Raw genomic sequence first — 57671 nt, forward strand, 5'->3', positions numbered from 1 at the left:
AGATTAACCGCTCGATTGCCCGGGAATTGTATGAGCGCCTCAATCGTACCGTAGTGGAATTGAAATGATTCTACTTCTGTCCGGTCCAGGAACGACAATTCGGCCTCAATCGTACCGTAGTGGAATTGAAATTTGATGTATTAGCTGAGTATTCAAACGCCAAACTATGCCTCAATCGTACCGTAGTGGAATTGAAATGAAAGATGCATGATTACCATGCCATTCAGGAAATTCGCCTCAATCGTACCGTAGTGGAATTGAAATACTCATCTTCCAGTGTGGGCTCTTGCAGTTGTTGGAGCCTCAATCGTACCGTAGTGGAATTGAAATTTGTGTCAATATGGCAATGTTCCAAGATTTTCATACGCCTCAATCGTACCGTAGTGGAATTGAAATGCAACAGGATGATCAATAAGGCTAAAACATTTCGTGCCTCAATCGTACCGCAGTGGAATTGAAATTCAGGATTCCATTTGTCACGGGTAAGCCAAGGGGCAGCCTCAATCGTCCCGCAGTGGAATTAAAATTCTAAACTCAATGAGCTCATCAGCCGCAGGACCTCGCCGCAACCGTACCAGGAGAATTGAAATTTTGCTGGTTATCCTTTTATTTTTACCTGAAGTATTCGACCAATTTTGCCTTAAAAAAATTTATTTGTAAAAATTTTGTACGTGGGTAAACGATCGTTTACCCACGTACAAAACACTCCTGCTTTCTCGTCCCTCTCCCCCTTCAAATCAACCGCATTACGGCATTCGCTAACCAGATTTTTACGCAATTCTGTTCAAATATAAACGATGGTTTACCTCCGAACAGAACAGGGCTCAAATGACTATGAAACAAGCAGTTGCGTACTATCGCGTTTCAACACAACGGCAAGGCAAAAGCGGTTTGGGGCTGGATGCCCAACAGGCGGCGGTAAAAAGCTACTGCAAAGCAAATGGGTATCATTTGAGCAACGAAATAATGGAAGTTAAATCAACCCGCAAGTGCCAGATTCGGCTTTTTGAGGCCCTACAGCTCTGTAAAAAGTCGAATGCGACGCTCATAGTAGCAAGGCTTGATAGGTTAGGTCGGGACGTTGAACAAATCGCACGGTTGATAAAATCCGAAGTTGAAATCATAGTGACCGATAATCCGCATGCCACTCGTTTCACAATTCATATTTTGGCAGCGGTAGCAGAAGAGCAGCGTCAGCGGATAAGCGAAACGACGAAAGATGCACTAGGCGCAGCGAAGCTCAGGGGTGTGCAACTGGGACAGAACGGAAAGGTGCTGGCGGTTATAAATAGAATGGCTGCGGAAAGGTTTGCCAGAAAGATATGCCCTACGTTGATCCGCTTACGGCGAAAGGGAATAGTTACTGTTCGTGCGATATCAAAAGAGCTCAACCGCATTGGTACTCCCACCTTTCGCGGCGAAGGTCACTGGCATCCAAGCACTGTGTATACATTATTGAACAGGTTAAAATTGATCACATAAATTCTCAATAATATGGCCCTGATAAACGAAAACGATATGCTTTTTGATGATGTCGCACTGCTGAGTACAATTCCGGGCGAGGGATCACCAAATATCTCTTCTGTGAATGCAAATTGTGATTGTGTCAGTTATACGTCTGCTGGTGATGAAGAAGAGATTGATACCGCGACTGGCTCCCGGCCTTTTGCTGCGGCAAATTGACCAACATCATGCATTTGCAGTTAATTGCAGTTCTCCGCATTCTTTGCGGGTACTTAATAATACTCAGAGTCAGATACTCAAAAGGGTAAACGGCAGAGATGATTTGGCGGATATTTCTGAGGAAATCTCGCTCGATCCGAATTCGTTGGAGTCATTTATGCTTGCGATGGCCAAATCTGAAATTATCAGATTTGATGATGATTTCAGCACACCGCAAAAACCGGAAAAAGCCACGTCCCTCAATTTTTGGATACATACTACCGATGCCTGTAATCTGGGATGCGGTTATTGCTATATCTCGACGCTCAACAAGGGAAGAGCAATGACAGAGGCTGTAAAAAACCAGCTTTTGCAAAAACTGGTTGATACGGCCGTCAAACGTAAAATCAAACATGTTAAATTCCGGCTGGCTGGTGGAGAACCATTGACCCAGTTTCAATCCTGGAAAGTCTTTATCCTAGAGGCTAGGCTTGTTTTAGATACTGTTGGTTGCAAACTTGACTTTGCTTTCATCACTAATCTGACAATACTTTCCCAGGAAATTGTCGATTTTTCCATTCAGTATGGCATTACGTATGGTATCTCATTGGATGGAATTGGGCCAGTGCATGATCTGTCACGAAAATTCCGATCTGGAACGGGGTCTTTCGATGTAGTCAATGATAACTTGCTTAGGTTGTTAGACGCCGGAATTCCTGTTTCAGTTACCACGGTAGTCAATAACGACAACCTGAAAGGGCTACCCGATCTGACGCAATATCTTATTAAGCTTAATGTTCCATTCCGTTACTCTATCGTAAAGGGCGAGAGTATCGATTCGGAAGGTTTGGAAAAAAATCTTTCGGAGTCCTTTCTTCTGATGGAGGAAGCTATCAAAACAGGGTGGCAATTTTCCAGGCGCTTTCAATTTTGTGATCTCAAACCCAACGAGCTAGGCTTTCAGACATGTGCTTCGGGATTCTCAGGCGGCGCGATTTATACCGACGGATCGCTGAAATACTGCCATGTCCATTTTGGGGATAACAGCCAATCTTCGCAGTCCATTTTTGACAATGATCTGGATCTGATCGACATGATCGATCAAGGGGTGCATCCAGAGGATGACCGGTCAGAAGACTGTCACAAATGCCGATATCGGTTTGTCTGTACCAGCGGTTGCCCGGTTTACCGTGTTGACCGAAAAGACCCGCAATGCAGCCTTTATCATCACTTTATACCTCTTTATTACGAGCTTCAGGCAAAAGAACGGTTGAAATTGTTGCGAGATTATAAGAAGATAGACTGAGCTTCTGTTGGCTTACTTAGTCCCAATCCTGTGGGGAAGGCGGCATCTTTTGTCTTTTGTGATCTCCCTTTGCGCTTTATTTGCGACCTTTTTTGAATTGTATCTTCAGCGCAGGCACAATGCCAAATCTCTTAAACCGATTCCCCAAATCGTCTTGGGAGACAGACAGGGGCATCTCTTTGTACACTTACAGAATAATGGCGTCGGCCCCTTGATCGTCGAGGGGCTGTCGTTTGTAAAGAACGGAGCTGAATATCCTGATATTGAAAAATGTCTGACGTTAGATCCGAAATCTTACAACCATGATACCGAGATTTCACCTGAAACTCCCAAGGTTATCCTCCCAGGTGCATATCTCGAAGTATTCGGGATGATCTTCGCAGAACAGGAAGGCGAGATTGAACTATCACGGGTGAGGGCCGAACTTGCCGGTTTACGGTTGAACGTTATTGCCAAGGATATTTATGATAAAAAAATTGTGGCTGCAAGAAATTTTCAATGGTTCGCCAGGCATAGCTTGCCTACGCCTAGAGAGTGAGCGCAGAAGCCTATTATTTGTCCAAAAGGAAAGTTCGTGCATTAAAAATATTATAAATTGTAAACTTCAAGTATACATAATTAGTTATTTTTAATGAGATTATCGTAATTTGCTTGACGGTCTTTAAAATTTGTAATATAAGTAAACTATGAGTTTACAAAATGTCATAAAAATAAAGAATTTACTTGAAAACTGGCTTCCAGGCCATGTTGCCACATCGGCATGGCTCAAAGAAATAGGTGTATCCCGGCAATTAGTGCAACGCTATCAGCAAAGTGGCTGGATAGAAGCTGTCGGCACAGGTGCTTATAAGAGACCAAAAGAATCAGTGGAGTGGTACGGAGCTGTGGCAAGTCTTCAAAAACAGCTTTATTTGGATGTGCATGTCGGTGGCCCAACCGCATTCTCGATCAGAGGCGGGGGGCACTATGTTCGTTTAGGAAAAGAACCTGTATTTTTATTTTCTGCTTTGAACGAACACTTGCCGAAGTGGTTTACCGATTTTAATTGGGGCAATCCCATACATCACGTCAAAACATCAACATTTCCGGAAGGAGTCGGCGTCGGCACTTACAACCACTATAGTATCGAATTAAAAGTGTCTGCTCCTGAGCGTGCAATCCTTGAATGCCTGTATATAAGTCCAAAAGCATTCGATCTGCTGGAATGTTATCAGATCTTGGAAGGACAGCAAACATTAAGACCCGAGCTTATGCAGCGGCTTTTGGTTGCATGTAGTTCAGTGCGTGTTAAAAGGTTGTTTTTGTTTATGGCCGAGAAAGCAGGGCTGCCCGTTATGAAATACCTGGATTTAGAAATGATAGACCTGGGCACCGGCGACCGAAGCATTGTAAAGCACGGTGTTTATAACGCCAAATACCGGATCAGTATTCCAAAAGAGCTGGTGAATTATGTTTGAAACGTACAGGAAAAAAGTTGAACTTCTTATCAAGGTCATACCTCTCATCAATGAAGCTGGGTGTTTCGCATTGCACGGGGGAACAGCCATAAACCTGTTCGTTCGCAACATGCCGCGACTCTCAGTGGATATTGATCTTACCTATGTGCCTGTCGAAGACAGAGAAACGTCCCTGCATAAAATCAGTGAAGCTCTCATATTGATCAAACGCCGGACTGAAGCCATGATCGCAGGTATAAGAATTCAACACAGGCAGGATGCAGGCAAACTTTTGATCATGCACCAAGGATTAGAGGTAAAGCTGGAGGTCAATCTGGTTGGCAGAGGAATAATCGGAGAGGTCGAAGAACTGCCGCTATGCGCCAAAGCACAATCTGATTTTGAAGCGTTTGTGTCCGTTCCCGTAGTTCCGTTGGCACAACTTTACGGCGGGAAGATCTGCGCGGCCTTGGACCGGCAGCATCCGCGTGATCTTTTTGATGTAAAATATCTTTTAGACAATGAGGGGTTCTCTGATGATATTCGAAGAGGTCTTATTTATTGCTTGCTGGGAAGTGACAGACCTATCCACGAAATAATCACGCCCAATTTCCAGGATCACCGCTCCGCCTTAGCTAACCAGTTTTCCGGAATGAGCGATGAAGAATTCACTTATGAAGAGTACGAGACTGTAAGAGCGCGCCTTGTCAGCGTCGTCCAAGAAAGTTTGACCGATAGAGATAAAGCTTTTCTCCTCAGTTTTAACCAGGCAGAACCGGATTGGACAATTTACGATTTTGAAAAATTTCCTTCCATCCAATGGAAATTGAAGAACCTGAATACGCTCAAAAAAAACAATCCGGCAAAGCATCAGCAACAGTTTGATTTGCTGCAAGGGAAACTGGGGGTACTGAAATAATCTGCCGACAATCTATTCGGCGACACTGGACAGGAATGAAGTGATCTTGGAAAATATAGCACTCTAAATCGCTATACCTGTTTTCTTTCGGCAAGTAGGCTCTTAAGCACTCTTTGGGTTGCAGCAGTATACTTATTTGAAAGGGAAATAACCTCTTCAATCTGATTATCCGAAAGTTCCTTTAAAATAGCAATAAGCCGTTTCAGAACATCCTTTTCACTCGTTTCAGGCATTTTGTTTATATATCGAACCGCATCTAAAATTTGTAGAAATGGAATATTATCCTCCGTAATTTCATTGTTCTGTTTAATGAATGCAATTGTGCAATGCCCGCGCTTTATTCTAGCTCTCCGGTTTTTACAACCTATTTGGAAAAGCCAACTGATCTGGGTTGTAAGACCCAACTTGTTAAAAATCTGGTATCCTGTTTGATATCCTATACGTTTGCCATCTCTAACAAGCAGGTCTTTCATGATCTCTTGTTCGTTAGGACCAAGTAATCCAAAAACGGTTTCTTCGGGTTTATAGAATTTGCCTTTCGAAAATCTTGCTATTTCCCCGGCTTGAACCATGAAACCAAGATGTTTCCTCAAGGAAACTGCCTTAAACTCGCTATTCGCGAATTCGTCCGCAGTAAATATGCAGCTTTCAGGAAGTTCATCTATTTTAGCGGCGAGGTAGTCGGAAATCTTCATGTGATCATTATAGTCGGCTGTAAAAATACCACAGAGCTCAGCTCTCAGGCAACATTTTAGCTGAATCCATTAGCTGCGTATGAAATCAATTGAATGCTATTCGCCGGAAGTAACATATCATGCTTGCTTATTGTGCCGACTTTTCGGATCAAAAACTCCCCACCAGTGAGGAGGACTTCCAGATTTTGCGTACTATATGGCAGCATCATCATATCATTGCCGGACCTTTCGAGGTCAAAGGTAAATTTTTCAATAGTGTCAGTATCAGAGCAGCGGAAACAGGAAAGGTAAAAGCTGGTATTGTCCCTATTGGGAAATACTCTAATCAGATCCATCAAACCCGGTTTTAAGAAAAACCAATATGAAGCAGGTTCGCCAATCCTGTATTTATAGCGTCGAAGCATCACAGCCTCAGGCCAAAACTGCCTGATAGCCATTTCAAGAGTGTTGATGGTCTCCTTCATTTTTGTTAACGGTTTTGAGTCCTTTAATGAATTCTCTCGCTTCCCTTCCTAAAAGCTCTTTGAAATGCTTGTTTTTGAAGGCGTCATAGTAGTGAAGCCAGACCATTTCCTCAGAGACAATTGTGTAAAATATCTTTTTCATTCTGGTGGCATTAGATTTCAAATTTATGGATTATTAATTTATGGATTATTTCCGCATTACAGGATATAATCCATAAAAACTTTCTAGTGGTTGCGCCCTTGCGGCTAGAAAAGAAGAGAAAGAAGGCTAATAGCCGGACTGCGGATGGACAGGGACCATCTGAAAATTTAGTGATTGCGAGGTAGTCGAAAATGGGATATAATAATTCCAGATATCCCATCTTTAACACGCAAAACGACAATTTTGGCTATAACCCAAAAATATAAATTGTCAAAATCCAACTTTTAGAAAAGCATAGTGTAAGAAAATGGATACCTGCTTGAAAACCGGCTTCCTGGGTATTTTGCCACATCGACATAGCTCAAACAAATACAAGAAATTACGAGACACACTTAAAATTATACTTCATCAGCGATATCACCTTCCTAAGCAAATTCCAGCCGTTGAGAGGTTTTAAATGCAAGCACATACTTAGTTGTAAATTTTTATAAATAGTTAAATTTGGACTATTGAATTTCAATTCAAGGACTGTGTCATAAAAGAGTTTTGCACAAGCTCAAATTATTTTTAGTACATGAGGAACCGTAAAAGGAAGTTAGAAGACCCTAATCCTGAGTTGCCTATGTCAAAAAAGCCTCTCTCGAAGTACAAATTTCAATTTAGTTCAGGAGCTTTTAAAAGGAAAATCAGAAACACCATAGCATGTTTCTCAATTTTGGTTTGTGTCGTAATAATAATTTATATTCTTTATATGGTGAAATCAACATCCGAACCCTCCTATATTTTTCGAGACCGACCTTTCAACGAGATTACCAAAGCCGCAATTGACATCAGGCTTGATGAATCAAAAAAATATGTTCCAGATTGGACTACTATTGTTTGGAGGTGTTTGGGTGTTGATAATCGGTAAAAAAGGAGATGCAGTCCTATTGTTTAGTGACTATCAAGAGTTAATTATGATTTTTTCAGCAAATCTGTTACTTATTCTGTCCTTTACCTACCATGTTTTATATTTGCATTTGATAACAGACTGGTGCCATTCGTACTATTGATGAGAAATGATCAGGCAGCGATTGCTTAGCGCAGCATCCTTGAAAATTTTGGGCTTGTTTGTTTTTGGATTGATCCAAAGCAGCTCTTCGCCTCGCGCATTCTCCGTATCGTAGCCTGTCTGGAATGTCCCGTCCTCTTTTTTAAAACCATTTTCAAACTTCTTTACCAGCTCCATATTTCGGATACCTTTGGGGATAAAGCCCCATCGCATGGTCGTGATATCAAAGTCGGTTCGATCCTGATTTGGTTTTAAAACGACCACCGGCGGAGATTCGGGACCCAACACCGTAGGTCGCTTCAATTCCTGAATGCCTGCAATTGTTTTTTCAAGCTTCATCAGCTCAATATACTCCGCCCTCGTTACTTTCTGACCGTTATAATAGCACATGATTACAGTTCTTTTTGCTGTCGTTCCAAACGTCGGTAAAACCTAATTATTTCTTCCCCGATGGGGATAGCCCTGTCCTGTCTCCCCTCCGGTATCGACATCCACATTTTATTTCCACTAGCGATAGTTGGACGATGGATGAAAAGATCTTTCTCGTCATCAGGAAAAGAAATTTGGAAAACTTTCCGCCCGCCCATTGTTCTTTGTTGGATGTTGAGCTCAATTCCGTCCCATCAAGTGCAAAGTACTCAGGCAGTTCGGCCATGTCATAAAGGTTTTCAAAAGCCAATCTAATAAATATTTGAACTTATTGTTCGTCACAAGAATAAGTAGGGTAGTAATAAAAATTGCTAAGGTGATTTGAGATCTAGCCGAAGGCTACTGAACGGCTTGACCCAGCTTCAATTCCGGGACTTATATGTGGGCGATATTCTAAAAATAAGTGTCCGATTTTGACACAGAGCTAGATATTCTTGATCGATCCTTTCGTCAGGTATTATGGAGGTGCCTTTGTGAACAATTCTGCATCCTGGAGTTGCTTAACAGAAAAGAAAATCCCAAGCCTCTAACTATTCACGAACAGCGGAGGAAAATAATAACGTCCGCAAACAATTGTAAATCAATACTTAAGAGATTTTTCAAACTAGCACAAACGATTGTACCAAAAATCCAAACCATAAAATAAATTTGTCGAAAAAATATTACTTTATATATAGAATTATATTTACAAGAATTATCTAACTATTTGTATATTTGCATACGGTTACATCTCGCGAGGTAAGTAATTAGAAGTACCTATTTCTTATAATAAACATCTTAAAAACGACAAGATTATAGCCATATAAAAGCCATCAAATACATAATAAGTGAAACTGCGTACAAATTGTGAATGCACAATAGGATCTAGTAAATACAAAATATTATTAGTTGATATTACATAGTGACAAAATCTGCATTTCATAAAAATATGTTTCAAATTTTAGATAAAAGAAGAAATATTTTAAAATGACTACAACTCATTTAAACAATTGGCAATAATGAAACAAACATTAAAATACCTGATAATTTTATTAACCCTTGCTATTTACTCCTGTAAGCAAAATATCGAACCTAATGAAACAATTATATTAGAACAAAATGATATTTTTTCAATTAAACAGCATTTCGAAACAGCAAAATATGAGAGAAAATTGTCCGACGTGTTGAACGACACCTTGATGTTATCATGGGCTCCTGAATGGGTTGAAGCTAGTAATCAAAGCTCTGGAGGCACCGCAAATTTTATATATGTACCTCTATATCCGCAAGCCAAAAATACTAAAACTAATAAAATCCTAAATGGACGACATAAGGGCTCGATGAAATTCTTTGTTGTCAAACTTGGAAAGGAAAATGAATACTATGTTGCCCAATTCGTTTCAAATGAGCCTGGAGATTTTGTCCTTTCGGATTTTACTGGAATTGCATCACTTCGTAACTTGGAAACAAACAACACGATATTTAATTCTTTCAAACATGGAAAGAATATTGGTAATGTCATTGGGGAAGCAAAAAATGCAAAGACATCCGCCTGTATTACAATTTATACTTGTAATTGGTATAGCTATGATTGTGGCGTCAATACCGCACAGACACGCGGTGAAAATATGTGCGCTTATCCATCATTCCCGCCAATGTGTGCAAACGGAACATATGGTGGCAGCTGGATTGTTAACGGAATAGCTAATACAGAAACAGATTGTAGTGGCGATACGCCTCCAATAATCATCATACCGATTTCTACGATTACGCCGGCATCGTTAAGGAATCAGATCGCAAATAAGCCATTTGCACTTTATTCTGAGGAGTGTGCGTTGCTGAACCAATGGCTTGCGACCGCTAGATTCAAACCGGAGCAGGCGATAATGGACAAATTGTGGACTATTCATGGTGTTGTTCCACTTGGGGGTTCATCATATTTAAGACTTTCCTACGCGGATATCTCCCATGTACAGGACATTGACGATGCCCATAGCCCTGTTGTTAATATGGACTATTTCCCGGTGACAGTCACCGGTATGCCGACCGTAGACGGTGTGCAATTAACGCCATCACAATTTCTAGAGTACATTCGGTTGAACCTTAATACCTTCACCACTGGTGCCACATTTTCACCTTATCAATATCTAGGTTATAATGACGTAGCATTATGGAATTCTAGCAATCCAAAGGGCGCTATCATAGGAATAGATTTAACCGGGCCAGATAACGGTGCCGTAGTTACATCTCAATCAAACCCGGATATGTTTATGTTTACTACTATTCATGACCCAAAATACGGAGATCATCCCGTTAGTGGCAATCGTGCGGTTGGATACAACGTTACGACGGAGGGAGTAGTTTTTTATACCAGAGGTGTAGATAGGATAACAAACTGGGAAGGAACAGCACTTCAGGAATATACTGGTATCCCATTCTCGGAGGCAGACAAGCTTTGGAATAGTTTCATGACAAATATTCGTACATTTGTTAGAGGGCATGGTGGGAATGCCATAGTTAGAAATCCAGTTAAAATGCGTCCCGATTGGACTTTGGTCAAAGATGTTTTAGAAGGCAGAAAGCCAATTAGCGCTTTGAATAAAAATTGTATTTAATCTTTTAAACTATGTGGAAGAGACTTTGGATAAATGTTGTATTGGCGTTTACGATAATTCCGATAATAAAGCTTGTTTTTGATTATATTTCCATGGAAATATTGAACAATCACTCCAATTATTCAGGGTCATTTTTTGAATACATAAGCTTGATTTGGGGTACTGTTTTTATTGTCGGACCTGTATTTTTTCTAGTATTTGTATTATTGCCCTACAATGCTATTATAATTTATAGGAATGTAAATAGTTTAATTTCAAAAATATTCATTTTTGAAATTACGATGGTGATAGTCTTTTGCTTGATTGGCCTTTTTTTGAACGTATGGACCTACCCTATTTGGAGAAATATTTTTTATTTGGCCTATTTTTTTCCAATCGCTTTTTTATTTTCACTACTAATTCATAGCTCGGTCGATGTAAAATACAAGTCTTAGCAATTACTTAGAGCGTGTTTGGGCATTGCGAAGAAAGGGGATTGTACCATCTTTGCAGTGACTAAACACGCTCTTACGAATAATGATTAATGATATAGAGTCCATACTATTGAGGACTGATTAGGGTGAGGTTTTTTACAATAATTTAATACTATTTTACCGCAAAAGTATGTTTACAGATCAGCAACACTCGTTCCTGATCTGTGAAAACTAGCACTTGTGTAACCCCAAGAATTTTAGCAGCATATACCTACTGAAATAAGTCATTGAAAACATGGTGGGCCCGGCCAGACTTGAACTGGCGACCAGACCGTTATGAGTGGATGAGAGTCGAGACTGGACGGCTTTGAAACTTCAATTTTCATCGAATCTCCTGATGAGATACGATTGGAAATTGATACTTAATCGTTAAAGAGGCGTGCAATGATTGTAGTCATTTCAGATGAGTTTTTCTTTCCTGCGGCAGTCTATAATGAAGAAGATCCCTTTGGAGCTGATGCATGTCGTCGAAATTTTCTAACCGATCATTCCGATTTTAATAGAAATTTTTTGTAACTTTTCATCGTGAGGGACATTAATGAGTCGACGTCATTCCCGCAGTAAACTTTGATTACAATAACAAGAAGAGGGTCAAAGTCGGAACTGTAATTGCATATACCGGATTCGGCTTTTTTGCAAAATGCTTTAGTTAGATGGCGAAGAGCAATATTCAGTCAGGCATTTATTTTTTACAATTTAGCCTTATGAGAATAATACAAAAAGAGAATTTTGGACTCATGGATTCACGTGTGGCAACCCGCGACGGCATTGACGAAATGCTAGCAAGTATTCATACCACCCCAATTACTAAGCAAGTATACATTCAAGAAACAACGCGCCTTCATAAGATACACATTGAAGAAACAACTCGCCTCCGTGAAACATTTATTAAGGAATCCGAAAAGACAAAAAGATTAAGCCTTACTCTCTCGGCATGTCTCGTCGTTGTTGCCGTAATTGCTGTAACCTTTGCTCCTGAGGGACGTGAAAATATTTCTTACTGGGTTGGAGGAGCTCTTCTTTTGACAGCAGCTGCGGCAGGGGGGTTCAAACAATTGAGAGGAAAGTCGAGCCTTTTCTCTATGGAAGCAACCGAGGGCAGTATATTTAACCCTAAGTGATCCTTATCTACGAGAAGCGAAACAGCACCATCGAAGGCGGGCAGAGCCTCTTCCGGTTCTTTTGTGTAATTTGTGAAGTGCAAAAATAAGCTGGCCATCGACACTAGGATTTAGAAACATCATTATGGTATAAGGAAACTTTACCTTTCGACGGAACCTTCTCTAAAACGTAGCAGATCATAGAAATGTTTAAATTTTTTGGCCAATAAAACTGACAAATATCAGTAAGCCCAGATATTCTATTGACAGCTACTTGTGATTATATTGATTTAACTAAGAGTGAAAGTTTCATCAAAATTCTCCTAGTTGTGAATTGTAATGACTGTATATGACGTATCATGACCGATAATGGTGATATGATAATATATTGATAGAGCTATAGAAAAAACTTGCTTGGGGGTAAAAATGGGGGTAAAATCAATATGCGAACGTACTGGCCTCATTTAGATCATAAGCTTAAATGACACTGTCGAATCCTAGCACTGGATCTCTCTTGACGTTTGTTTCAGGGTTTCCTAAATTTTCCTCCACTTTTCAGCATGTCGCTCACTAAATCTGAAATCCGTAATACTTCGCTATAAATTTCTCCGAAATAATATTTTTCTCCTAGGATAACAAAAATGGCATTTTCAACATCGATCAATTTGAAAATATATTCCAGACTATCATCGGCTTTGCTGTGATCGCTAACCATAGTTTTCGGATACAATGTTCCCGCCAAATCGTTCAATAAAAAATGATCAAGTCTTTCGTCAAAGTGTTCCATTGCATTTCGTGGATCTTTGGTCTTTAGAAGTGAGTCATCGGTGACATTAAAGATAGCGCGTAATTTTTTCCCTCTTGCCACTGACAGATCATTGGTTGTTGCTGGGAAAAAATAACGAGAAAGAGCCGCCGCATGAGATAGGGCTTCCTGAATGAGAGCAGCAGTTGCATCGGCATCCGAGCCGTTTTTGATGTATTCTTCGTAATACCTGAAGGCTTCGACGCATCTGCTGGCGGAGTAGCCTAAGGATTCGAGATAAAATACTTCTGTAAAAGGGATAATTCCCTCAAACTCCTCGATAACGAGTGTTACTCTTCTGGCCTTTTCTTTTTTATCCATGAATGAATGGTTCGATTGAAAAGCAAAAGATAGCAAGATTCTATTGGTACACGGGTTGGTACACGGGTTGGTACACGGAGACCAAATGTTTGGTGGCTTTAAATCTTACTGCAATAATTAAATAGTTGAAAATACTGGTGGAGCTAACCGGTCTTGAACCGGTGACCTCTTGCATGCCATTTCCAATAATTGATATTTAAGGCGATTTAATCCGGTCTAAGATGTGTCTTTAACAATCTGATATTTATTGACTTTATTGGGAAAATGGGTTTAAAGTGATCCATCTCAGTTGAGCACTTTTTGGTACACAGGATGGTACACTAGGAAGATTAGAATGCCCAAATTAGCCCAGCATATGCTATCACCGTTACAAGTTGATCGCGTTCAGCCCTCGTTTTCAGACAAAATGTACAACGATGGCGGAGGCCTTTACCTATTTGTTCGAAACCACGGCACAAAGGAATGGATATTTAGATATAGTTCTCCAGTCACCCATTGCCGCCGCAAGCAATCGATAGGTACATATCCAGATACAAGTTTAAAGCAGGCCAGAATTTTAGCCGGACGAAAGCGCGATCTTTTGTCCGCAGGTTTCGATCCATTAATTGAATCCGAGAAGCAGCGGATTGAAGAATTAGAACGGCTAATAAAGGAAAGTGAAAAAAGACGGAACACAGTTGAAGCCGTTTTTCAAAGTTGGAAGACGGCGGATCTGCAAAATCGAAAAGATAATGGAGACGATGTCGAACGAGCATTTAAAAAGGATGTTTTTCCTGTCATTGGAAAAAAGGCAATAGCCGACATTGACCGAAACGATATAAAATTGATCTTAGACCGCCCACTCAGGCGCGGAAGGAAACGTACTGCAAACAGGCTACTGTCCGATTTACGACAATTTTTCGGATATGTCCAAGATGAAGAGTTGATCGACCGCGACCCAACACGCCGATTGAAAAAGGAACGAGTTGGGGGAAAAGAAAAGCCTCGTGAGCGTTTTCTAGACGAGCTAGAACTAAAGTTGTTATCGGATCAGCTACCAAAGTCTGGATTGCGACAGGAATATCAGCATGCCCTGTTGTTACTTTTAGCGGCTGGTTGTCGAGTAAGTGAAATCCTTCGCGCCGAGTGGAAGCATATTGACACGGAAACTGGAATTTTTTTGATTCCAGCAGCTCATGCTAAAAATTCGAAGTCTCACCAGATTCATCTTTCACCGTTTGCACTGATGCAGTTGAAGGCTCTGGCAAAATTTCGCTATTCAGATTTTTTATTTCCAGGCAAGACGGGAAGAGAGCCGTTATCACGCCAAACGTTGACCAAATTAATTACAGACCGGCAACAGGGAGAGGTTCGGTTTTCCCGGTTAAAAGAAAACCGAACCCTGGTGTTGCCTGGTGGGAGATGGGTGCTACATGACTTGCGTCGGACAGCTGCTACCATTATGCAAGAGCAAGGAATATTCCCTTACATCATTAAAAAATGCCTCAATCAGAAAACGGATGATCCTATCATTGCAACTTATCAACGTGCAGCGCAGATAGAAGAGCAGAAAGAAGCCTTTCAGCGGCTAGGCAACTTCCTTAGTAAGATTTTTTAAGATTGCCAGTCACTTCATTCTCTAGTAATCGGACGCGCTTTGTTAAATTTCAGCAGGGCAAGACAGAAAGTCTTTTGCATCTCGCGTCGGTCGATAGGGATAGTGACGATGTCTGATGCTTGGCTCCTAGCTGACAGGTCAAGGCTGAGTCGTGCTGCCCAAAGTTTCGCCAAAACTGGATGGAATCGATGAAGCTGTCCCAAGTTTCCTCATCGCTGAAATAATAATGCACATTGGCCTGTGGGTGAAATTGTGACTGGCTGATGGCAATCTTATCGAGGATGTCAAAGTGGAATTTGTACCAGACTTCATTGAAAGGAACATAGGCCCATACAAATGGACGTTGCATAAAATCATCACCGAAAACATAGGGATCGATGATCATTTCAAAGTCAGTATCGGTATTCTGAATTTTTAACTGTCGCTTGTTCGCGATAGCGCTTTTCACTAGCTGTGAGGCTTTTAAATAGTTCATGAAAAAATTGTTTTGATGGTTAAAATGTAAATTACGTTTGTCAGCATGTTTTCGGTGGGACAAATGAAAAGGCGTCCTTATATAACGTCCTTCGAACCATTGTCACCGCACAATGAAATTGATTTAATGCAATGATATTGACGACTCTGCCGAAAAAGAAGGAAAGTTGCTAGGGATCCAGTAAGACCCTAGCAACAATTTCTTACAAGTATGGGAATTGATAATGTGGAAGGTAGGCCGGTCTAGCTCGGATTTAGATAGTCAATGGCTACCGCATATTCGCAGCGGACAATGTAAATATTATTTTGCCTGAGAAAACGGAAATTCTTCCATGCACTTTTTTAGATCTTCCACCTTCCATGCTGTAATGTTTGGCGACAGCTTGTATGGCTTGGGAAAGCGTCCCGTCTTGCAACCATTCCACCAGGTCGCCTTGCATACCGGAATTAGTTTTAAAACTTCTGGCAGGCGCAGAAAGCCAACTGATGAAAAAAGAGTTTGATCATTCATTGAGCGTCTCCTTTGAGTTATAGGCTGGATGAAATTTAATTTCGTCGCGCAAGTGCAATGTTTCAGAACCTTTCAAAATCCGAACTGATCATGAATCTTTATTATTCTGAAAGTGACATGCTGAAACTGAGCGTGAGCCGGATTACTATGCAGTACATTTTCGAAGTGCATAGAAAAATCAGCACCCGTTAATGGTGATACATAACAAATAACCAGGAAGCCTTCGAAAATTTAAATTCGTATGATATTTGTTCTTAGCATCGTCAGGTCCTCACTGTTAACGCGAAAAAAAGTAACGGGCTGAATTGACAATCTATGATAGAACTTTTATCAACGAATGGTCGGCAGTGATTGAATCACCCGACTAGGAACCCAACGTTTGATTGAGGAGCTATAATGAAAACCGAACAACCGGATTTACAATTTTACATGGATCGAGAAAGTGCGGCGGCATATCTTAACACGACAGTAGGTGTGTTGAGGGTCTGGGATTCTATCAAAAGATATAATCTCAATCCGCGGTTGATTCATCGAAAGATCCACTACCACAAGGACGATTTGGACAAACATCTAAATCGTCATTTTTACGTCTAAAAAGCAGGGAAGAAAAGTTCTGAGAAAACTTTTCTTCCCCTGTGCCCTTAAATCACATTATTTTCTAGGAGAACCGTCATGGATAAGGACCATGCGAATAGTATAGCCATATCCAAAATTCTGGACAAGCTTCAAATCAAGCCTGAATATACTGGTAAATCAAAGGCTCTTTATTGCTCGCCAATTTGCAGAGAGCCGGAACCTAGTTTTTGGGTCTATTTCAATACAAACAGCTGGTATGACTATGCGATATCAGCCGGTGGCAACCTGGATGACTTTGCACAGCGCTATCTTAAATTCACCGGCGAAGGCCATACACCGTTAGATGTAGCACGGTGGATCTCCAATATGTCCGATGACCGGTTTTCTCATCCACACATTCATGAAGGTGTATTTTCACCAGGTAAAGACGAAAAACCCGCGCTTGTAATCAAATCGATAAAGCAAATCCAGTTTCTGGGGTTGATCAAATACCTGGAACGGCAAGGGATATCATTGCCGCTGGCCCAGCTTTATATGAAAGAATTGAAAGTGTTCAACCGCAAAACCGGCAGAACGTTTATTGCCTTGGGTGTAAAAAACGGGAGTGACGGATATGAGCTTCTAAATCCTTTTTTTAGCGGCTTCATCAAGCCTCGCGGTGTCACAATTTTTCGAGGTACGCCATCGCCATCGCAGGGCGTACATGTATTTAGACATATTTTCGATTTCTTGTCTGTATTGACGTATTTGGGGTACGACAGATGGGAGCACGATAGCCTTGTTCTTCATGCGAATTCCAATGCGCAACTCGCAGCCCCATATATCCAGAATTACGGTTACAAAACGATGCATTCCTGGATGGACAACGACCCGGCGGGTCATCGTGCAACAAATATTCTTAACAGCTTTGTCAAAAATCAGCCTAGCCTTGTGCATCTGAAAATGAACCGGGTTTATGAAGGCTTTGCCAGTGTAAATGAATGGTACATGCATAAACACGGCCTGGTTTTATAGCGAAAATCTGATGCAGCCGAATATCTGACCTGCATTTCTCCGTAGGCCGGGGTGGGCGCATGATTGTACCCGGCGCGGCTCACTACCCCAACAAGAATTATCCCCTGCCTTTGGCATTCCTCGCGCGACCAAAATTCTTGCCGGTTCGCTCACCTGATCGCCGGGTTTTCAATCCCGGTCACCCCAACCTACGGAGATTCACTTTTGACATCTAATTCGCACCATCAGAAATCACTGACACAACCTGATATCTACACTCGAGTGACCAACAAGGTGATTACAGATCTGGAAAAAGGTAATTTGACCTGGCGTAAGCCCTGGAATAGCGAGCATCTTGCGGGACAGGTTTTGTCACCACTCCGCTGGAACAATGTTCCTTATACCGGTATCAATACAATTATGCTTTGGGCGGAAGCGGCGGAGAAGAACTATTGTCTTCCACATTGGATGACTTTCAAGCAGGCCCTCGATTTAAAGGCGTCAGTTTGTAAAGGCGAGAAGGGCACACAGATTGTGTATGCCGACAAGATCACCAAAGAAGAAGAAAACGCTAATGGGGAGATCGAGAACAAATATGTTCCATATTTGAAAACCTACACGGTCTTCAATGCATCACAAATCAATGGCTTGCCAGGAATCTTTTATAACCTGCCAGAGAAGAAGGATGTCAGTCATCCACAACGCATCACAGAACTGGAAGATTTTTTTGCTAAAACCAAAGCGGAAATTTATACAGGCACTCAGGCATCCTACAACCAAAGTACCGACCGTATCCAGATGCCACCTTTCGAAAGTTTTTCACGTGCTATGGATTACTACGTCACGGAGGCGCATGAGATTATTCACTGGACTAAGCATCCGAAACGCCTGGGGCGAGATTTTGGCAGTAAGCGTTTTGGTGACGAAGGATATGCCAAGGAAGAATTGGTTGCGGAACTGGGATCATGCTTCCTTGGCGCAGTTCTTGGTTTTGAACCTATGCCGGAAGAGCAACATGCGGCTTATGTTCAATCTTGGTTAAAAGTCCTTAGAGATGACAAGCGATTTATTTTTTCAGCAGCATCACAAGCACAGAAAGCCGTAGAGTTTACATGCAGTTTCGTGTGACGTCAAATTTGGTAAAACCCGAACCCAAACTCGTCTCGTTAAGTCAAGAGGTTATTCGAATTTGATACATTGATTAGTGAGATCACAATTTGAGAACCCTACGGCGAATTTTGTGTCTGCTCGGGATGGTTGGTAGCCGTCTTTCAGAAAGGACGTTTTAAGAGACAGTCGCAAGTGTAAAATTATCAGTTTTCAGTAATTTGCGCTCGCCTGTAACTAAGGCCTATTTCCATGCATATTTTCAACCCAATCACCGGCCGCCTTCTTATCGTAAGCTTTTTTATCAAAGCAATTCTTCATTACCTGCATGATCGTAAGGTAGCAAAACCTACAAAACGAGCTTCTTTCTATCTTGCTGCATTTCCGATAATTGACAACTACAAATCAATTTATAAGCCCATAGTCGCAGTTTTAGTAATCTATCAATATCTAATGATTTCGGCGGCACTCATTCAGAACCGGGCTTTTCTCCTTCAGCTATGGAATGACTGGGAGAAAATGCCATAGCATGGAACATCTCACAAAACACTCGAACATGAGACCGTAACCTTGCTTACGTATGTTGATACAACGCAACTTTCGGATGTTTTCCGAGACCACGAAAGGCGCTTCAAAAAAAAGTAGTGATTGAGCGTTTAGTTTGATGAACAAGAAGGATAGGCCGAGCATGTAGCACGTTGCTTCCCGTTCTGTTCTAAGGTTGGTAACTTCCGAAATATAAAACATTAGCGGCGTCTGAGCGGGCAGCAGCAATGTCAGGATTGCCATCTTGATTAAAATCCCCGACTGCAAAACCAAAGACAGTACCATTTGAATCACCAAAAGATATTGATTTGAAATTGCGTCGCGTGCCGTCATTTAAAAAAAGTGTGGACGGTGCTTCTATGTGGCCTACAATGATGTCAATTTTTTTGTCGTTGTTCAAATCAGCAATTGCCAGTCCATACGGAACTATTGTCGGATCAGCCAAGGAAATACCTGATGAAAACGTTTGATCTGTTTGACCAAAATAGAGATTTACTCCTTTAGATTCATCTATGGTAACAATATCAAGCATACTATCTCCATCAAAATCGGCTACCGCTGCAACACGTACCGAAACATCCCGAGGCCCGAATGCAATACGATGATTGTCAGAATAAGTCATATCAGAACTGCCAGGATATACGTAACTCTGGCCGCCATCCCGGTTTGGTACAACAAGATCAATAAAACCATCCTTGTTAAAGTCTGCCGGGGTAATTGTCACTGCAGCATAAGGAGCAAACGGGATGCATTTAGAATCGAAATGTCCCTCCCCTTTATTTAAACATATGTAGTTTGACGTTTGTCCGGAATCTCCCCTGTTCGCTATGATGATGTCGGGTAATTTATCCTTATTGATATCTGCGATTGATATGTGCCGGGACGGCCATTCAGGAAGTCCAAATTCAGAGCCAATTTTAAAATTGCCCTTACCGTCATTGAGATAAACTAGTTTACGGTCCGGGTTTTCATTACTGATAGCGATATCAAGGAAGCCATCCCCATTAAAATCGTCAACGCCGCCATTATATGATCGATCTGATATCTTTCCTAGATCATACGCCTTGCGTACTCCGCCTTTTCCGTCACCAAGCAAAATCCTGTCAATGATCGGTGAATGTCCTCCCTTTACTAACAGAATGTCGAGATGTTTATCACCGTCGAAATCGCCAAAACTTACATTAATTGTCGTATCAGAGTTTTCTTCAAGTTGTAAAGTGCGATTGAAGTTTGGTAAATTCTTATTCTGGGCAACCATTGTAAGGGGTGTACTAATAAGGATGCAGATAATCGGCAAGGAAAACTTCATACTAAATCATTAATTTTCAGCGAGAATGTATCCCTCGCACACCTCTCCCGAGCAAATCTGGTGCCAATACACTAAATGCTTAATTACCAAGCAAATAAGAATTTAGTATACTAATAACCATTCATAATTGGACGTGAATTGTTCGTAAATGGACACTGATCTGCTGATAACTGCTTCAAAAAAATTCGTTTCGGAACAGGAACACCAGTCCCAGGTTAGCTTGTGTAATATCAGACGAGATGCTTTCGTGAATGGATCGGAAAATTATTTAGGGGGTGGGCTGTCAATTTCCAGCCTATCTCACAAAACGCTCTCAGCATGAGACGAATCTTTCGAAATTATCTCCTCACTCAAATTTCGGTCACAAGAACACTTCTTTGTTGGTCGTCGAATCGCTGTCAGCTTAGCGCAACGGTTACGACGACACTTATCCCTGATTTTTTATTTGCAACAAAAAATCATCTTCGACTCCACTGCGCTTCGGGGAGTTGTCACCTCCTTATGCGCTATTGACGCTGCCATCATCTACTCGACTAACAAAGAAAGAAAATTGATGATGACTGATCAAAACAACCCTAAAGATGCCCTGCTGCATAGAATGCGGATTACATTGCCGCCAGGAGCGGATGATTTTCCGGATGGGCTTAAAGCGCTTATGGCCTTTTCTATTGCGAAAGCGAGATTAGAAGAGATGATCCAGGAGCAAATCCGTATCAATAACCTTAACATCGATCTTGATTTTGAAGCCCCGATCGACGAATAGAAAATCTACGAGCCGGACAGATTATACTGTCCGGCCTTTTTTTACCTGAATTTTCAGTATTTACCGGGGAAAGTCAGCCGGGCAGATTGCCTGGCGGCAGTTGCATTACGCTTGATTGTCAACAGCCTTATCAGCCGGATTGGCCCCGAAATTAGCAGTTAAACAGTCCATCTTTGTGTGTGCAATCGGCAACTTGGTCACACACTTATCCTTTCATTGCATTTTTGAGACCGTAGAGATGGCGAAGCGTTCGATATTTCTTTTCGGAGAGGTTTAATGCAGTAATATAAATGCACCTTTCTTTGTCTGTCGATATATGCTGTCAGCTTAGCGCAACGGTTGTGACGACGCTTATCCCTGATTTTTTACTGCATAAAAAAATCACCTGCGGCTCCGCTCCGCTCCGGGAAGCTGTCACCTCCTTATGCGCTATGAACGCTGCCATCATCGACCAACAAACAAAGGAGATTTGATGATGACTAACGAAACCACTCAAACCGAAAAGAAATACCCAACCCACACTGTTTTCTTCGCGACCGAAAAATCAGGCAGTGATAAGAAAAATTGGAACCGTATCGGTGCCATCTGGCTGAATGAGGAAGGCGATAAGATCAGCATTTCCTTGAATATCTTCGGTCAAAAAATCTCGTTGGCAGCCTTTAAATACGAGCCTCGCCAAAACTAAGCTAGTCGCCGGGCAGGGCAACTTGCCCGGCATTACTTTTCATCCGCTTCGATTTCAATAGCGATTACAATACTTTCCAAATCTCCATCCACCGTTATATACCTGGGATCGATTGCAGTAATAATACGGGGCAGATGGTCAAGCAACTGCATGAACACGGTTTCCAGAGCATAGCCTTTTAAGAGAACGCTCTGTGAGGAGAACGCCAGGCGTATATGGTTCACCTCGCCACCTGCATCGAATTCCGCCGAGATCAGGTACGCGTAATTATAAAAGGCCCGTTTGCCATCCGGCCAAACCAGGCAGAGGTTACGGGCGTGACCAATCGGGTGCATGGTTCCATCGTCCGAACCGGCAGATTTGGGCTCTGGTTTGGCTTCGGGTTTGTCGGGAACGTTCTCCCGCATCTGGTCGAAGCGCAACTTAAATCCGTGGCTCATAGTCGATATCGATTGTACGCGATTTAGGGGTAATCTCTCTTACCGGGGTTTTGTCTTTTTGTGGGGCTGGGCGTTCGCGCGCGACTTGCTCTGCCACCGCTTGTATATTCTTTTGCTTTTGCATCAGTTCCAAGGCGGACCGACGGTCGCCGAGGCGCTGCGCGTGTGTCAGCAGCTCTTCCTTGTCGTCTGTATATATATGCACTTTGTCGCGCCCGCGCGAGACCGAGACATAGAGCTGCTTGGAGCTGGTCGCCGGAAACGTCGCTGCCGGTTGCGAGATAAAAACCTCGTCAACAGTCTTGCCCTGCGATGCATGGCTGGTAATGCAATAAGCATGGGCAATGTGTCCGAAATCCTTACCGATCTTGTACCTGGTTTTGCCGTCACCGCTTAACAACTCGACTTTGCCATCCTTTTTGACAGAGGCGACTTGCAAAAGCTGGCCATTGTTGAGCCGTTTATCCTGCTCGTCGAAACCATTACGGGTAATGCGCACTTTATCGCCCTTAGCAAGCTCGAGCGATTTCGTGCGGTAAACATCGTAACAGGCGCTTTTATCCGTCGGCAGGGTCTGGGTTTCGCCCCGGGCATCTTTGATCAGGACATGGTGATCATCGCTGTTGGCGACCTGCCAGCGGCTGCCGCGCTGGATGCCCGCTACATTCTGGTTGAACTGGATAATATCCTTCTCACTGATATTACGCCAATCCGCTCGCTGCGCTTCGGTCAGATTGCGGTTCACAAGCCGCTCGATGGAGATCTCGCGTTTGCCGAGCTCACCGCTACTTCGCAGCTTTTGACGGATGGAGCCTGTGACATCCTCCGCCTGCTGATGCGTCGGCGAGATGACCAACGCCGATTTTTTGTTTTTAATAGCCAACATATAGTCGTCGATCAATTCCTTGTTCGGGTTAAGCGGATCGATTTCTTTGATGGCACCGGATGTGTCCAGTTTTTCAAACGCACTCTTGATATTGCCTGCCGACAGATCTTCGACTGCCTGCCGATATGTTTCATTGCGTTGCCGGTAAATTTTGCTCACCTCGGCAGTCCTGATCTCGCCAACCGTATTGAGGATGCGCAAGGCATCGCCCCGGACGACTGAACTGTGCTGACGTGTATCGCCGCCTAGGATCAGTCGCGCATTTTGCTTCGTGGCAAGTTCAAGCAGGGCGGTCATATCCTTGGTGCCGAGCAGTCCTGCTTCGTCCACCCAGAGTATCTGCTTGTGAAGCTTTTCTTGCATCTTTTTCTCAACTAGGAGCTGAGAGACGGTTTCAGCCCCGGCGAAACCTTCGTTCTTCAACACGCCGCGCGATGCCTCCGAGGTCGGCGCGACGACCGTCACTTTCTTGCCAGCCGCCTCCATATGTTTGACCGCTTCTTTCATCAGCATTGTCTTGCCGGAGCCCGCGGTTCCGCGAATGATCGATACCCTGTCCGTCGTCGTCAGCAGATGCTTGACGGCTTCGCCCTGCTGGCCGTCAAGCATCACCTCCGGGCATTTGGTGTAAAGTGGCATGAGCTTTCCTTGTCCATGCCGTGCCAGCCTGACCATATACCGCTCTTCCGACAATACTTCTTTAGTCGTTACAAGCTTCTGACCACGGTCATTGATCCCCATAAGACGCTGATCGGAATTCAGGCTATCGGATATCTGATCCAGCGAAATCGTCCGCTGGCCGATGCTGTGACGGTAGGCGCTTTCAAGCAGTCTCCGGTCATGCATGACCGAAGCGCGCTCGAAACCGTGTTGCAACGCATGATCGACGCAATCCTTGGCGTGTACTACTTCCAGCATTTTCTCCGGGGCATTGCGGATAATCCGCTCGCCCTTGCCGTCTTCCTCCGGTCCGAGCTCGCGGATTTGTCTGCGCCAATCCGCTTTGAGCTCACTCATGCCGACACCCTGCTGCTTTTTGGAGCGGGTGCGGGCTCCAAGCTCGCCAAGCTCGTCGATATCGGTAATGCCTTTTTCTTTGGCAATACGTCCGATTTCGTCGGTGCGCTTGGAAAACAGATCGATCACACGCTCCGGGACGTTTTCAATCTCGAAGGATTTCTCCGTCCGCTTGATACCGTAGCCATGATCGATCAGATTATCGGACAGGTATTTGTGAAACCGTGCCTGGTAGTACGGCATATCCCGCTTTATCTCGCCAAACTGCCCAGCCTTGATCCTCTTCTCCTGGTCATCCCAGGTCGCGTTGAAGACAAAGCAATGGGCATGCAGATGCGGGTCGGGCAGATGGCCTTCCACCGGTCTTGCAGTCTGGTGGACAAAGTCCGCCCAGACCAGCTCGCCCGTCAGCCGGTCGGCATAGTGGCCGTCCTTTCTGACGCGGCCCTTGCTGTCGGCCTGGATATCCAGCATCGTCTTATAGACACTGTCCTCGAAGGCTTTCAGCAAATGATCGTCATTGGACAGGGCATGCAGGATCGATACGGATTTTGGACAGTGGAAATTAATGTCATAGCCGACGCGGCGTTCCTCTTTGGTACGCGGCGTCAGTGGCTTGCCGGTCGCTGGGTCAGTATTCTCGCATAATGCGTAGAATACGTCCTGGGTCGCTGGCGCGGTAATACCGAGCCGCTCGGCAAGCTTACCCCGGATATGCCCACCAAGTTCCTGATCATTGATATAATAATCGGCTTTGGAGAGAGCTTTCTGGAAGTAAGCTTTGGCGTGAGCAGCATTACTGGCTTGTATCATCCGTATCATAAATCGAGCTTATAACAGGAACTGAAAACCGGACTTATTTTTTCGTTTTATTAAAGAGGAGCCCGCCTGGATTTTTGTAAATTCCAACAAGTTGGGCAGTGCGCAGAGATCCCCTTGGGCAGTGCTGGGTTGTTGCTGGTCCTATGGTAATATTTTTGTATCAGACGTCTCCCCTAAGCACTGCTTAGGGCTCTATAAAGCGACCGCGATATCGTTATCTTCGATGAAATTTTCTGCCATGCGACGGCGCATTTCCGGATCGGCCGGTTTGCGCCCGTAATAGTTCACACCCCGTGAATCGTTCGGCGTCAGGCCGTCGATAAAGGAGTTGGTCACCTCTTCATTAAAGATCATCTCGTCGATTTGGTCCATCACGAAATTATCGCCGCGATGATAAGCGGCCATATAGCTGACAGAATAACAAATGCTGCAAAACACTATCAGGATGCCGACATGTTGTTGGGTAAGCCATAACACTAAGCCAATTACAAAGAAGAAGCCTGGCTCGATAATGGTTTCAATCGTGCGCACCGATAGCCTTTTCCCGAAAGGTTGATAGTTGAGAAACCCTTTGTGAATATGGCCGGTCGATAGGCTAAACCTGGCAAAGTCAAAGACATTGGGAAGCCGTGCGACCTCACGTGCACGGTCGATACACATACCGACAAAACCTGCCAGAAAGAGATACCAGGTCAAATCGTGCAGTAGGAAATAGAAAATGTCGAAAGGTTCCGCGGCCCATCGTCTGGTGATAACCTGTATCCCTAGATTTTTGAGAATGGGTAACAAGGCGAGGACCGTTGCCCAAAGGATGCCCGTCGAAAAGGAAAAATAACGCTCGCCAAAATTGGTGCGGATAAACACTTCCAGGAGAAGGCGGGGAACAGAACAGATCGAAAAGAAAAGACCATACAAACCTTCTTTGATAGCGTTTTGGCGACGGAAGACCGTCCGGTAATACATGTTTTTTTTCATAAAGGAGAAGTTAGGTTTACAATGGGAGTTCTATGGCCGGTAGTTTTGCTGAAACAGCATCTTAATGTGATTTTGCCCTTTGAGGACAACATCGCCCTGCCGATGTAAATAGCCTTCGACGAAGTACTTATTGTGGGGGCCACCGGTGCGGAGCCGTACGAATTCTTCCGGGCGCACAAGCCGTTCCAGTCTAAGTGAGCGGGATACCGAGCGGGAGAACTGTTTGGCATACGTAACACTGTCGCCTTGCTCTTCAAAGAAGGCATCACCGATTAGCTCAGATGCGTATTTATTGGTTTCGATATCGGCGTTGGCGTGGAAGATCTTAGTGGCTAACGTTCCAAGAAAACTTTTGACTTTGAATTCGCCGTGCTGCCCTCCCATGGAAGCCAGGTAATTTGGCAAATTCTGCGAAATATAGACTGTCGATACACGGCTGCTGCGGGCCGTAGCCTGAAAATCCGCATCTTTCTCGTGAATGAAGTTTTGTGCTTCGTCAGCCCACAAGAAGACCGGGCGGTCATTTCGATCGATATCCCGCTTTTCCATCGCCCGCTGCCATAGATACTTGAAGAGGATTTGACAATCCCGTCCGACCTTATGATAGATTTTAACAGGGAGATTTAAGAGAATGATCTTTCCGCGAAGCGAGTCCTCAGGGGTGACTGTTGAAAACTCATGACGGCAGAACATCGAGTAAACAGGTTCACGCAGAAGACGAAACAGAAAGCCGGAGAAAATGAAATCAATAATAGACCGGGTCTTGTCTGTCAGTGTAATGAAATTTTCGACAAAGAATTGGTCGATGAATTTGAACAGTCGGGCGCTTGGAATTGCTTCCAGAAGCTCGGTCTCCATTGCAAGTTCATCCTGCATACGCTCTTGTTTTTCGACCGACAAGGTTGAATACCATTTCTCGACCTCTTTGTTGATGCGCTCCTTTGCCGTTTCAAATGCTCTGTGAAAGTATTTGGCACCTTCCTCGCCATCGACTTTAAGGCCTTCGATGTTCTTTGGGATTGTCTGGGCCACATTATAAAGATCGTTAACGGTGACTTTGCCGTAAGCGAGCTGGCAAAGATCAATGACGTTAAACATGAGCATATCAAGTGCAGTCTCCCAAAAGGGGTCGTCTCCTTTGCCTTTCTCCTGTTGTTCACCAGCCCGGATGACCGTTTTAAGGACATCGACAAGGTTCTCCGTCAAGGATGAGCCGCTGCCAGATTGAGCGGATTCATAGGACAGGAAATTGAAACTATGACGTCCGCCTGGTTCGAGGATGACCAAATCGTTGCTGCGGCCTGTTTGCTGACAATACTCAACCCAGGATTGTTTTTCATCCGGTTTGACAGTGAGCACCAATCCACCAAACCCGGCTTTGAGATATTTCAGGGCGAGCATGCGTCCTGAGCCGGACGTCTTACCTGAGCCAATGCCACCAAAAATTTGCACGCCTTCAACAGCGTGGCGAATAGTCCAATAATTTCGCTCGGACGGCGATGCCAGCTCGATGATCGGCTGGTCAAGATCAAACGACTGCATAAAGGATAAGGGAAGAGGGTAAAATTATTTATACAAAATATTGGATTACAATCAGACTATTTTGACCGTTAAATAAGTAACTGGAAAATAATTACTCGGATTGCAGTCTGATTATCAGGAGTATTAGGAAATTTATCGCTTAGCGATTCCAGATGAAGAAGGACTGAAATGGTGTGAAAGAAACTTGCTTCACAACGGAGGCCATGCTTTCAGGCTTGTAGATTGAAGTCAGGTCGAGCGGTTTTTCTGAACATGGAGCAGGGGCAACGAGTTTTTTCCAACTCACCGCTCCTTCGCAACCTTCATCGAGTGCTTGTTGCCAGGCCTTATCGAAACGTTCTTTATCTCCGCCGAAGACATTTTTGAGCAGATGTTCCTGGTATTCCATGACTAGCCTCCGTGCGCCGATATAAAATATGTGTTCTTTTATATTACCATATATTCAAGCAATGTCAAGAATTTAAACCCTCAAAACATGGAAAAAAAAGACGAGCGGAAGGAGCATTATCCGTTCCCCGAAAATTTGGAATACATTGAAGAGATGGTTACCGAGGCGCGTAAGAAAACAGAGCTGATCGACAAGCAGCTTGATCGCACACCGCGAGAATTCAAGGAACCCGACCCTTATGTACCGCGCTATAACCCGCCCGGATTTTTAAAGCCCGCAAAACAGAACAATCCGGTTAACGTCGTCTATAACCTTGAAAAACAGAAAGCGGATATCGAAATAAGCCTTAACGCCCGGATCGAACGTGAAGTTGTCGCACTCGATCTTGACGAGGCCACTGCAAAGCAACTACGAGAAGCGACGTTTCACAAGATGAATCCGAGTGCCTTCGAAGGAAAATCGGATAAAGAAATGGAAGGCATACGGAAAGCCCCGAAGGATGTAAATTATTCACAGGACTATATGCGGCAGTTGCGAACAAATTTTCGCGGAAAAGAAGCCGAAGAAAAATCGGCACCAGCGGCTCCGCAAGCTACCCATACAAAAGAAGAAAAAACTTTTTCAATGTCGGCAAGCTTCAATCAGAGCCTCAGCTACACGAAGGTGCAGGAGCAAAAATTGCCGGAGCCAAGTAAGTCCCCAGATAAAGGCAAAAGCTCTCCCGGCAAGGATTAGCCTATTTGGACGGTGGATCGACGTCGCGGGTTTTAAGGGGTTCGGGCGGGGATAAATCTTTATTTGTCTTGTCTGTTTTGAGCCAATGCGGAAGCTTACTTTTAACCTGGTCTGTTAAATATTGCTGGCTGCCATCGCGCATACCTTGTAGGCGTGGGCTATCACCTTCGATTTTTGACAGTTTTTCCGATAGCCCTGACATATGCTGCGCAATCAAATAGCTATCGTTGAATCCTTTGAGGTATTCAGGATCAACATTTTCCTCGTCCATATTTAAAAAGTTCTGCGTATGCTATTATTCAATTTGCGTCAATGGAGTCACGATAGTAGAGGATAATCCTTTTCGCCGTAGCCAAAACCGAATGTTCCCGTCCTAACGAACTTCTCGATCGTCTATATTGGATTTGATGAAGACACTGGACTGTCACGGCCACGATAAACATTTTTGTTCATCAAAAGAATTAATATATTCCAATCGATTATAACCTGATTTACGAGCTAATAGAAAGCTTTCTCCTCTAAAAATGTAACTTACATAGACCAATATCACCAAAGAGTTTATAAGTGCAATCGAGACTTAGATTACATAAGCTTATCTGATTAGCTACCCTATGCTCATACGGCGTCTTACTAATTTAGTTTGTATTCGCTCGTATATGTTGGCTTGTATACTGACTCACATCCTGATCAATCTCAAGCAATTTCTTTGTCCAATCGTATACCTAAATTTCACCGCGAAAATATTTTTGCGTTTTTGACATATCTTCCGTAAATAGCGCAACTTTTAGAACATTTTAGAAATAATAATGCGTCAATCAGAAAAAGAAATTACTCGTGTCGCTCTCTATCGACTTTTGAAAAAGCCAATGTTAGTTAGGGCATATTGTCTAACAGAAAATCGAGCATTAACAGAATGGAGTACCCGCAGGTCTGCAATCAGAGAAGCTAGATTACACACGAGCCGATATTCGCAGCATAAAACTTCTATTATTAAACGGACCGCGTAAAATTGTGGTTGATTCCAGTAGATTCTTATTGGATAGGCGGGGGAAAATTTAAATTGGTGAGATTCATCCTTAATGAGCTTAAGGTAATTTCATTAAACTCTCGATTTTAGTACGTGAATCTACTGATCTACGTCAGATTGGCTTTCGGCGCCTTGCAACCCTCTGAATGATTTCCTGATTAGAGTATACGGGTCTATGTTCAACCTTATTTTCAAGCATCATTGCGACGCGCATACGTGTAAACTCTGTCGGCCTTAGAGCCTCTAAATCCTTTGTACTGAAAACAAAGATATCTAGCTTGCTACCATCATCTGTCGTGACTTCTACGAATCGGGACTCCATGTCGTTCTTTTTCTGAGGCTGATTGTGATTTTCCATAAGAGATATTCCTATCATTCGTTAAATTAAAGACAAGACCCAAGCTGCGACTTATTTTTCATCTTTCCACTTGAAAAATAAGTCATAAATTCCGTCTGCAACACCCTCCAACATGCCTGGATCATATTTGGCATTGAAGCCCCTCTTGGAGTCGCAGTCAATGCATATAAATCCAATAATTTTGTTTTTTCTATCAAAGCCCATTCCATTCGTTTTTATTGGACAAATGGGTACGACCAATTCGCTTTTATAGGGTAATGGCCAGCGATCTTCTCGACTACTGGTGGCAATCGAATCGGCTGACGGCCACTTATAGTAGTCGAAAAAGGAACTTTTGTAGTTCAAATCTCCAACCACATCATTGTTTAGATAATAAAATGACGCCAGATCTGGATTTTGACGCGTAAACGGGTGATAGCAAGAATCGTTTTTTACATACATTGGCTCTGAATATAAAGTTTTTCTTTTTTCTCCACTTTCATCATCCCTATATAGTACCTCAACTATCTGTTCTCCATATCGCTTAGTTTCGTCAGAATTTTTAAATAGTCTTATTGAAACAGAATATGTATTTTCCGTTCGGACTTCAAATATTTTTTTCAACTGTAGGCACATGAAGAAAAGGATTTCAGAGATTGCGGCGGAATTGCCAGGCTGATGTTTCCTGAGTTGGTGAATGAATGCGAATGCTTCTTTGAGAAGCAAATGAGCTTCTCCATAGGGGTTTTGCCGATCCTCAAAACGTGAAAAGCTCATCTTCGCTGACCTTATTTTTGTACTTAAAATTTCACTTCTTCTAGTTTGCTTGGCTAATGCTTTCTTAGTGCCGTCTACGGCCTGCTCAGCCTCTTGATTTTTCAATACAAGCTCGCTATTCAACTTATTCAGTCCGTCAATTTCATTTTCTAAGCTTTTTATTGAATTATTGGATACCTCGTTGTTTGACCTAAGTTCTTCGATTATTCCCTTAGAATTCACTCTCTCAAATTCGCGCAAATCCTGAAAGCATATAATCACGTATCGAAGTAAAACAAAAATCCCAAAACCAATTACTCCAAAGACGAACGAAAGTATATTGCTGATTTCTCCAAATCCAAGCTTTGATAGTACATCCTTTGCTCCAAGAAACGTAAAGACAGATGTTGATATTGATCCAAAAAAGAATTTATAATTTAAGTTTACAGCCTGTTTCCAGCGACTCATGGTAGTTATCTATCGTTGCAAATTTGGAGGCAATTGACATTTGATAAATTGTTAGGTACATACCTTTGTCCTGGGGTTAGAAAATGATTCGACGCTTGACATGGACATGTGTGATTCCCTAATACATCTTGCCCGTTTGTATTTCTTGAAAAAGTCGTAACATTTAAATTTTTAGATTTGTTAAGCAGAATTTCGTTAACATTTACGAATTATTAAAACTTCGTAACAATCATGTGCCTAATATTAAGCTAATTATCGATTATATCAACATATTAACACCGTAAAATTTCATTATGGTGATAGATTTTGTTAACTACAATTTGTCGCAAACATGCCAATTATTAAATCGAGCTTCAACATCTGCGTGACGTTTAGAAAATTTCGGATTCAGAAAATCGGCCAATTCATATACCTAGCTACATTTTCTAGATCTGTTATACCATTTTGATAAATTCTCTACCCAGTAAAAAGCGCTTAGTTTGATAGAAAAGGACGGAACATTGTTGAGAGCAGGATAGGGATGACAACACCATATTAATAGCAGCATTCAGCACTTTATTTGGAACCAAAGAACTAATACGGTCTTATGAATGTGTCATCGTTACTCGTTTGATACAGGAGTAGTTGAACATTTGCCCTATCCAAGAAGTCAGAGGTTTCCTGACATAATTAAATTTAAGGAATCACTAACATGCGGATACTCTCAACTTATAAAAAGCCAAAAAACAATGGAAATTCCTTTTCATTTCTCAAAAGTTTTGGTAAGACAATAAACCATCAAAAAATTCAGGAAATCCATGTCCCGGAGGGAGCCTTATATGCTGGCGGAAATTGAACGTATGCCTAGCATCTTTAAAGGACTTGGAAGAAATTTCAGTGGCGTCAATACAAACACTTTTGTGGGCTACAAGGGAATCTTTCCTTAAAAAAGAGCTTTATGAAGTCTATCGGTCACATATCCTGGAATCTGCAAACAGATTTATTTCAGTCTTAAAAGATGGGTTATTGAAAAAACATTCGAATGCACCAATTTCTTCCGTAGAATGGTGAAAGATTATGAATATACCTCATCATCTTCTGTTTCTTGGCTCTTACGACCAATATTCAGCTGATTTTACAACGAGTAAACCGATTAGTAAAATTTGATGGACTGGACTAGATAAGAAGTATCATCTAGGATAGCATAATGGTTCAAAGTCGTTGCAGATTAAGTAGTTCTAAGCATACAAAGCTGCTGGAACTGTTCGCTGGAGGGGAAACCGCCAGAACGGCTTCCGAACTGGCTGTTGTCAACCGCATTCGGCAACATTACTTTATCACAAATTGCGCAAAATTATAGCCCACCGTCTTGCCGATGAATGTCCATCAATGGCGAGATTGAGATGGATGAAAGTTATTTCTGTGGTATACGCAAAGGCAATCGGGGTCATGGTGCGGCCGGCGAGCCCCTGTCTTCGACCGCAAAAATTCGGTGGCAAAGTCAATACGAATGTCATATCCAATGCTTCAGCGCTTGGGTGATACCGTTATTACACAGTAAAATCAGCCTGATTCTTTAATTTACACTGACAACTTATCTGCCTATAATGCTGTCAACGTGTTACAATTCAAGCATTACCTCCCCAATCACAGTGAACTGTTTGCAGATAAAATCAACAAGATCAGCGCATCAAAAACTTATGTAACTAACTAAGCCCATTCTGTTATGAACAACGTTATCCCCAAGACAGCTTTCAATTCTTTTTCTTAAAAGAACTCTCGTTCCACTTTAACATCACCTCACCCGCCGACTAGCTCAAGACCCTCAAATGCAGGATGGCCGATTACCTTCTCTAAGCCAGCCTCTTATTTTTTCCCCTATCATGAGTAAAAGGCCTGTTCTTTCAAATAGATAATTGACATTCAATTCTAGCATTCATAAATTTTCGCGAGGGTATTAGAAACATCCTAAACTAAAAAGTTTCACGGGCATGTTTCCCAAGATAGTGATCTATTGAATCCCGATCGTATAGGATAATTTTCTTTTGCGGTTGGGAAAACCGGATTTTCCCTTCGTCTCTGAGCTTTTGTAACGTAGTTTTCGATTTCACATTCAGAAGCCGCATCGCTTCTGGCTCCGCCACCCATTTATCCTTTGGCGATCCGCCTTTTTCTTTTAGCCTTTCAACGACTTGTTCTATTAGGGCATAGAAAGCTGGTTCTTCCAGGCAGATAGCGCTCATTCCATAGATCAGTTACGGATTCACACCAAATTTACAAAATGATCTAAAAAAACGATACTTTTTCCGTGCCTCATAATGTTGTCTGATAGTTGTCCAAAGAAAAAAGCCAGTCACAACATTTTGTTGTAACTGGCTGATTTTCAAGTGGTGATGGACGGAATCGAACCGCCGACACAAGGATTTTCAGTCCTTTGCTCTACCGACTGAGCTACATCACCGCTTTCAGTTGGCCCCGTTTGGGACTGCAAAAATAGAAAGCCGATCTGGCTTTACAAATAAATCTGTAAAATATTTCTTAAATCAATTTCTTCGGCGTTATATCACGCTGATAACCTTCTTCTTACAAAAACTGACCCGTTAATTTTATTTCCAATACGCTTGCAGCACATACAATTTTTACCATATTTGCTTTGGTATGCTTGCATACTATTCCCCGAAAACCAAATTGCTTATGCCCTTCGCTCAGCAAATCATCTTTATACTGGTACTTGGCCTGACTGGCTGGTTTGTCATCAGGAGAGTGAATGTGATTAGGAAAACGATCCTGTTGGGGAAAAAAGAAGACCGTACAGACCAGCCACAACGCCGACTTTCGATCATGCTGCGGGTCGCTTTTGGTCAGAAGAAAATGTTTGACCGTCCGCTCATTGGTTTTCTGCATCTGGCTGTTTACCTGGGATTTATACTTATTAACATCGAGGTTTTAGAAATTGTGTTAGATGGGATCTTTGGTCGGCATCGGATTCTTGCACCAGTCCTTGGCTCCTTTTATCCCTTTTTGATCAGTTTTTTCGAGTTTCTGGCGCTAGCCGTACTGCTATCCTGCATTGTATTTCTACTAAGGCGCAGCGTCGTAAAAGTGGAGAGGCTACGGCCAGAAAGACACCAAGAGATGACTGGCTGGCCGCAACTCGATGGTAAACTAATCCTCATCTTCGAGATCGTATTGATGACTGCAATACTGATCATGAACGCGGCCGACGGGGTCTTGCAGGAACAGGGGAGCCTGCATTACACGATAACTGGCAAATTCTTCCTAAGCCATTTTTTGAAACCTGTTTTCACTGGATTGAACGAACCGACATTGATCACGATAGAACGCATTGCATGGTGGCTTCATATCCTCGGAATTTTCGTTTTTGCGATTTATATGACTTATTCAAAGCACTTGCACATTATACTCGCTTTCCCCAACACCTACTTTTCAAGGCTGTTGCCAAAAGGTGAAATGAACAATATGCCTGAGATCACGAAAGAGGTAAGGCTTATGCTTGAACTTGAAACCCAATCTGGCGAAGCGGCTGAGGTACCCGAGCATTTCGGCGCGAAGGATGTTCAGGACCTGAGCTGGAAAAACCTGATGGACGCGTATTCCTGTACCGAATGTGGCCGCTGTACCGCTGCCTGCCCCGCTAATCTGACGGGCAAAAAGTTATCTCCCCGTAAAATCATGATGGATACCCGGGACCGCCTTGAAGATGCAGGTAGGATCATGCAGGCCAATCGGGGAGAATTCGTAGCTGACGGAAAAAATCTAATCGGTGACTATATTCTGGAAGAAGAAATACTGGCGTGTACTACCTGCAATGCCTGCGTGCAGGAATGTCCGGTACTGATCAACCCGCTTGATATTATCTTACAGCTCCGCCGATATAAGATCATGGACGAGGCAAAAGCCCCGGGGTCATGGAATATGATGTTTCAAAACTTGGACACCAATCAGGCTCCCTGGAAATTTTCGCCCGGTGATAGGCTCAATTGGATTGAAGGTTTACAAAAAGGTAACTAAACCTGCTTACAGTAATCGGGATTTTTATGAATAAAATAACTTATAAAGTTCCTACAATGGCCGAAATGGCAGCTTCCAACGAATCACCGGAAGTGCTGTTCTGGGTCGGTTGCGCTGGCTCTTTTGATGACAGATACAAAAAAGTAACGATTGCTTTTGTCAAAATACTGAATAAAGCCGGAATCAAATTTGCTGTGCTGGGAACAGAAGAAAGTTGTACGGGCGATCCAGCAAGGCGTGCGGGCAATGAATTTACATTTCAAATGCTGGCGATGTCCAACATTCAGATTCTGAATATGTATGGGATCAAGAAAATTGTCACCGCCTGCCCCCATTGTTTTAATACGCTAAAAAATGAGTATCCCGAGCTTGGAGGAAATTATGAAGTCATGCACCACTCCGAATATCTCCAGCAACTGATTGATGACGGGCAGATACGGGTGAAAGGCGGGCAGGCTTTTGAAGGAAAGAAAATTACTTTTCACGATTCCTGCTATCTTGGTAGGGCCAATGATATTTACGAAGCACCTAGGCATGTATTGGAAGCTCTGGATGCAGATCTGGTAGAAATGAAACGTTGCCGTACCAAGGGACTTTGCTGTGGCGCAGGAGGCGGACAAATGTTTAAGGAGCCAGAACCCGGTAAAAAGGATGTCAATATCGAGCGAATTGAAGAGGCGCTGGGCACTGGTGCGAATACGATCGCAGTGGCATGTCCGTTTTGTATGGTAATGATGACCGACGGGATTAAAAACAAGGAAAAAGAGGATTCCGTCAAAATTTTCGACCTTGCCGAACTCATTGCACAAGCCGAAGGGTTATAATGACAATTCAACTGACTAAACCATGTACATACCTTTTAGCAATATAGATCTTCAATCCCGTGTCTGGATTTACCAGTCCAATAGAAACCTCACCGACGAGGAAACAGGGATTATCATGGAAACATTAAAGGCTTCTCTGGATTCCTGGGAGGCGCACGGCAAACGTTTAACTGCCTCCGGTAAGATTTTTGAGCATCGTTTTGTGGTCATCGCAGTAGATGAGCGGGACGAACTGCCCAGCGGTTGTTCCATTGATACTTCTACACACTGGCTGAAAGAAATCGGCCAGCGTATGAATATCGATTTTTTCGATCGATCATTGGCCTATTTGGACGATCATGACCTGGTTCAGACGATCCCTGTGTCTAAAATCAAACAGGCTATAACCGACGAGATCATTCAGCCTTTCACAACGATTTTCGACAATCAGGTAAACACTAAAGCACAATGGATGAAACGATGGAAAATTCCGGCTTCTAATTCCTGGTTAAATCGTTATTTTACCGAGCAAACGAGCTCATAACCCCGACTTTCATGAAGTTTTTCTTAGCTGCGGTCATTTGCTTTTTGTGCATCACTCTATCTGCTTGCGACGAAAATGTTGTATTTAAAGCACATGAGGATATTAAAGATGGTCTTTGGTATATCAAAGACAAACCAACTTTTAAGGTTGAAATAAAGGACACCCTGCAAGCCTATAATTTGTATTACGTCCTGAGAAATGCGCTCCAATATCCTTACTATAATTTGTACCTGAACAGGCAATTTGTCGGCCCAGACCAAAAAGTGATTTCAAATACTTTAGAAGAGGTCTATTTGTCCAATGAAGCTACGGGCAAGCCCTATGGCAATGGTTTGGGAGATTTGTTTGACCATAAAATCCCTTTTATGAAAAACTACCATTTTCCCAAATCCGGCACTTACACTTTTACTCTGGCCCAATCCATGCGGCAAAACCCACTGCCGTTTATTATCAGCATTGGTATCAGCGTAGAAAAAGTACCTTCGGAATAAATGCGTCAGATGCCTTTCGGGGGAGCAGGCGGAGGCGATGGCAAGTTTGATCCTTCGGGATTTTTCCTGGGCCTATTGCGGTAACGCCGGTTAGGCTTTTTCTTGAACGCCTTTTCAACAGCAGCCTCCCTTTGGATTTCAGCTTTTTCGGCTTCCACTTCGTGAACAGGTTCTCCCAATAAAAAGCCGTATGGTTCCAGACTTGGGATAGTATCCAAAATGACCTTCAGGATAGCAGTAACTGGCAACGCAAGGATCAATCCTGATAATCCCCACAACTGACCACCCAAAAACAAGGCCACAATGGCAGCCAATGGATTCACACTTACTTTTGACCCTACAATGTTAGGCGTGATAAAATTGCCCTCCAGAAACTGAACAAAGCTCATGATGCCAATCACCCCAACCGCATACCAAGGCGAATCCATCGTAACGATTGCCAGCAATGCGGGGAGAACCGAGCCAATCAGGATACCTATGTAAGGTATGAGAATAAGGAACCCGGCAAGAAAACCAAAGAATATGGCATGAGGAATGCCCAGGACCAGTAAGCCGATGCTATTCAGTACGCCGACAATTAAGATTACAAGAAATAATCCCGAGAGATAACTTTGGATAACTTCGTAGATTTTCTTGAGAAGGACATTCAATTCTTCATTGGGAACGTTTTTAAAAGCCTTATGCACAAACATTCTGAAAAAGTCCCTGTAAAGCAGAAAAAAGAAAATATACAGCGGAATCAGAACAAAGGTTGAAATGGCCCCCGTTGTAGTTACGAGTGTATTCAACAAAACAGCCCTTCCTTCTGTAAGCGCATTGACGAGGTATTTTTTTCCTTCACTTACCTGCTGGCTGCGGCTGATGTTAAGATAGCGTTCGCCCATTGTAAGCGTCTGGTCCATAATGGTTTCTGCCTTCTCGGTTATCCTCGGAAGCTCTTCCGCAAAGCTTCCTATCTGAATAGAAACCACATACACCAGTATTACAATTACGGTAAACAACGCAAGGATGCTCAGAAAAATAGCCCCTACCCGCGGCACCTTGTGTTTTTCCAACCGTCCGCAAACCGGGTACAGCAGAATTGCAAGCAGGATAGAGAATGCAAGTGGAATAATTGTTTCCCTTAAAACATACAGGATATAAACCGTAGCGATCAGTGCTACCAATGAGCTTGCAAGTTTCAGGTAAAGGGGTGTTTCTTTATCTTTGTTTTGAGGGGGTCTTAACGTCGAATTCATGAATAAGTTGATATATGTGTGGTTTGCTGTTAAAACCCTTTTCTGTACCTGCCAACCGGATCACAAGGCAAATAATTTCCAAAAAGTAAGGTCGCATTACAAAATTAGTAAAATAGGCAAGCTTCCCGCCGTAGCTGCCGAAAGTTCCGGACTGGCAAAAGGAAACCAGGAGGGCACTTTCTGGACTCATAACGATAGCGGGGGCAAACCGGAGCTATACGAGTTTGATCTGAATGGTCACCTCCTTTCGACAAAGACTATACCGGATTCAAAAAACTACGATTGGGAAGATCTGACCACTGATCCAGAAGGAAACATTTATATCGGCGATTTTGGAAATAATGCTGGTTCTAGAAATTTCTTTGAGGTGTATAAATTCAATGCCCGGGAATCTCTTACGGAGAAAATCACATTTCACTATTCCAGGACAGAAAACGAACCAGGTTCCACAAAAAAACCATTGTTTGACTGTGAATCATTCTTTTATCATGATAAAAGATTATGGCTGTTTTCAAAGAATTGGGCCAAGGATAAAACTACGAAATTATATGTGCTGCCGTGCGAAAAGGGCTCGTACCAGATTTCACCCATCGACAGCATCAACATTAACACTCCGGTTACCTCAGCGGACATCAGCCCGGATGGCAAAACTTTTGCCCTATTGACTTACGGCAAAATATTAACCTTTGGTGTGTCGGACAAGGGAATTGATTTTGCGAAGCCGATGGGCTGTTTTCGTCTTATTAAGAAACAAAACGAAGCGCTCATTTTTTTGAACAATACCGATATGTTGATCACAAACGAGCAAGGCGATATTTACAAAATTACTTACCGATGATATTATGTTTATGTTAATAATCGGATTGTACATGTAATGTGAACATCACATCCGCTAATTTCGAATCGCGTTTTAATCACAAACACAATGACCACCGCTAAATCTGCAGCGTCTGCACCGAAGGTATTGGTAGTTGACGATGATTCCGATATCGTTGAACTGCTAGAATATAATTTAACCAAGGAAGGCTACTCTGTTCTGACTGCATCAAATGGCAAAAAAGCCATCGAAATTGCCAAGACATTTATTCCCGATCTGATCCTGCTTGATATCATGATGCCGCAACTCGACGGGATCGAAACTGGCCGGATGCTTCGTCAGAATCCTGAAATCAAAAACACATATATCCTGTTTCTTACCGCGCGTTCGGAGGAATATTCTGAGGTTGCAGCGTTTGATGTAGGTGCAGATGATTACATTACCAAGCCCATTAAGCCACGTGCATTGATGAGCCGGATCAATGCATTGTTCCGCAGGGAAGCGCAAAAAGCAGAATCCGGTGATACCATTGAAATTCTTGACTTGTCTATCAACCGGAAAAATTATACGGTAACACAGGCAGGTGAAAAGTCCGTTATTCTTCCGAAAAAAGAGTTTGAACTGCTGTTCTTTCTCGCCCAAACACCAAATAAGGTTTTCAGTCGTGACGAATTACTACAGAAAATATGGGGGGCCGACATTTATGTCCTGGAAAGAACTGTTGATGTTCACATTCGTAAACTGCGTGAAAAACTAGGAGACACTTACATCAAGACCCTGAAAGGTGTGGGTTACATGTTCAGTAACGAGGTATAGCTTACTTTTCAATCTCTTCGGCCTTGATCGCTTCGTCTTCATGCCTTAATTTGTTTTTCTCCTTATCCTTTTTCTTGCGAAATGCGAGTTTAATATTCACCTCGCCATTTTCGTCGATAGCCCTGAGGAAAATCTTGGAGCCCTCTTTCTTTTCAGCATTATTAGGATCCAGAACATAGGTTGAATCCCTCTTCTTAAGGTTGCTCAGCGGGATCTGGATATTGATATCCGTCTTCGAACCAAAACTGTAAACGCCATCCAGGTAGAGCGTAAGCACATTGGATTCAATTTCCATGGGCGCGATTTCAATTTCCTGTCCAACCAACTTAATGTCGTTGCGTATCGGAGCAAACCTGACCCGCTCGAAATTGCGTTTCTTGAAGATCAGCCGTTTCATTTTCATGAAAGGCTCGAAGTTGATAATGTAACCGTTCTGTAAATCGAAATGCAATGTACCACGCATGGTAGAGGGCATCAGCTTCACATTGTTGTTCAATTGCGACTCAAAATTGAAATCGGTATTTAATATGCCCTTTAGATTTTCATGTGTGATTGTTTTCTGGCCGAAATCGGCGAACGAATAGAAAACAGCGTGTACGTCCGCATTGGAAATCCTACCGCGTACAGCCAGTTTTGGCAGCTGGCCGGCCCCCGAATGGTCCATCTGGCCGGAGACTCTGACATTTCCGCCACCAAAAGCCTTCATCACAAAATATTCAATACTTACAGCATTGTCCTTGATCGTGATTGCACCTTTTACATCCCTGGCTGAAAATTGCTTGTATTTTAATCGCTTAGCATCAAGCTTAGCCGTGATCTCCATCTGATCGATTGCATCGTCGAGCAGCTCCGAAAGTTTCAGTTTTTTTCTCTTCCTGTTTGCCACGTTGACCTTACGGGTTAGCAAGGTTTCGAGCCAATTGAGCTGCCAATTGGGAATATTGATATCTACATTAGCCCTCAACGGTTTGGGCGACCCAAACAAATAAGGTATCAGATCAATTATTTTGCCACGCATGTAAAGTATATTCTGACCATCGAAAAAATGGAGATCCGGAAATACTACCGCTTTCTCGCTGAAAGCAAAATCCCCCTTGATTTTGGTCAGGTGAACCTTCCTTGGCAAATAATCCATGGATATATTATTGATAGAAACTTTACCTGCGATTTTTCCGTCAAACTCGTCCTTAACTGGGTTGTAGAAATTTTTGAGGCTCCCATCAAAATGAAAATCAATTTTCGCGGTGCCGTTTTTGAAACGATAACGTGCAGGGTCAAGTAATTGCCCAAGATTGGTCGAATCCGCATCGACCCGCCCGTCCAGATATGCCCTAGGATTAGTAAAATCACTGACAACCAGCTTAAAACTGAAAGGAATTGTTTCAAAAAAGCCAGTCACTTTTGGCGCAGTCAAACGCGAGTTCCAGATATCCGGCAACTTTGTAGTATCTGCCTGGTTGGTAAATGAGCCGCTTGCTTTCATGTTTCTCAGAACCCCTACTGGCAACTCATAATTAAAGGTATCCGTTTGAAAAACAACATCAACATGCGGTTGTTGCTCGGACAACTGTCCTACCACTCGCACCTGCGTATCCACCGTAGTTTGAATGCCGATCGAATCGATTTGCCTTCTCAATTTTGCTGTTAGAAGGGGTAACGCATTTTTAACTGCGATCTTTTTCGCCTCAAAATTCAGTTTAAAATGCCTGACTGTGTCCGAAAAGTCAAATTCACCATTGATTCCAATTTTATCCCGTGTAGCGCTCTCAAGCACCGATGGATAAATTGTTAACTTTTTTGCGTCCTCGTCATAGGCCATGGCAAGCGCAAGCGTCGTTTCCTGATTTATTAAGAAGCCACCCTTTTTTGGCTTGAAAGTAAGCCCATTAAAATAAACAGAGCCGCTGAAAATTGCATTGGTCGTTGAATCGGTTACTGTGATAATATTCGTAGCATCCCGGAAAAGCGCGCCATAATATTTTTGCTTTATCGAATCGGCGTAATTGACCCCGAAGTTAACAAACCGCAAATTGCCCAGCTTATTTAGGATGCTCTTATCGCCACTCCCCTTACTTTTCTTTGATCGGCTGCCCGGCTTGAAAATAGTTAGGTTGGAATAACCATCTCGTTGGATAAACATCTTCATGTTTCCGTTTTCAATAACGAGATTTTTTATTTTGACGTCGCCTTTATAAAAACCCTTCATATCCAGGGCTACATGCATAAATTCCGCGACCAGAAAAGGCTTTTGATGAATGCGATAAAGGCTATCCGTCAACTTCACATCCGAGAGGGTAAAGTTCAGCCCAAGGCCTCCGTAAAAAGGCCGGAAGTTAAAATCCCCAATCTCGAGATTGCCGTTTATATTCTCGTTGACAACTTCCTGTACTGAACGAAATATTCTTTCCTTATTTCTGTATACCCAGATTTCAATGGCTGCAAACATGAAAACGGTACAGAGAACGACAATACCAAATATTTTTAAAACTCTTGAAAACATGGACCGAGCGTATTTTTAGCGCATTTTATCGGGAGGTTGTGTATCATTTCTCTCTGCATTGGACAATATATTAATAACGTGCCAGAATATACCTTATCGGTCAATAAGCCGGGTTGACAGTTCCATCTTCCTATTCACAGCAAAATATAGTACTTTTGCCGACTCTTTTGAAATATTGAGAATTTCGTTCCCAAAATCACTGCTTGAAAATGCTACTAAGCGAACAGGAAATATTGCGCCGCCAGAAGCGTGAAGAATTGATACGGCTGAATATAGAACCTTATCCGACTGAGGAATTTGTGGTAAACGCTTATGCCGCAGACATCCTCAAAAACTACAAAAACAATAAGATTGATTATAAGCATGTTGCCATGGCCGGCAGACTGATGGGGTTCAGGATTATGGGCAGTGCTGCTTTTGCTGAATTACAAGACAGCACGGGGCGTATACAGCTTTACTTTCGTCGTGACGACCTGTGCCCTGGTGAGGATAAGACGCTCTATAATACCGTTTTCAAAAAATTGCTGGATATCGGCGACATCATTGGCATTACCGGCTTTGTTTTCACAACCCAGACGGGCGAAATTTCCGTTCATGTTCAGGAATTCAAAATATTGAACAAATCACTTCGTCCGCTTCCTGTTGTTAAGCGCGATGAAGAGGGCAACGTATACGACGGTTTTACTGATCCTGAACTTCGTTATCGGCAGCGTTACGTCGACTTGATTGTGAACCCTGCGGTTCGTGATATTTTTGTCAAACGGGCGAGGATCATTACTACCATGCGTTCATATTTCGATTCGAACGGCTGGTTGGAAGTGGAAACGCCGGTCCTGCAATCGATACACGGCGGCGCAGCGGCCAGACCGTTTACCACACATCACAACGCATTGGACCTCGGATTATATCTTCGGATCGCAACCGAGCTCCATTTGAAGAGGTTGATTGTCGGTGGCTTTGAAGGCGTCTATGAATTTGGAAAGCTCTTCCGCAATGAAGGAATGGACCGGACACACAATCCTGAGTTCACCACCGTAGAGCTATATGTAGCCTACAAGGATTATATCTGGATGATGAAAATGACAGAAGAGGTCCTTGAAAAAGTTGCTCTGGCTGTGAATGGAACCACTAAAGCGAAATTTGGCGAAATTGATCTTGATTTTGCGGGACCTTATCCGCGTCTGAGCATTACAGATGCGATACACCAATATACCGGGCTCAACGTGGATGCGCTCGACGAGCAGACAATTCGTGAGCAGTGCCGCGCCTGGGGAATGGATGTCAACGAGAGTATGGGAAAAGGTAAGTTGATCGATGAGATTTTTGGCGAAAAAGTGGAGCAGCACATCATCCAGCCTACTTTCATCACCGATCACCCCGTCGAAATGTCGCCACTCACCAAAAAGCACCGCACCAAAAAGGGGATGGTAGAACGTTTTGAGCTGTTCGTTAACGGAAAGGAGATCGCAAATGCCTATTCCGAGTTGAATGACCCTCTTGAGCAGAGAGAACGATTTGAAGACCAGCTTAAATTGAAGGAGCGCGGAGATGAGGAAGCAATGGAAATGGATGATGACTTTCTTCGGGCATTGGATTACGGGATGCCGCCAACATCGGGAATAGGCATCGGCATCGATCGTCTGACTATGTTATTGACCAACAATTCCAGCATTCAGGAGGTTATCTTTTTCCCGCAGATGAGACCAGAAAAAAAGATCGAGGTTGCGAAAGAAGCAGATTATCTGAATGCAGGCGTTCCCGCGGCATGGATTCCCGCCTTGCAGCAAATGAATATCCACACGATCGAGCAACTGAAAACAGCGAACCCAAACAAGATTTTCAACGATCTGGGCGGGCTTCGCAAAAAATTGAAAATAGAAGAAAAACTGCCCCAATTGGATGATATCAAAGCCTGGGTGAGTTAGATCCAAATCAAAAATGCCACCTGATGAGGTGGCATTTTTGATTCCTGCAAAAAAAATATGGTTATATCTTTTTTACCTGCACAGCGTTAAGTCCTTTTTTACCTTCAACGACTTCGTATTCTACTTGGTCATTTTCACGGATGGTAAGGCCCCCCAATCCTGTCACATGGACAAAGATGTCTCTGTTTGTGTCGTCTTCAACGATGAAGCCGTATCCCTTAGCTTCATTGAAAAATTTTACAGTACCTGTTGGCATAATGGTTGAAATAAAAAAATTGAAATAAGGTGAAAATACAAAAGAATTACAAGCGTTTCAATAATGTAACACAAAGACTTTACCAAATAATTGAGGGAGGCTCAACGCATTGGCAAAAGAAATTTTGGCAATTTTTATCAAGACATCTCGAATATAGTGAACAACTTATAAAATCTTTAATCACAAAGAAACAAAAATTGTTTGTAAAACAATTTTTTTGGTTAAAGAATTTGCAAATTTACGAGTTAGCGGTAATTTGCCTTTTCGTACCTCCTTTCAATAAAAAGTTTTCCCTGCAATTGCTTATCGACGTGAAAATCGCTAACTATGAGTTAACTATTTAAAATAAGGTATGAACAAGCTTCGATATTTCGTTGAAGACCAAATATTTGGGGTATGCGCAAAGCTGGGTGAGAGGCTTAATTTCCCCGCAAGCAGCATCAGAAAATACTTCATTTATGCTACTTTCATGACCTTTGGCTCTCCCATTATATTGTACCTGGTTCTGGCTTTCTGGCTCGAAATCCGTCAGCATTGGCGAAAACATAATTGCCCTACGATTTGGGAATTGTAGCTTTTGCGATTCCAGTCAATTGTCCAAAGCGACGCTTCCCAAGCACAAAGTATTCCCACACCACACTCCGGTAATACAAAGGAGCCCTATAATAGGTACGCGCATTTTCTTTTACTAACGATGGGATCATTCTGTAAAACGCGAAATGCGCCCTCACAATCGCGATGACATCGGGCCATGCACCCGTAGCCATGAAGCGTACACTAGAAATCCCATCCAATACCAACCTGATCAGCACTGTCTTCCACCTTCTGCCTTTTGGCAGGTTTTTAAACAACATGATCAGGTTATTGCGGTAATTAAGAAAGGTCTTTCGCGGATTTGATTTATGCAAAGTACCCCCTCCCACATGATAAACTTTTGACTTCCCGCAATAAGTAACTCGGTATTTCAGATTAAGGAATCGCCAGCACAAATCGATTTCTTCCATGTGTGCAAAGAACGATTCGTCAAATCCGGAAGCTTTGTGAAATGCCGAAGCTCTTACGAACATACATGCACCGGTTGCCCAAAAAACGTCCTTTTCGTCGTCATACTGGCCCAGATCTTCTTCCCGGGTATCAAAAATTCTCCCGCGACAAAATGGGTAGCCCAAATAATCCATGTAACCACCGGCTGCGCCGGCATATTCGAAGTGTGTGGGTAAGTCGTAAGCAAGGATCTTTGGCTGGCACGCTGCAATCCTTGTGTCGGAATCCATAAATGAAATAACCGGCGGTACCCAATTTTCGGTTACCTCGATATCTGAGTTTAACAGGATATAATAGTCTGAGGAAATCTGCCTTAGCGCTTCATTGTATCCCCCCGCATACCCTTTATTCTCATTGATTTCTAAAACCCGTAAAGTGGGATAGTGTTCGCGGATCCAGGCAAGTGAATGATCTGTTGACGCGTTATCGGCAATCCAGATATCATAACCCACGGAGTACCTGATTATATTGGGTAGGAACCTTTCGAGATGGTGACGGCCGTTATAGTTCAGAATTACAATCGCAACAGAGGATGCCATAATTTATTTCATGAATCCTCCCAAATCCAATCCCGGGATATTGGGAAGCACGCCATCCGTTGCTTTTTGCAGATGTTCCTTGATTTTTGGCTCAATATTATCAAATGCTTTATTAACTGCCGCAACAATCAGATCCTGTAACATCTCTTTGTCATCCGGGCTGATCAGATCCTGGTCAATGTCGAGACCAATAAGCGCTTTTTGCCCATTTACAGTAGCTTTCACCAAACCTCCACCAGATTCGGCAGTTTGCGTGATGCTGCTTAATTGATCCTGAGCTTCTTTCATGCGGGATTGCAGGTCTTTCATTTTACCCATGAGTCCCATCATGTCCGCCATATTTCCAAACATATCTCTGCTGATTAAGTTTTAACTTTTATAAAACTTATTTTACGGAAATGGTTCCTACCGTAAAAGCATAAAAGTACCACTTTTTTCAACAGTTTGATTGATGTCATCCACGAAAGTCATTTTGTAAACGTAGGAGCCAACAGGTGCATTTATCCCGTTTATCGTTCCGTCCCAACTGTTCGTAATGTCGTCCGAATGGAATATAACCTCGCCCCATCTGTTAAGAACAGACAATTTAAACGACTGCAGTTGTTCAGATTTGGCTTCGAGAAGGTCGTTATACCCGTCCCCATTTGGAGAGAATGCATCGGGGACAAATACACCGGCGCTTCTTTTATAATTGATCATATTGGAGAGGCTTTCAAACTGCCCGTCAGGTGAAACCGCTTTAACCTGGAAATTATATTCGAGGTCGCTTTGAGCGTTAAATTGCAAAGTATATCTAGTGTTCATCTCGACAGGAATAACGCTCTCGCCGCTACTTGACCCTGTTTGCACAACGTTGTAACCCGAGATACTGGCGATAATCGGCAAATCCGCGCTCCAAGAAAGCGTTGTAAGTTTCCGGGTTAGCAAAATAGTGCAAACTGGTTGAGAAGCCGGAAGCTTTTGCCCACATGAATTCTCGTAACTCAATCTATAACAATAGGATATATCACTGGTTTTCACGTCTATATCCGAATATTCATTTTGATTATATAAGGTAATAATTTTCTTAAAAGTTGTCGTTCCAGCCTCAGCCCGCTCAATTGTCATACTATAAGTGCTATTTATCCCGGACCCAGGTACATTTGCTTTTATTTGAATTACGTTACTTCCTAAAACGGATACTGCAGCCTGCTCGATTGGTTTCGGTGAAGTAATTTCGGTCTTCACCCCCACGGGTGCCGATATCGACACAACATCTCCTATTCTAGCTACGATCTGATACTCCGAAAAACTGCCACAGGTAACATCTTTATCCGTATAAGTCACTTCCGATATCGAGGTGAAACTCTTTATAACTGTTCCATCTCTGAGAAGGTCATAACCCATAAATCCATCGGCATCACTATATTGATTCCATTTTAGTACATTTTCTCCTTCACTTGAACTACCCGACAAAATCATACTGCTAATCACTTTACTATCGCGCTGTCCATGACACAAATCTTCCGACGATAGTTTCAGATTGTAAACTTGGTTTACATTCAGATTAGGGATATCAAACGGTTGAGTTCCCCCAGACGACCTGCTTCCCGCAGTTGTGTAATTTGTGCCGTCTGTACTGTATTTGATTTGTGTTGGTATTGCAGTAACACCCTGATAGGTTAAACGTATAGTGCCCTCTCCCCTCATCTCCACAGATTTAACCTCGATTTCATTAAGCTGCGCTTGTTGGAAAGAAATTTTAAGAGAGGAAGTCGCCCCTTTATCACAAGCCTTCCCTGCTGTATACATGCCGGTTATTGTCGCCGTCGGACTGGTATTTGCATTTGCATAATTATGTTCAATAGTCAGTTGACTGCCTTTGGTCCAGATCGAAGATTCTCCATCCCCCCATTTAATTTCAACTTGGTCATAAGCTTTAGTGATGATATCATCTGTCAGGGTCAGAATAACCTTTCCACCGCCGCATGAAGAATATTGAACCGCCACAGGTCTGGTTTCAAATACGGTTACATTCCTACAAGCATAAAATTTTCCAGAAGCAGCGGCACCAAGCTGCAGCATGATAAAGGATCCTGGAACTGTGTAGGTATAAGCGGAAACATCGCCGTAGACAGGATTCAAGGACTTTCCATCATAAAATGCATTATAGCCCACGAGTATCGGATTGGCAACCGTGTTAGTGATCTTTACTGCCATTGGTGCACAACCCTCATATTTGTCCAGCGTGAAACCGCCGCCTCCAATATCACAAAGCCCCTGAGCCATACCACGCGCAGAGAGAAAAATCAGCAAAACAGTCAAAAAAGAAATAGCAGGTATTCTTAATCTCATAAGTGTGTCATATTAAACCATGAATTCTTTACAAAGTTTTAAAACTAATATTGAGCAATAAGAGGCTCACAAGTCGAAGATTACGTTGTTAGATGGCTGCCGGGGATGATTATCTAACGGGGATACACAGCAAAGTATTATCCTCATTAATAAGCCATTAAAAAAATCCTACCTGATCAACAAAAAACTCCCGTTTTTAGATATCATCTCGCCCGATGAATCGACTGCCTCAATTTTATACAGGTAGTAGCCGCCTGCAGCCTTCTCGCTGTTAACTTTTCCATCCCAACTTTCAGAAAGGTTCTCCGAATGGAAGACGACTTTGCCCCAGCGATCGAATATGGACATCTTGAAATTCGAGATAAAGTAGGCTTTGATCTCAAACCTTTCATTGTAGGCATCCCCATTGGGCGTAAAAGCGTCGGGAACCAGCATAATTGCGTCTCTCTTGATATTCAGGATATTCGACTTGCTCGTAAATTTTCCATTAGTCGATTGAGCTGTAACCTGAAATGAAAATTCTGTTTCAGACCCCAGATCTAATGTATGGTTGGTGCTCAACTGCTTCGGGATGACCTGCAGAAAATTACCGACTTTATCCAGTTCGATCAGGTCGTATGCACTCAAAGCATCTGTAAACGGCAGGTCACCTGTCCAATTGATCTCCGAAGTATTGCTCTTAAGCAAAATAGAACATATTGGCTGACTAAACTCCGGTGAGCGGAGTTTGCATGCATTCTGGTATCCAAACCGGTAACAATAAGAATTTTCATCCGTATTTACGGTGACATCGTCGTAGGTGAGACTTCCATTGCCTTGGGGCGAAACCTGAGAAAAATCCGAACTTCCCGACAAAGCCCGTTCTATGATCAAATCATATGTGCTTGTGAGCCCCTCTCCTGAAAGTTCTACGCTGGTTGTGATGGTATGGGCATCTTTAACGGTTACATTGGCCTGATTGATCACTGCCGGGACAGATGTTTTTGGTTCGGCACTAAAAGGGGCGGAATACGACCTGACGTCATTCTCGATGATCGCTACGATTTCGTATTTGTAGGTGGTTCCGCATTTAACATCTTTATCAAGATATGACAGCTGATCTGGCGACGTAAAAATTACAGAACCGTCCCTTTTCAATTGATACTCGATCAGTTTCTCAGTATTTGACTGGTTTTCCCAAGCAATTGAAATAATCTCATCCAGTGAAAATGACCCTTCCCTAATCGTCATGCTGCTAACGGTCGGACTTTCTACGAGGTTGTCACACAAATCCTTAGAAGACAATTTAAATCTGTAAACCTGATTAGGAGTCAAGCCACTGACCGTTACAGATTGAGGGCCACCCGTTTGCCCAGATTTTCCGGTTGGCACAAACTGTCCATCTCCCTTGTCGATCAATACCTCCGTTGCTATACCCTCCATCCCCTCATAAAGCACCTTTGCTTCCCCGGAAGCAAGCATTTCAACACTCCGGATTCTAATGCCTTTCAATGACTGGGACGGGCTTTGAGAAGACAATATGGTCGTTTTTAAGGATGCTTTACATTGATCGTTGTTATACCCACCGGTAAGCTTAATATCCGGCCGAGGTGCGTTGGCAGGAAAAGAATGCTGCAGGTCTAGGGCGCCTCCCTTACTAACCATAACCAGCTGCTGGGTTCCATCACCCCAGTCGACGGTGACAAAGTCATAAGCCCCGGCAATGCTATCATTTTCAATTTTCAGTTGTACCAAGCCTTCCTCACAAGCAGTTATCTCAGCGTTCGGGCCGCGGTTTTCAAACACGACTACATCTTTGCATTGGCTAAATCCCGTTCCCGCAGCACTCCCAAACTGCAGAATTGTATAAGTACCGGGAAGCTGATAGGTGAAAGAAGAATCCTGGGTGGTTTCTCTCGGGGCGGGCACGGTAGTACGGGCGCGATCAAAATTGAAGGCATAGGTGACGCTCTCTGACTTGGGGACCAGGTTTTTGACGGAAACCGTCAAAGGAGCGCACCCCTGAGCAGGGGTAATCGAAAATCCGCCGGTATTTCCACAAAAGCTCTGACCTAAAACATTTTCCTGGATAAGCAGAATTGTGCTTAATAAAAATGTGATCAGTAGCTTAATATTCATAAAAGAGTAGAATTGTCCCTGAATAATGCCTTCGGTTAATGCTTAAACCTTTGAAACGGATAAGGCAAATCCTTTGTTAAGATGCATGAAGATTCAAAAATAGAACTTTCGACATTAACAAATACCTTTGCTCAATAAAAACGAGTTTTGATTTAAAAGTATTTTTCATCAACCCGATTAATGAATACGAATAATATTCCGATTCAGCTGGACTCTATCGAGGAAGCAATCGAAGCTATAAAAAGAGGTGAACTAATCATCGTTGTAGATGATGAAGACCGTGAAAATGAAGGTGACTTTATCTGTGCAGCTGAACTTGTTACACCTGAAATAGTAAATTTCATGGCAAGAGAAGGACGCGGACTGATTTGCGTCCCCATTACAGAAGAGCGTTGTGCCGAGCTGGATCTTGAAATGATGGTTGGCAATAATACTGCCCTGCACGAAACGGCCTTCACGGTTTCTGTCGATTTGCTCGGCAACGGCTGTACAACGGGGATATCTGCCAGCGACCGTGCAAAAACCATACAAGCTTTGGTAAACCCTCAAACCAAGCCCGAGGACTTGGGACGTCCCGGTCACATTTTTCCGTTAAGAGCGAAAAAAGGGGGCGTGCTTCGCCGAACAGGCCACACGGAGGCCGCTATTGATTTTCCAAGATTGGCCGGGCTTTCCTCAGCAGGTGTTTTGGTGGAAATCCTCAATGATGACGGTTCCATGGCGCGGTTGCCCCAATTACGTGAAATCGCCAACCGGTTTAACCTCAAATTGGTCAGCATTAAAGACCTAATAGAATACCGACTTCAGGAGGAATCTTTGATCAAACGGGAGATCGGTGTTGACATGCCTACCAAATGGGGTCATTTCGATCTGATCGCTTATCGGCAGGTGAATACCGGGGATTTACATCTCGCACTGGTGAAGGGAACCTGGGAAAAGGATGAGCCTATCCTGGTGCGTGTGCATTCTTCTTGTGTAACTGGCGATATTTTCGGCTCTTGCCGCTGCGACTGTGGGCCTCAACTACATGCAGCAATGGACATGGTGGACAAAGCGGGAAAAGGCGTCATCGTCTACATGAATCAGGAAGGAAGAGGAATTGGTTTGTTGAATAAATTAAGAGCCTATAAGTTACAGGAAATGGGGAGGGACACGGTTGAGGCTAACCTGGAACTGGGTTTTCCAATGGACGACCGGGATTATGGCGTGGGCGCCCAGATTCTCAGAGATCTGGAAGTAACCAAACTGAGACTGATCACCAATAATCCTAAAAAACGGGCTGGATTAATAGGCTATGGACTCGAAATTGTTGATTCAGTCGGCGTGGAAATACCAGCAAACCCATTTAACGAAAAATACCTGCTCACAAAAAGGGATAAAATGGGCCATAACTTAAGCAACCTAACAATTCCTGTTAATAAATAATGGCTGATATCAGGATCGTAAAAACTGAAAGTGATGTACTTAAGTGTCGTAGAGCAATACAGGTGCTAAGACCTTTGATTACAGACGACTTATATCTTGAAGCGGTACAAAAAACCCTCACAGACAACAGGATAATTATCTTTATTGAGGATAACAACGAGGCTAGCGCCATTGCAACTTTTGAAACTGGCTACAACCTATTTCGCGGTAGATATATTTATATTGATGACCTGTCGACCTTACCCGAGCAAAGAGGAAAAGGATATGCAGGAATGTTGCTGGATTGGATCATGAGTTTTGCAAAAGAAGAAGGATTTGATCAGGTACATCTTGACTCGGGGATTAGTGAGGCCCGAACGGATGCACACAGGCTTTACCTCAACAAGCGGTTTCAGGTCACAAGCCTTCATTTTGTTGCAAACGTATGATTTTCATACCCATTTTCGCAAGTTTGTTTTTTTAACAAGTGATAGTATTTTAATGAATATAGATCAGGTATTTGAAGCATTCAATTCGCTGCGTGTATTGGTCATCGGAGATGTAATGCTGGACTCTTATGTTTGGGGGAAGGTCGAAAGGATATCTCCCGAAGCGCCGGTTCCTGTTGTAAATGTTCAGAAACGCGAATACCGTCTTGGAGGAGCAGGAAACGTACTGCTAAATGTGCAATCTCTTGGTGCGGAAGCGATTATATGCTCCGTGATCGGAACGGACGGTCCCGGCGATCTTTTAGAGAATAGTCTGTCAGAAAAAGGACTCAATTGCGAAGGCTTGATCCGAAGCAAGGAAAGAATTACAACCATTAAAGAACGTATCATAGCTGGCTCGCAACAGGTGGTACGCATCGATACGGAAACCGATAGGCCTATTTCGGGACTAGAAACTGAAAAACTCGTTGCCAAAGCCAAAGAGCTTATCCCTTCCTGTCAGGTGATTATTTTCGAAGATTATGACAAAGGTGTACTCACCGCTGAATCCATTTCTGAGATCACTTCCTTTGCAAATGAGCACAATGTCCCGACCGTTGTGGATCCAAAAAAACGCAACTTTCTAGCTTACAACAATACGACCCTTTTCAAACCCAATCTCAAGGAGCTTCGCGAAGGACTAAAGATTGATTTCAATGTAGATGATCCTGCTCAATTGTTGGATACGGTCCGGATTTTAAAAGAGACCTTGAATATTGGAGGCGCATTGATTACACTTTCCGAACGAGGCGTATTGATTGACTATCAGGATGAAGTTCACAAACTTCCCGCACATATCCGGCAAATTGCCGATGTATCTGGCGCTGGCGACACGGTGATTAGCATTGCTGCATGTTGCGTGGCATTGGGACTGCCACCAAAATCAGTGGCTGCTATCTCCAATCTAGGTGGAGGATTGGTATGCGAAATGGTAGGAGTAGTTCCAATTGACAAGCAGCTCCTTCAAACAGAAGCCGCAAAATTGTAGCTAACACATTTATTACCAGTTGATTCCAGCTTCTCCGAGTCCCATTTTCCGGATAAACTTTGAGGATAGCCTCGAGCGGCTGGTAATGTAGCGCACGCTTGCACCTATATACGGCGTGGTTGCGGGTGTGTAAGAAGTAAGGTTTTCTCGCGCACTATTAAAGGTTCTCAGCTGCCGAAACGTAGTGACTCCTGCTTCCAGCGAAACATTGATGGCCGTAAACAAATGTGCATTGGCCGAAACACCCACTTTAATATGTCTGTAATTTTCCCGCCGAAGTTGTTTTTCTTCGGGAGTCTGTATTTGAAAACCACCGCTATAACCATTCAGGCCAGCCATCATGTCAACGTTAAACCATTTGGTAGCCTTATAATTTACATCAGCCATAAAAGGTAACAATGCCGACGCACGCCAATGTTTACCCAAGCCTTTATTGATTCCAAAAACCGGTACAAATCTTAATTTTTGATTATAAGCCAGCACAGAACCGTACATGATCTGGGTCCGCAAGCCGAGAATATGCATTCTGGCTGCGCCGCCCCAGAAGAAGGGCTGCGGACTGAAAAACGTTTCATTAGTCTCGGTCATTCCCAAACCTCCTCCATACACCCAAAGCCTGTCCTTAATGCTGGCCTGTAAACGGATCACGCCTAATGAAAGTGTTTTGTATCCATTTTCAGGATTGTTTTTACCGTCGACAGTTGGTTGAATTTGTGTGTATTGAGCCAGTGCAACGGTGTGTACCGCTCTTAAATCCAGTTTTTTCCTGAGACTATATCCCAATTGCACTTCACTTTGCAATGGGATGATACCGAAAAACCCAGTCCTCGACAGGCCATAATCCTGCGTCCCATTGAGGCTGGACGGAACGGTGTAATCCGCTTTCAAGGTGACGTTGGGGTAAAAAAGGCGGCTAAGCCCAAAATGTTGGGCATGTACCGGGTTAGCTAATGATTGTGAAAGGAAAAATAAGCTGAGCAGATTGCGGAAATTTGCCATGCAAGGTTCTTGGGGTGCGTTAATTTCGCAAATAACGCGAAAAGTGCAGGGCTATTGTATATCCGCCATTCGATGAAGTTTCGCCAAAACTTCGTTGATTTACATGCACTATACAAATAATCTTATAAAAGTCATGATCCAGTTACCCTCGTTACAGGCTCTGTCAGAAAGCTTTTTGCGCACCGTCAATAAATATCGGTGGGGCGTACTAATTTCCTTGATGAAAGCCTTCCTGTTTATCTACCTCATCGAAACGCCCTATCCCGATGAGATCCAAAGGAATTTACTGACGCGGCTCTGCTATCTGGCCTTCGTGGCAATGCCGCTTGTACTTTCTATCGAATTATTAATGAAAAGACGTCGGTTGAGGCTTTCAACGCAACTGATCCTATTCCTGTTGCTGACAGCGCTGCTGGCTCTTTATTTCTTCACAATGGACGCGGATCCGGGGCCCAGTGACATGTACCGGTTTTTCATTTTTCTTTTGGGGTCGCACCTGATCGTCTCCTATGCCCCTTTCCTTGGATTTGATGAACCAAATGGCTTTTGGCAGTTCAATAAGACCCTTTTTCTACAATTCCTGAATGCCACATTGTATGCGGTCACGCTGTATATTGGCTTGCTCATTGCGGTAGAAACAGTTAAATTTTTGTTCGATGTCAAGTTTTTATTTGAAATCGAACAGGATCTCGCGGTTCTGATCTTCACGATTTTCCATACCATTTTTTTCCTGAGCAAGATTCCGGAACCACTTGATGCATTAGAACGTCAGGAAGGCTACCCCTCAGGGCTAAAAATATTCACGCAGTACGTCCTGTTGCCTCTGGAAGTAGTTTATCTCGTAATCTTATATACTTACACAGGCAAAATTATTTTTCAATGGAAATTGCCCGAAGGTGGCGTAGCATATCTTGTCCTGGCATTTTCCGTAGCCGGCATTTTGGCATTATTGCTGTTGTATCCGCTCAGAAGAAGCCAGACGGAACGGTGGATAAGCCTTTTTAGTCGTCGATTTTATCTAGCTCTTTTACCCCTGATATTGCTGCTTTTCGTCGGAATTTTCAGACGGATCAGTGAGTATGGTGTGACAGAGAACCGCTACCTCGTTGCGGTATTGGCCATTTGGCTTGCTGGTGCGACACTCTATTTTCTTTTGACTAAAAAAGACGATATCCGTTGGATACCTATCACACTTTCGATCCTCTGTTTCATTGTGACTATTGGGCCGTGGAACATGTTTGCAATTTCCGGAAGCAGCCAGATCAAACGCTTTCGCCATATACTTTCTCAATATCATCTCCTGAATCGCCAAGATAAGATTGAAGGGAAAGCGATAGTGTCAGAAAAAGACTATCAACAACTTTTCTCCATCGCCCGTTATTTTGAATCGCGAGATGTAGCCATGCTCGAACCATTTTTTGAGGGCTTACCAAAACAAGACAGCCAGAGATTTAATAGCGTTGTCGAAAATGAATTAAAGCGATTTGTCAGCAGTGAAAAAGGAGAACCTGATGATTATCTTCATTATTCTTCGGGCCTAATAAGTCCTCAAAAGCTTGAAATTGGAGTTAACGATTTTGAAAAACTCTTGTTTTTCAGCAGCAGCGAAAGTTCCTCAATGGCGTACGATGAATGGAAACTTGAATTGATGCCGGAGGGGAAAAGATTGAACATTTACAAAAATGAATTAAAAGTGATGAGTATAGACATTGAAAAAACAGCAATGGATCTAAGCAAACAATTCGGGACACAGAACGACAATGTTCCGGTCGACAAACTGCATTTCGATAACAAAGACCCATTGAACCCGATTCGGGTTATTTTCAGAAACATATCCCGCAACCGCGGAAACTATTATTTCGAAGGCCTGATATTATACCGCTAGATGTGATCCGACTAGCCTAAAACAGGAGAAATGAGGTATTCCTAAATAAATATCGATTTACATGAAGCAAATAATCTTTTCAATCTTCATTCTCTTTCCCTACTTCTCGAAAGCCCAAACTGCCGGCTCTACCTACGCCGAAAAATTAGGCTATCCGAAAGGTAAAAAAGTCCTGATCATCCACGTAGACGATGTCGGGATGTCTTACGAGTCTAACCAGGGAGCCATTAAAGCGATCCGTGAAGGCGTGGCTAATTCATTGAGTGTGATGATGCCGTGCGGGTGGGTACCCGGTTTTGTCAATTATTGGAAAGAAAATCAAGATATCGACGCCGGTCTGCATTTGACAATGACTTCGGAGTGGAAGGATTACCGTTGGGGTCCGTTGGCCGGCAAAACCAGTGTCAAAGGACTTACCGATAGCCAGGGCGCGATGTGGCGCGGAGTAGCCGACGTTGTTAAAAACGCAACGCCAGACGAAGTCGAAACTGAAATACGGGCGCAATTGGATCGCGCAAGAACCATGGGTTTTGAGCCCACTCACCTGGATTCACATATGGGAACACTGTTCGCAAAACCGGAATTTCTGGAAAGGTATCTCAAGGTCGGAATGCAGGAAAAAATCCCGGTGATGTTTCCCGGAGGCCATAACACAGCCATTCAGGCCGAAGAAAAGATGATTGCCGAGCGATTTGAAATGACCCAAAAGGTTGGCAAACAGCTCTGGGCGGCTGGTCTTCCGGTACTCGATGATCTCGAAAATACAAGTTATGGCTGGAAAGGGCCTGAGAATGGAGATAAATCAGAAAAAGCTTTGCAGAAATACAAAACGGCGAAATACATTGAGGCATTGGGTAAGCTAAAACCCGGTTTAACCATGGTGATCATGCATTGCACGATCCACACGGAGGTGTTCCCAAAAATCTCCGATTCCTGGCCAACACGCGAAGGTGATTTTCTGGCCATGGTAGATCCGGAATTAAAAAAGTATATTGAAAAAGAAGGGATTGTACTCACTACCTGGCGTGAAGCGATGCAAAGAAGGCAAAAGATAAAGTAAGCAGGGCCTTATCCGGCACGTTCTATAATCTATAAGTGCATATCCGGCGAGGTGCGGATA

General features: G+C 43.1%; 51 protein-coding genes, 1 tRNA gene and 1 CRISPR repeat array. Of the genes, 27 read left to right on the top strand and 25 right to left on the bottom strand.

All coding sequences use genetic code 11. The features are described 5' to 3' along the window. The first annotated feature begins 36 nt into the window (after positions 1-36). A CRISPR array of direct repeats spans positions 37-527; the repeat unit is 30 nt; unit sequence GCCTCAATCGTACCGTAGTGGAATTGAAAT. 307 nt (positions 528-834) lie between these two features. The 6 genes from AC1XUF_RS30660 (at position 835) to AC1XUF_RS30685 (ending at position 5323) form a co-directional block, all read left to right on the top strand. Continuing rightward, a complete protein-coding gene (locus AC1XUF_RS30660; protein WP_483345695.1) occupies positions 835-1482 on the top strand; it encodes a recombinase family protein in 648 nt (215 codons plus the stop codon). Positions 1483-1494: 12 nt separating this feature from the next. Beyond that, complete coding sequence (locus AC1XUF_RS30665; protein ID WP_483345696.1) at positions 1495-1683, top strand: hypothetical protein; 189 nt, start codon at positions 1495-1497, stop codon at positions 1681-1683. A gap of 103 nt (positions 1684-1786) precedes the next feature. Continuing rightward, positions 1787-2968, top strand: a complete 1182-nt coding sequence (locus AC1XUF_RS30670; protein ID WP_483345697.1) for a radical SAM protein — start codon at positions 1787-1789, stop codon at positions 2966-2968. Between the two features lie 58 nt (positions 2969-3026). Beyond that, on the top strand, positions 3027-3506 hold the full coding sequence (locus tag AC1XUF_RS30675) for a hypothetical protein (RefSeq protein WP_483345764.1): 480 nt from the start codon (positions 3027-3029) through the stop codon (positions 3504-3506). 148 nt (positions 3507-3654) lie between these two features. Next, positions 3655-4425, top strand: a complete 771-nt coding sequence (locus tag AC1XUF_RS30680; protein ID WP_483345698.1) for a type IV toxin-antitoxin system AbiEi family antitoxin — start codon at positions 3655-3657, stop codon at positions 4423-4425. Next, complete coding sequence (locus AC1XUF_RS30685; protein WP_483345699.1) at positions 4418-5323, top strand: nucleotidyl transferase AbiEii/AbiGii toxin family protein; 906 nt, start codon at positions 4418-4420, stop codon at positions 5321-5323. Before AC1XUF_RS30680 ends, AC1XUF_RS30685 begins: the two co-directional genes overlap by 8 nt. A gap of 71 nt (positions 5324-5394) precedes the next feature. Here the strand turns inward: AC1XUF_RS30685 and AC1XUF_RS30690 are convergent, their stop codons facing one another. From AC1XUF_RS30690 to AC1XUF_RS30705, 4 genes are all read right to left on the bottom strand, one after another. Beyond that, entirely contained in the window at positions 5395-6018 is a 624-nt protein-coding gene (locus AC1XUF_RS30690; protein WP_483345700.1) for a DUF6088 family protein, read from the bottom strand. Positions 6019-6074: 56 nt separating this feature from the next. Then, the gene (locus AC1XUF_RS30695; RefSeq protein ID WP_483345701.1) at positions 6075-6482 is read right to left on the bottom strand and encodes a hypothetical protein; all 408 of its coding nucleotides are present in this window, start codon (positions 6480-6482) and stop codon (positions 6075-6077) included. Next, positions 6457-6624: a hypothetical protein gene (locus tag AC1XUF_RS30700; protein ID WP_483345702.1), complete on the bottom strand. Its 168-nt coding sequence runs from the start codon at positions 6622-6624 to the stop codon at positions 6457-6459. Before AC1XUF_RS30700 ends, AC1XUF_RS30695 begins: the two co-directional genes overlap by 26 nt. Positions 6625-7669: 1045 nt before the next feature. Beyond that, entirely contained in the window at positions 7670-8065 is a 396-nt protein-coding gene (locus AC1XUF_RS30705) for an SOS response-associated peptidase family protein (protein ID WP_483345703.1), read from the bottom strand. A gap of 1037 nt (positions 8066-9102) precedes the next feature. Here AC1XUF_RS30705 and AC1XUF_RS30710 point away from each other — a divergent pair. Next, on the top strand, positions 9103-10698 hold the full coding sequence (locus AC1XUF_RS30710) for a hypothetical protein (protein WP_483345704.1): 1596 nt from the start codon (positions 9103-9105) through the stop codon (positions 10696-10698). A gap of 1126 nt (positions 10699-11824) precedes the next feature. Further along, complete coding sequence (locus tag AC1XUF_RS30715) at positions 11825-12292, top strand: hypothetical protein (RefSeq protein ID WP_483345705.1); 468 nt, start codon at positions 11825-11827, stop codon at positions 12290-12292. A gap of 505 nt (positions 12293-12797) precedes the next feature. Here AC1XUF_RS30715 and AC1XUF_RS30720 read toward each other — a convergent pair. After that, positions 12798-13397, bottom strand: coding sequence for a hypothetical protein (locus AC1XUF_RS30720; protein ID WP_483345706.1), 600 nt, complete (start codon positions 13395-13397; stop codon positions 12798-12800). 355 nt (positions 13398-13752) lie between these two features. Between AC1XUF_RS30720 and AC1XUF_RS30725 the strand changes: the two genes are divergently transcribed. Further along, positions 13753-14994, top strand: a complete 1242-nt coding sequence (locus tag AC1XUF_RS30725; RefSeq protein WP_483345707.1) for a tyrosine-type recombinase/integrase — start codon at positions 13753-13755, stop codon at positions 14992-14994. 49 nt (positions 14995-15043) lie between these two features. Here AC1XUF_RS30725 and AC1XUF_RS30730 read toward each other — a convergent pair whose 3' ends face one another. Next, positions 15044-15469, bottom strand: a complete 426-nt coding sequence (locus AC1XUF_RS30730) for a hypothetical protein (protein ID WP_483345708.1) — start codon at positions 15467-15469, stop codon at positions 15044-15046. Positions 15470-15769: 300 nt separating this feature from the next. Next, a complete protein-coding gene (locus tag AC1XUF_RS30735) occupies positions 15770-15979 on the bottom strand; it encodes a helix-turn-helix transcriptional regulator (protein ID WP_483345709.1) in 210 nt (69 codons plus the stop codon). Positions 15980-16651: 672 nt separating this feature from the next. On the opposite strand from AC1XUF_RS30735, the gene AC1XUF_RS30740 reads away from it, so the two are divergent. After that, complete coding sequence (locus AC1XUF_RS30740) at positions 16652-17569, top strand: toprim domain-containing protein (protein ID WP_483345710.1); 918 nt, start codon at positions 16652-16654, stop codon at positions 17567-17569. 204 nt (positions 17570-17773) lie between these two features. Continuing rightward, the gene (locus AC1XUF_RS30745; RefSeq protein WP_483345711.1) at positions 17774-18676 is read left to right on the top strand and encodes an ArdC family protein; all 903 of its coding nucleotides are present in this window, start codon (positions 17774-17776) and stop codon (positions 18674-18676) included. Between the two features lie 694 nt (positions 18677-19370). On the opposite strand, the gene AC1XUF_RS30750 is transcribed toward AC1XUF_RS30745, so the two are convergent. After that, positions 19371-20510: an FG-GAP repeat domain-containing protein gene (locus AC1XUF_RS30750; protein ID WP_483345712.1), complete on the bottom strand. Its 1140-nt coding sequence runs from the start codon at positions 20508-20510 to the stop codon at positions 19371-19373. Between the two features lie 445 nt (positions 20511-20955). On the opposite strand from AC1XUF_RS30750, the gene AC1XUF_RS30755 reads away from it, so the two are divergent. Continuing rightward, a complete protein-coding gene (locus AC1XUF_RS30755; RefSeq protein ID WP_483345713.1) occupies positions 20956-21273 on the top strand; it encodes a hypothetical protein in 318 nt (105 codons plus the stop codon). A gap of 472 nt (positions 21274-21745) precedes the next feature. Beyond that, a complete protein-coding gene (locus tag AC1XUF_RS30760; protein WP_483345714.1) occupies positions 21746-21958 on the top strand; it encodes a hypothetical protein in 213 nt (70 codons plus the stop codon). Between the two features lie 32 nt (positions 21959-21990). Here the strand turns inward: AC1XUF_RS30760 and AC1XUF_RS30765 are convergent, their stop codons facing one another. From AC1XUF_RS30765 to AC1XUF_RS30785, 5 genes are all read right to left on the bottom strand, one after another. Further along, a complete protein-coding gene (locus AC1XUF_RS30765) occupies positions 21991-22398 on the bottom strand; it encodes a hypothetical protein (RefSeq protein ID WP_483345715.1) in 408 nt (135 codons plus the stop codon). Beyond that, positions 22382-25123 (bottom strand): MobF family relaxase, encoded by a 2742-nt coding sequence (gene mobF, locus AC1XUF_RS30770; RefSeq protein WP_483345716.1) that lies wholly within the window; start codon positions 25121-25123, stop codon positions 22382-22384. Before mobF ends, AC1XUF_RS30765 begins: the two co-directional genes overlap by 17 nt. A 192-nt stretch (positions 25124-25315) precedes the next feature. Beyond that, a complete protein-coding gene (locus AC1XUF_RS30775; RefSeq protein WP_483345717.1) occupies positions 25316-26098 on the bottom strand; it encodes a hypothetical protein in 783 nt (260 codons plus the stop codon). 30 nt (positions 26099-26128) lie between these two features. Continuing rightward, positions 26129-27640 carry a type IV secretory system conjugative DNA transfer family protein gene (locus AC1XUF_RS30780; protein ID WP_483345718.1) on the bottom strand — a complete coding sequence of 504 codons (1512 nt, stop codon included), beginning with the start codon at positions 27638-27640 and terminating at the stop codon, positions 26129-26131. 139 nt (positions 27641-27779) lie between these two features. Beyond that, complete coding sequence (locus tag AC1XUF_RS30785; RefSeq protein ID WP_483345719.1) at positions 27780-28028, bottom strand: hypothetical protein; 249 nt, start codon at positions 28026-28028, stop codon at positions 27780-27782. 87 nt (positions 28029-28115) lie between these two features. Here AC1XUF_RS30785 and AC1XUF_RS30790 point away from each other — a divergent pair, with 87 nt between their 5' ends. Further along, complete coding sequence (locus AC1XUF_RS30790) at positions 28116-28763, top strand: hypothetical protein (protein ID WP_483345720.1); 648 nt, start codon at positions 28116-28118, stop codon at positions 28761-28763. A gap of 1 nt (position 28764) precedes the next feature. Here AC1XUF_RS30790 and AC1XUF_RS30795 read toward each other — a convergent pair whose 3' ends face one another. The 4 genes from AC1XUF_RS30795 to AC1XUF_RS30810 form a co-directional block, all read right to left on the bottom strand. Beyond that, positions 28765-29034 carry a hypothetical protein gene (locus AC1XUF_RS30795; protein WP_483345721.1) on the bottom strand — a complete coding sequence of 90 codons (270 nt, stop codon included), beginning with the start codon at positions 29032-29034 and terminating at the stop codon, positions 28765-28767. A gap of 1165 nt (positions 29035-30199) precedes the next feature. After that, entirely contained in the window at positions 30200-31351 is a 1152-nt protein-coding gene (locus tag AC1XUF_RS30800) for a hypothetical protein (protein WP_483345722.1), read from the bottom strand. Between the two features lie 1952 nt (positions 31352-33303). Beyond that, on the bottom strand, positions 33304-33573 hold the full coding sequence (locus AC1XUF_RS30805; RefSeq protein WP_483345723.1) for a helix-turn-helix domain-containing protein: 270 nt from the start codon (positions 33571-33573) through the stop codon (positions 33304-33306). 145 nt (positions 33574-33718) lie between these two features. After that, positions 33719-33791, bottom strand: a tRNA-Phe gene (locus AC1XUF_RS30810). A gap of 233 nt (positions 33792-34024) precedes the next feature. On the opposite strand from AC1XUF_RS30810, the gene AC1XUF_RS30815 reads away from it, so the two are divergent. From AC1XUF_RS30815 to AC1XUF_RS30830, 4 genes are read left to right on the top strand one after another with little or no spacing between them, the layout of a single operon-like run. Next, a complete protein-coding gene (locus AC1XUF_RS30815) occupies positions 34025-35362 on the top strand; it encodes a 4Fe-4S dicluster domain-containing protein (protein ID WP_483345724.1) in 1338 nt (445 codons plus the stop codon). A gap of 26 nt (positions 35363-35388) precedes the next feature. Beyond that, on the top strand, positions 35389-36186 hold the full coding sequence (locus AC1XUF_RS30820; RefSeq protein ID WP_483345725.1) for a (Fe-S)-binding protein: 798 nt from the start codon (positions 35389-35391) through the stop codon (positions 36184-36186). Between the two features lie 22 nt (positions 36187-36208). Then, positions 36209-36709, top strand: coding sequence for a hypothetical protein (locus AC1XUF_RS30825; RefSeq protein WP_483345726.1), 501 nt, complete (start codon positions 36209-36211; stop codon positions 36707-36709). 11 nt (positions 36710-36720) lie between these two features. After that, on the top strand, positions 36721-37200 hold the full coding sequence (locus tag AC1XUF_RS30830; RefSeq protein ID WP_483345727.1) for a gliding motility lipoprotein GldH: 480 nt from the start codon (positions 36721-36723) through the stop codon (positions 37198-37200). A 5-nt stretch (positions 37201-37205) separates the two neighbouring features. Here the strand turns inward: AC1XUF_RS30830 and AC1XUF_RS30835 are convergent, their stop codons facing one another. Then, positions 37206-38438 carry an AI-2E family transporter gene (locus AC1XUF_RS30835; RefSeq protein ID WP_483345728.1) on the bottom strand — a complete coding sequence of 411 codons (1233 nt, stop codon included), beginning with the start codon at positions 38436-38438 and terminating at the stop codon, positions 37206-37208. Here AC1XUF_RS30835 and AC1XUF_RS30840 point away from each other — a divergent pair. Then, entirely contained in the window at positions 38437-39276 is an 840-nt protein-coding gene (locus AC1XUF_RS30840) for a hypothetical protein (protein WP_483345729.1), read from the top strand. The genes AC1XUF_RS30835 and AC1XUF_RS30840 overlap by 2 nt on opposite strands. Positions 39277-39363: 87 nt before the next feature. Continuing rightward, positions 39364-40071: a response regulator transcription factor gene (locus AC1XUF_RS30845; RefSeq protein ID WP_483345730.1), complete on the top strand. Its 708-nt coding sequence runs from the start codon at positions 39364-39366 to the stop codon at positions 40069-40071. A 1-nt stretch (position 40072) separates the two neighbouring features. Here the strand turns inward: AC1XUF_RS30845 and AC1XUF_RS30850 are convergent, their stop codons facing one another. Further along, entirely contained in the window at positions 40073-42571 is a 2499-nt protein-coding gene (locus AC1XUF_RS30850; protein WP_483345731.1) for an AsmA-like C-terminal region-containing protein, read from the bottom strand. Positions 42572-42780: 209 nt separating this feature from the next. Between AC1XUF_RS30850 and lysS the strand changes: the two genes are divergently transcribed. After that, positions 42781-44496, top strand: coding sequence for a lysine--tRNA ligase (lysS, locus tag AC1XUF_RS30855; RefSeq protein WP_483345732.1), 1716 nt, complete (start codon positions 42781-42783; stop codon positions 44494-44496). A gap of 61 nt (positions 44497-44557) precedes the next feature. On the opposite strand, the gene AC1XUF_RS30860 is transcribed toward lysS, so the two are convergent. Next, on the bottom strand, positions 44558-44752 hold the full coding sequence (locus AC1XUF_RS30860) for a cold-shock protein (protein ID WP_026629450.1): 195 nt from the start codon (positions 44750-44752) through the stop codon (positions 44558-44560). A 352-nt stretch (positions 44753-45104) separates the two neighbouring features. Here AC1XUF_RS30860 and AC1XUF_RS30865 point away from each other — a divergent pair, with 352 nt between their 5' ends. Next, positions 45105-45326, top strand: a complete 222-nt coding sequence (locus tag AC1XUF_RS30865; protein WP_483345733.1) for a PspC domain-containing protein — start codon at positions 45105-45107, stop codon at positions 45324-45326. Here AC1XUF_RS30865 and AC1XUF_RS30870 read toward each other — a convergent pair. The 4 genes from AC1XUF_RS30870 to AC1XUF_RS30885 form a co-directional block, all read right to left on the bottom strand. Continuing rightward, positions 45307-46335, bottom strand: a complete 1029-nt coding sequence (locus AC1XUF_RS30870; RefSeq protein ID WP_483345734.1) for a glycosyltransferase family 2 protein — start codon at positions 46333-46335, stop codon at positions 45307-45309. The two genes, AC1XUF_RS30865 and AC1XUF_RS30870, sit on opposite strands and share 20 nt — an antisense overlap. Positions 46336-46338: 3 nt before the next feature. Next, a complete protein-coding gene (locus tag AC1XUF_RS30875) occupies positions 46339-46686 on the bottom strand; it encodes a YbaB/EbfC family nucleoid-associated protein (RefSeq protein ID WP_483345735.1) in 348 nt (115 codons plus the stop codon). Positions 46687-46740: 54 nt separating this feature from the next. After that, positions 46741-48669 carry a T9SS type B sorting domain-containing protein gene (locus AC1XUF_RS30880; protein WP_483345736.1) on the bottom strand — a complete coding sequence of 643 codons (1929 nt, stop codon included), beginning with the start codon at positions 48667-48669 and terminating at the stop codon, positions 46741-46743. Between the two features lie 168 nt (positions 48670-48837). Beyond that, a complete protein-coding gene (locus tag AC1XUF_RS30885) occupies positions 48838-50787 on the bottom strand; it encodes a T9SS type B sorting domain-containing protein (protein ID WP_483345738.1) in 1950 nt (649 codons plus the stop codon). A 180-nt stretch (positions 50788-50967) separates the two neighbouring features. On the opposite strand from AC1XUF_RS30885, the gene AC1XUF_RS30890 reads away from it, so the two are divergent. Genes AC1XUF_RS30890 through AC1XUF_RS30900 form a run of 3 tightly spaced genes read left to right on the top strand, consistent with a single transcriptional unit; the run spans position 50968 to position 53667 of the window. Further along, positions 50968-52212: a bifunctional 3,4-dihydroxy-2-butanone-4-phosphate synthase/GTP cyclohydrolase II gene (locus AC1XUF_RS30890; protein WP_483345739.1), complete on the top strand. Its 1245-nt coding sequence runs from the start codon at positions 50968-50970 to the stop codon at positions 52210-52212. Further along, positions 52212-52640: a GNAT family N-acetyltransferase gene (locus AC1XUF_RS30895; protein ID WP_483345740.1), complete on the top strand. Its 429-nt coding sequence runs from the start codon at positions 52212-52214 to the stop codon at positions 52638-52640. The genes AC1XUF_RS30890 and AC1XUF_RS30895 overlap by 1 nt, the downstream gene beginning before the upstream one ends. Positions 52641-52692: 52 nt before the next feature. Then, the gene (locus AC1XUF_RS30900; RefSeq protein ID WP_483345741.1) at positions 52693-53667 is read left to right on the top strand and encodes a bifunctional heptose 7-phosphate kinase/heptose 1-phosphate adenyltransferase; all 975 of its coding nucleotides are present in this window, start codon (positions 52693-52695) and stop codon (positions 53665-53667) included. 12 nt (positions 53668-53679) lie between these two features. Here AC1XUF_RS30900 and AC1XUF_RS30905 read toward each other — a convergent pair whose 3' ends face one another. Further along, complete coding sequence (locus tag AC1XUF_RS30905; protein ID WP_483345742.1) at positions 53680-54666, bottom strand: hypothetical protein; 987 nt, start codon at positions 54664-54666, stop codon at positions 53680-53682. A 133-nt stretch (positions 54667-54799) separates the two neighbouring features. Here AC1XUF_RS30905 and AC1XUF_RS30910 point away from each other — a divergent pair, with 133 nt between their 5' ends. Together AC1XUF_RS30910 and AC1XUF_RS30915 are read left to right on the top strand one after the other, a co-directional pair. Beyond that, positions 54800-56551 carry a DUF4153 domain-containing protein gene (locus tag AC1XUF_RS30910; RefSeq protein WP_483345743.1) on the top strand — a complete coding sequence of 584 codons (1752 nt, stop codon included), beginning with the start codon at positions 54800-54802 and terminating at the stop codon, positions 56549-56551. Between the two features lie 61 nt (positions 56552-56612). After that, positions 56613-57611, top strand: a complete 999-nt coding sequence (locus AC1XUF_RS30915) for a polysaccharide deacetylase family protein (RefSeq protein WP_483345744.1) — start codon at positions 56613-56615, stop codon at positions 57609-57611. The last annotated feature ends 60 nt before the right edge of the window (positions 57612-57671 follow it).

The sequence above is a fragment of the Dyadobacter sp. HNCC25DJ185 genome (assembly GCF_056895195.1).

Bases quoted from the DNA above. Each gene is read 5' to 3' on its own strand.
- AC1XUF_RS30875 (WP_483345735.1), bottom strand. From the start codon at position 46,686: ATGTTTGGAAATATGGCGGACATGATGGGACTCATGGGTAAAATGAAA.
- AC1XUF_RS30775 (WP_483345717.1), bottom strand. From the start codon at position 26,098: ATGAAAAAAAACATGTATTACCGGACGGTCTTCCGTCGCCAAAACGCT.
- AC1XUF_RS30795 (WP_483345721.1), bottom strand. From the start codon at position 29,034: ATGGACGAGGAAAATGTTGATCCTGAATACCTCAAAGGATTCAACGAT.
- AC1XUF_RS30885 (WP_483345738.1), bottom strand. From the start codon at position 50,787: ATGAATATTAAGCTACTGATCACATTTTTATTAAGCACAATTCTGCTT.
- AC1XUF_RS30890 (WP_483345739.1), top strand. From the start codon at position 50,968: ATGAATACGAATAATATTCCGATTCAGCTGGACTCTATCGAGGAAGCA.
- AC1XUF_RS30910 (WP_483345743.1), top strand. From the start codon at position 54,800: ATGATCCAGTTACCCTCGTTACAGGCTCTGTCAGAAAGCTTTTTGCGC.
- AC1XUF_RS30750 (WP_483345712.1), bottom strand. From the start codon at position 20,510: ATGAAGTTTTCCTTGCCGATTATCTGCATCCTTATTAGTACACCCCTT.
- AC1XUF_RS30665 (WP_483345696.1), top strand. From the start codon at position 1,495: ATGGCCCTGATAAACGAAAACGATATGCTTTTTGATGATGTCGCACTG.
- AC1XUF_RS30785 (WP_483345719.1), bottom strand. From the start codon at position 28,028: ATGGAATACCAGGAACATCTGCTCAAAAATGTCTTCGGCGGAGATAAA.
- AC1XUF_RS30695 (WP_483345701.1), bottom strand. From the start codon at position 6,482: ATGAAGGAGACCATCAACACTCTTGAAATGGCTATCAGGCAGTTTTGG.
- AC1XUF_RS30780 (WP_483345718.1), bottom strand. From the start codon at position 27,640: ATGCAGTCGTTTGATCTTGACCAGCCGATCATCGAGCTGGCATCGCCG.
- AC1XUF_RS30700 (WP_483345702.1), bottom strand. From the start codon at position 6,624: ATGAAAAAGATATTTTACACAATTGTCTCTGAGGAAATGGTCTGGCTT.
- AC1XUF_RS30820 (WP_483345725.1), top strand. From the start codon at position 35,389: ATGAATAAAATAACTTATAAAGTTCCTACAATGGCCGAAATGGCAGCT.
- AC1XUF_RS30680 (WP_483345698.1), top strand. From the start codon at position 3,655: ATGAGTTTACAAAATGTCATAAAAATAAAGAATTTACTTGAAAACTGG.
- AC1XUF_RS30870 (WP_483345734.1), bottom strand. From the start codon at position 46,335: ATGGCATCCTCTGTTGCGATTGTAATTCTGAACTATAACGGCCGTCAC.
- AC1XUF_RS30740 (WP_483345710.1), top strand. From the start codon at position 16,652: ATGGATAAGGACCATGCGAATAGTATAGCCATATCCAAAATTCTGGAC.
- AC1XUF_RS30825 (WP_483345726.1), top strand. From the start codon at position 36,209: ATGTACATACCTTTTAGCAATATAGATCTTCAATCCCGTGTCTGGATT.
- AC1XUF_RS30840 (WP_483345729.1), top strand. From the start codon at position 38,437: ATGAATAAGTTGATATATGTGTGGTTTGCTGTTAAAACCCTTTTCTGT.
- AC1XUF_RS30735 (WP_483345709.1), bottom strand. From the start codon at position 15,979: ATGAATGATCAAACTCTTTTTTCATCAGTTGGCTTTCTGCGCCTGCCA.
- AC1XUF_RS30725 (WP_483345707.1), top strand. From the start codon at position 13,753: ATGCTATCACCGTTACAAGTTGATCGCGTTCAGCCCTCGTTTTCAGAC.
- AC1XUF_RS30895 (WP_483345740.1), top strand. From the start codon at position 52,212: ATGGCTGATATCAGGATCGTAAAAACTGAAAGTGATGTACTTAAGTGT.
- AC1XUF_RS30880 (WP_483345736.1), bottom strand. From the start codon at position 48,669: ATGAGATTAAGAATACCTGCTATTTCTTTTTTGACTGTTTTGCTGATT.
- AC1XUF_RS30705 (WP_483345703.1), bottom strand. From the start codon at position 8,065: ATGTGCTATTATAACGGTCAGAAAGTAACGAGGGCGGAGTATATTGAG.
- AC1XUF_RS30710 (WP_483345704.1), top strand. From the start codon at position 9,103: ATGAAACAAACATTAAAATACCTGATAATTTTATTAACCCTTGCTATT.
- AC1XUF_RS30690 (WP_483345700.1), bottom strand. From the start codon at position 6,018: ATGAAGATTTCCGACTACCTCGCCGCTAAAATAGATGAACTTCCTGAA.
- lysS (WP_483345732.1), top strand. From the start codon at position 42,781: ATGCTACTAAGCGAACAGGAAATATTGCGCCGCCAGAAGCGTGAAGAA.
- AC1XUF_RS30660 (WP_483345695.1), top strand. From the start codon at position 835: ATGAAACAAGCAGTTGCGTACTATCGCGTTTCAACACAACGGCAAGGC.
- AC1XUF_RS30835 (WP_483345728.1), bottom strand. From the start codon at position 38,438: ATGAATTCGACGTTAAGACCCCCTCAAAACAAAGATAAAGAAACACCC.
- AC1XUF_RS30715 (WP_483345705.1), top strand. From the start codon at position 11,825: ATGGCGAAGAGCAATATTCAGTCAGGCATTTATTTTTTACAATTTAGC.
- AC1XUF_RS30730 (WP_483345708.1), bottom strand. From the start codon at position 15,469: ATGAACTATTTAAAAGCCTCACAGCTAGTGAAAAGCGCTATCGCGAAC.
- AC1XUF_RS30790 (WP_483345720.1), top strand. From the start codon at position 28,116: ATGGAAAAAAAAGACGAGCGGAAGGAGCATTATCCGTTCCCCGAAAAT.
- AC1XUF_RS30905 (WP_483345742.1), bottom strand. From the start codon at position 54,666: ATGGCAAATTTCCGCAATCTGCTCAGCTTATTTTTCCTTTCACAATCA.
- AC1XUF_RS30720 (WP_483345706.1), bottom strand. From the start codon at position 13,397: ATGGATAAAAAAGAAAAGGCCAGAAGAGTAACACTCGTTATCGAGGAG.
- AC1XUF_RS30800 (WP_483345722.1), bottom strand. From the start codon at position 31,351: ATGAGTCGCTGGAAACAGGCTGTAAACTTAAATTATAAATTCTTTTTT.
- AC1XUF_RS30830 (WP_483345727.1), top strand. From the start codon at position 36,721: ATGAAGTTTTTCTTAGCTGCGGTCATTTGCTTTTTGTGCATCACTCTA.
- AC1XUF_RS30850 (WP_483345731.1), bottom strand. From the start codon at position 42,571: ATGTTTTCAAGAGTTTTAAAAATATTTGGTATTGTCGTTCTCTGTACC.
- AC1XUF_RS30915 (WP_483345744.1), top strand. From the start codon at position 56,613: ATGAAGCAAATAATCTTTTCAATCTTCATTCTCTTTCCCTACTTCTCG.
- AC1XUF_RS30865 (WP_483345733.1), top strand. From the start codon at position 45,105: ATGAACAAGCTTCGATATTTCGTTGAAGACCAAATATTTGGGGTATGC.
- AC1XUF_RS30760 (WP_483345714.1), top strand. From the start codon at position 21,746: ATGATGACTAACGAAACCACTCAAACCGAAAAGAAATACCCAACCCAC.
- AC1XUF_RS30845 (WP_483345730.1), top strand. From the start codon at position 39,364: ATGACCACCGCTAAATCTGCAGCGTCTGCACCGAAGGTATTGGTAGTT.
- AC1XUF_RS30765 (WP_483345715.1), bottom strand. From the start codon at position 22,398: ATGAGCCACGGATTTAAGTTGCGCTTCGACCAGATGCGGGAGAACGTT.
- AC1XUF_RS30685 (WP_483345699.1), top strand. From the start codon at position 4,418: ATGTTTGAAACGTACAGGAAAAAAGTTGAACTTCTTATCAAGGTCATA.
- mobF (WP_483345716.1), bottom strand. From the start codon at position 25,123: ATGATACGGATGATACAAGCCAGTAATGCTGCTCACGCCAAAGCTTAC.
- AC1XUF_RS30900 (WP_483345741.1), top strand. From the start codon at position 52,693: ATGAATATAGATCAGGTATTTGAAGCATTCAATTCGCTGCGTGTATTG.
- AC1XUF_RS30815 (WP_483345724.1), top strand. From the start codon at position 34,025: ATGCCCTTCGCTCAGCAAATCATCTTTATACTGGTACTTGGCCTGACT.
- AC1XUF_RS30860 (WP_026629450.1), bottom strand. From the start codon at position 44,752: ATGCCAACAGGTACTGTAAAATTTTTCAATGAAGCTAAGGGATACGGC.
- AC1XUF_RS30805 (WP_483345723.1), bottom strand. From the start codon at position 33,573: ATGAGCGCTATCTGCCTGGAAGAACCAGCTTTCTATGCCCTAATAGAA.